Raw genomic sequence first — 48,348 nt, 5'->3', positions numbered from 1 at the left:
CCCGCGGAATTCGCCCCCACCCCACACCATCAGGCGACCACAGAACGACTCAAAGGCTCACGAACCGCCCACTTAGAGCGTCCGCAGCCACAAGGACGCCACACGCCACACCTGAGGTCTGTGTGGATCGTCGCCCCCATAGCCCTCGCCGTCGTGGGAGTGCTCGCCTTCGGCCTCTTCCAAGGTATGGACACGCTGCTCACCGCGGAGAATCGGACGGGGAAGCCGGTCGACGTCAACAACGTCATCAAGACCACCGTCACGGTTCTCACTCTCATCGGCGCCGTCCTCACCGGCGTCTACGCCTACCGCAAACAACTCCTCGCGGAGGGCGACTCACACCGGGCGGACGCGAGCCAACTCGCCGACCGATACTCCACCGCAGCGGAGCAGATGGGGCACGAGCAGGCCGCCGTTCGGCTCGCCGGTGTGTACGCGATGGCGCGGCTCGCAGATGACTGGCCGGAGCAGCGGCAGGTGTGCATCGACGTCCTGTGCGCGTACCTGCGCATGCCCTACGAGCCCGACCCCACCGCAACCGGTTTCAAGGCAGGCGAGCGGGAAGTTCGGCTCACCATCATCCGGAGCATCCGTGACCACCTCCAAGATCCAATGGCACCGACGACGTGGTGCGGGCGCAGCCTAGACTTCACCGGGGCCACCTTCGACGGTGGGGACTTCCACGGCGCGCGGTTCACCGGAGGCGCAGTCTCCTTCGACGATACGCGGTTCACTGGCAGCACGGTCGCCTTCGATGGCGTGCAGATTACCGACAGCATGGTTACCTTCAACCGGGCGCAGTTCACTAGCGGCACGGTCGCCTTCGACGGCGCGCAGTTCACCCGCGGCACGGTTCGCTTCGACGGCGCGCAGTTCACCGGCAGCATGGTTCGCTTCGATGGCGTGCAGTTCACCGGCAGCATGGTTACCTTCGACAAGGCACAGTTCACTAACGGCACGGTCACCTACAACTACGCGCAGTTCATCGACGGCAAGGTCGCATTCAGTAGCGCGCAGTTCATCGGCGGCGAGGTCGCCTTCGGCAACACGCAGTTCACCAACAGCATGGCCTTCTTCGCCGGCGCGCAGTTCATCGGCGGCGAGGTTGCCTTCGGTAGCGCGCAGTTCATCGGCGGCGAGGTCTACTTCCATGGCGCGCAGTTCACCGGCGGCACGGTTCGCTTCGACCGCGTGCAGTTCCACGGCGGCGAGGTCTACTTCAACGATGCGCGGTTCACCGGCAGCACGGTCACCTTCTACTTGGCGCATTTCGCCAGCGGCACGGTCCAATTCAACTGCGCGCAGTTCACCCGCGGCACGGTCCACTTCAACCATGCGAAGTTCAGCGGCGGCACAGTCCACTTCGATGACGTGCAGTTCGACGGCGGCACGGCCTCCTTCGGCGGCGTGCTGTTCGACGGCGGCACGGCCTCCTTCCATGGCGCGGAGTACACCGGCGGCACGGTTGATTTCAACAGGGCGCAGTTCGACGGCGGCACGGTCCACTTCAACGACGCACTTTTCACCGACGGCACGGTCGAATTCCGCGACGCGCAGTTCACCGGAGGCGAGGTCTCGTTCGGCGACGCACTGTTCGACGGCGGCACGGTCTTCTTCGACGACGCGCAGTTCGACGGCAGCGCAGTCGACTTCAACAACGCGCAGTTTACTGGCGGCACGGTCACCTTCAGAAATGCTCAGTTCACCTACGGCACGGTCATCTTCGACGGCGTAGAGCTCGACGGCGGCGTGGTCGGCTTCATCGACGCGCAGTTCGACGGCGGCACGGTCGAATTCAGCAACGTGGAGTTCACCGACGGCGAGGTCTCCTTCCATAGCGCGGAGTACACCGACGGCACGGTTACCTTCAACGGCGTGCGGGTCGAGAGCGCAGCTGACATCGATTGGGGCCCGTTCCCTGCGATGCGGCCGAGCACGCCGAGACCGGTAGATCTGCAACACCAGGTGTAGCGGCATACGGTGACACCGTGTGCGACGGCAAGCTTGGTCAGAGCCGCGAACGACAGCTGAATGGCGCAGTCCCAGCAGCGCGAGCACCCGTCACGCGGCCATGGGGGGTGCCTGCCCCCGCCGCGCCCCCGCGTCCAGCGCGGCCACCAGGGCGAGCAGGCCGGGCCACTCCCACACCCGCCGGCGCGTGAGGGTGAGCGGTACGGGGGCGGGGCACTGGGGGCCCGTGCCGCACGTGACGCTCGGCCCCTGGTCCGGCCCCGTGTGCAAGGTGAGTTCACCGCCGCACCAGGGGCACGGCCGCTCGGGGACCGGGGTGGCGCGGTGGTCAAGGCGGAGGGTCCGCAGTAGGCGGCTGGCGCACTGGTGGGCAACGCGGGCAGCTTCGTGCAGCAGGTACTCGGGCAGGGGCGTGAACGGGGCAGATGCGAGGGTGTCGTCGTCGAGCAGTTCGGGCTCGGTGTCCTCGTCGAGCACCCGACCCTCGACGTACAAGGCGGCCCAATGCAGGCCGTGCGCGCGGCTGCCGGGATCCGTGGCGCTGCGGTAGTTCCAGCGGCGCGGGTCGTCGAGGTCGGCGTGCTGGACCGCGGCGGCGAGGGTGTCGGCGAGGTCAAACACGGCGCGCTCGATGGCGAGGCCGGTGTCGAGGGCGTCGACGTTCAGCGGGGAGGGGTGCTCGCGCAGCACCAGCGGCGCCCGCTCCTCGACGTCGAGCTGCTCGTCGTCAACGGCGCGCAGTGTGTGTACGAGTTGCCGCGGGGGCCACGCGTCGGCGGGCGGGGTCTCGACGGCGAGCAGCAGCTCGGCCCAGTGCTTCCGGATGGTGGCGAGGTTCTCGGCGGCGCGAACGGCTACGGGGTTGTGCATGGTTCATCCCTCCCGGGACTGGATTGCTCGGCGGCGTTGGCGTGCTGCTCGGCCTCGACGATGGCCTGCTCGGCGGCGTCGAGGCGGCGCTGCAACCGGCGTACGGCGGCCTGTTGCCCGCCGGCCTGGCGTCGGTACCGGTCGGCGGTGGTGCGCTCGGCCTCGATGAGGGTCCGCAGGTGCGCGGCCTCGGCCGGGGCGTGGCGGCCGTAGCGGGCGAGCAACACGTCGATCTGCGCCCAGCGTTCGTCAGCGGCGGTCATCGGCGCACCGCCGACAGTCTCGGCGTCTCGTATGACGCGATCAGGTCCCCGTCGGTGACGCGTACCTCGGCGTCGGCGGCCGGCCGGTCAACGCGGTGCAGCTCATCGCGCACGATCTCAACGAGGTGTGCGACGTCGAGCAGGGGAGCGGGCAAGGGTAGGGCGTGTTCGGTCCGGGTCACGTGGACCGTGCGTCGGGTCGGGACGATCACGGGGCGGACCTCCGGGGTGTCGAGGGGGAGTCGGGCGGGGGGGCGGGGCGGCCGTTCCCCGCGCGCACGGGGGCGGGTTCGACCGGTCGCGGCGGGAGCGGCTAGAACGGCGGTTCTGCGGCGTATTGCGGTGCTGCCAGGGCTTGGGTGTTCCAGGGGTCTGCGGTGGGCTGCTGCGGCTGCTGCGGGGCCTTGTGGTGGCCTGCTTTGGTGACGGTGGCGGTTGCGCGCAGCAGGGACGGGCCGACTTCGTCGACGTCCAGCTCGAACACGGTTCGCTTGATGCCTTCGCGGTCGTCGTAGGTGCGCTGCTTGAGGCGGCCGGTGACGATGACGCGCATGCCGCGGGTGAGGGACTCTGCGGCGTTTTCGGCGGCCTGGCGCCACACGGAGCAGGTCAGGAACAGGCTTTCGCCGTCGCGCCATTCGTTGGTCTGGCGGTCGAAGGTGCGGGGGGTGCTGGCTACGCGGAACTTGGCGACGGCGGCGCCGGCGGTGGTGAACCGCAGCTCGGGATCGTCGACCAGATTCCCTACAACGGTGATGACGGTCTCGCCGGACACAACGGCACCTCTTTCAGATGTGAAACGGAATCGAGTAAAGCGAATCGTACGTGAAATCTACCGGGTAGGGGTCGCCCATGTCGCCCTGTTTGGGCGAGGCCTGCGGGGCTACCCGCCTTGGTCTGCNGAAACGGAATCGAGTAAAGCGAATCGTACGTGAAATCTACCGGGTAGGGGTCGCCCATGTCGCCCTGTTTGGGCGAGGCCTGCGGGGCTACCCGCCTTGGTCTGCGGTGATGGTGAGGCCGTGCTCGGCGAGGCCAGTGAGTAGGCGCTCGGCGGCCTCGATGGCGGCCGGGGCGACGGGGTGCTCGCGTCCGGCGTACGCGTCCGGGTGCAGTTCGTGCAGCTCACCGGCCAGCAGGGCAACAACGGCGCGGGCGGTCATCGGATGCCCCGGCCGGCAACGACGTGGGCGGCGGCGAGGCGGCCCGCGGCGCGCCGGGGGACGGGCGGGGCCTGCATGAGCCGGGCGTGCCGGTTGTGCTCTGCCTGGTTGTGTTCGGCGAGCAGGTTGTCGACGAACCGGGCGGTGCGGGCTGCGAGTTCGGCCTCGACGGCGGCTCGGCGGGCGGCGGCTTCCTTCTCGGCGGCCTGGTGCTGCTGCTCGGCGAGCATGGCGGGGCCGTCGAGGGTGGTGGCGGGCAGCCATCGCGCGCCGCGGGCTTTCTCGATCACGACGACGGCGCCCTCGCCTGCCCAGGTTCGGGCCTTGGAGTAGAGGCGCTTGCGGTCGGACGTCTGGAACTGCACCTGAGGTGCCGGGGCGGGCCACGTGGCCGTAAGGCGGTAGTTCTTGCGGCTCATGCTGCGACTCCCTTGGGATCGGCGGCAAGTTCGGCTCTGCTGTCGTGCGGTGTGGCCTTGGTGCGGCGGCCCTTGCCGTTGGGGCGCCATCCGCCGCGGCATGGCTGTTCCTCCTCGGCGTGGCACCAGGGGCACGGCATCGACAGGGGGTCGGGCTGGCCTGCGGCGACGGTGGCCTCGCGGCGGGCCTTGGTGGGCCGGTAGGCGGCGAGTTGCAGCCGGACGGCCGGCGGGATGGGGCTGCCGATGGCGGCGAGGCGGGCCTCGATGGCGGGGTGTGGCCCGCCGGTGAGCTGGGGGTGTTCGACGGGCGCGGCCTGGCCGGTGGCGACGGCCGTGCGCGAGGTGCGCAGCTCGGCGAGGTAGGCGTCGACGTGGTCCGGGTCAACCGCCGGCGCCGGGTCGGTGTGGCGGTTCATCAACTCGACGCGGTGCGGTGCGAAGGCGGCGAGGAGGTCGTGCGGCTCGATCGGCCGGAACTGCGCGCTGCGGTCGCCGTTGCGCTGCTCGTAATAGCGGCGCACAGCGCGGCCGGCATCCCAACCAGCGGCCTCGGACTCCGCGGGGATGCTGTCGAGGGCCTGCGTCCACGTGCGGATGGTGGCCGCGGACTGCTCGGGGCTGGCCATGATGCGACGTACGCGGCTGTCGAGGGTGGCGGCGAAGTTCAACAGGGCGGCGACGTGGGCGTGCTGCATTAGGCGAAACCTTCCTTCTCCAACAGGGCTAGCCCTGCTGCCAAGTTGTCGGTATGGCTGGTGGGGGCGGCCGGCGCGGGCCGGAACGGCACGACGTTGGAGCCGTGCGGCGCGGCGGCGGGGACGTGGTCGAGATCGGACCAGACACGCAGCCAGTAGCGGGCCGGTTTGGGGCCGTCGCCGGGGTGAGTGCGGCGGGCGGCGAGGTCAACCAGGGCGGCGGCACCGTGCGCCTGAACCAGGCGCCATACGTCGCGCTGCTCGCCAAGTCCCAGCGTCCACCTGACCTCGACTCCGGCGGCGTCGAGGGCGTCGGCGAGGGGGCGCAGTTGCTCGACTACCGGAGACGCACCCGCACGCGGCTGCTGCTGTTCTTCTTGGTGATTGCGTTCATATGCGTTCTGGGGTCCGGAATCCGGACCGGTGGGGGTCCGGTTTTCGTACCCCTGGGGTCCGGAATCTGTACCCCCGGGGGTCCGGTTCTCGGACCGGTCCGGATTCCGTACCGGTCCGGATTTCGGACCTCCATAAGGGGTCGAATCGGACTCGGTGCGGCGGTGGTCGACGGCGAGCGGAAGCCGGTACACGGTCTCTCTACGCGGCCCCGTTGCGCCCTCGACGACTTCCAACTCACCCGATTCGAGCAGCTTGTCAACGGCGGCCACGACGGAGGAGCGGGCCGCGTTCGTCCGCTGCACGAGCATGGTCGTGCCCGCATACGCGGTGCAGTCGGGGCCGGGGCACTTGTCCGCGATGGCGAGCAGCACCATGCGGCCGGTGCCCTTGGCGGCGGACCGGGTCCACACCCAATCCATGGCGTCGAGGCTCAACGCGCCTTCCTTACATGCGGCTTGACGGGACTTTCAGGGCGGCAGGGGAGTGCAGGGGGCAGCGGTGGCCGATGACGTACCGGCGGGCGTCCGGGGCGCCGCAGAAGCGGCGCTCCGAGCCGTCCCAGTGGCCGCACTTCATGTGGCTTCATCTGCTGTGCCGGGGGCGAGCATGGGCAGGACCAGGGGCGCCAACACGCCCGTACGCCATGCCTCGCCGACGAGGTCTTTGCCACCCTTGGCGAACCGCACCGAATGCGAGCGGCGCCGGGTAGGCCGGATCTCCACCCCGGGCACTTCGTGCACTTCGCCCGAGGCCGGGTCGACGATCTGCGGCACACCGGCCGCGGTCATCTCGCCGAGCAGCCGCTCGACAAACGCGGCCCGCATTTCTTTGACGATCCGCGTCACGCGCTCGGCCGGGAACGCCGCCCGAGCCCAGGCCGTGAACGCCTCCTCGTCGACAACCTGCGCGGTCGGCTCCCCGCCCGTCAGGCTGATGGTGCCCACCTTCGTACCGTCCGGCAGCGCGGCGGCGAACTGCCGCGCCCCGGTGACTTCATGGGCGGCGTCGAGGTGATGCTGCACCTCCGTGCGCGCCTCCTCGTACGCGGCCTTCACCTCGTCGAGAAGGGCTTTCAGCACGGCCTCTCGGGTGGTCGCGGCCTTGATGTCCGCGGCGCTCACCGGTCCCCCTCGACGGCCTCGCGCAGGTCAGCAACCTGGGCGCGCAACTGCTCTGCGCTGGCGAAGGCGGCCGGGCAGCCGTGCGCCGCCTCGAACGCCTCATCGGCCTCCTCGACGTCGAGGCCGGCGGCCTGCGCAGCGTCGTACATCTCGGCCAGCTCGGGGGCTATCTGGGCGTCACCGGCCGGCTCCGCCTCGACGACGTCCTCGACCGGCGGCTGCTCGGCCCCCTTGGCACCAGGCTTGTTCCGGCCGACGGCGGCCACGTGGTCGAGGTACTCCCGCGGCGCCCCCGCGGCCTTGGCCTGCGCCCACACCGCACGCACCCCGTCGGCGTCCGCGCAGTCCTCGGCCAGGGCGAGGAAGTCGGGCTGCTCGACGTCCTGCGGGGCCTGCTCGCCGGTGTCCCGCTGGATCTCCCCAGCAAGGTAGATGGGGTTCCCCTCCTGGTCGACGACGGCGCCGAGTTCTTCGGGGGTGTAATGCACGCCGAACAGCGCTTCCTCGCAGGCATCCCGGGCAACGGCGGAGATGGCACGGGCCTTGAGCATCGACGCCGGGTACTTCTTCCACACGTCCTTGCCGAGCAGACCGGCGCGGCGCGCGTCCTCGATGGTGAACCGGACCTCGAACACGAACTCGGGGTCGTCGGCCCGGATGATCTGAGCCGTGGCCGCTGTTGCGTCGCCGGTGACGCGCAGCCGGTGCCCGGCGCGGCGGACAAGGGCGGAGATCAGGGCGGCGGACGCGGTCGGTTTGCCCTCGATGACATGCACGCCGGTGATCGCGACCATGGGGTGCAGGCCGAGGGACTCGGCGTACTCGACCGCATAGAGCAGGTTCGCGGGCTGCCCGCGGAACTGGCGGGGCAGCAGGCCGGACGCGGCGAACGCGCGGCAGTAGTCGAGCTTGGACTCGACCGACATACGGGGCATGGCGGGGGCGGCGAGGTGCTGCTGCGTGGGCTGCTGGCGCTCGGAGAGGGCGACGACGGTCACGGGGCGACTCCTAAGTACGTGGCGGAAAGGTCGAGGACGGCGGCGAGGGCATCGCGGGCCGCGTCGTGCGCGGCGGCGGCCAGCTCGCGGCCGTGGTCGGTGGCGGCCGGGTAGTGCCGCATGTGGTCGGCGTGCGACCGGGCGTCGGCGAGGTCGAGCAGCAGGTGCTCGACGGCAGCGGGGGCGTCGGCGTACGCCTCGGCGAGGGCGTCGAGGACGGTCTCGGCGTTCACTGCGTGGGTCAGGCAGCGATAGCGGCGGGTGCCGCGGGCGCCGGGCATTGCTCGTTGCGGGCCGTGCGGTGCAGCCGGCGCAGGATCAACTCGATTTCGTCTGCGCTGCGGAAGCTCCCGACGGCAGCCTGCTCGGCGGCCAGATGGATCGGCAGGCGGTCGCGGCGGGTGCGGGCCTGGTCAAGGACGGCGCGGGCCTCGGCGAACGCGCGCTCGCGGGGCGTTATCGCGCTCATGCCGCGGTGTCCTCTCGCATCAGGTCGGCCGGGGTGAGCCCATACGCCTTCTCGATGGCGGCCAGACCAGACGGCCCCGGGGCGTGGCGGCCGGTCGCCCACCGGTAGACGGCCAGGTAGGGCATGCCCATCCGGCGGGCCATGTCGGCAGGGGTGCGGTCGCCCTTGGTCCGCGCGGCGGTGACCAGGGCGGAAGGTGCATAAGACATGACAGTTCCTTTCACGAGACGATCGATGTTGATCTCTCTCGTGCTTGAAATATAGCACCTTCGTTTCACGCATGAAATCAGTTGCGCTGACAAACGCGGACCTGCGTAACTAGTCGCCAGGAACCGGACGCAACCGCCCGACCCTGCTCAGACGCACTGTCAGTGGGTGCCTATATGGTTACGAACAAGACAGGTTGACGGCCCAGCCGTAGCCTGATCGAAGTCCTGTTCGATTGCGGCGGACTGTGTGTACTTCGCGAGACGGGGGAGGGGCGTCATGCCGAGCGGTGATCCACATGCCAAATTTCTTTCATGCGCGATATCTTTCGTGTATGACATCCGACGCTGCCCAGCACACCCCCCAGACCTTCGCCGCATGGCTCAAGGAGCAACTACGAGTCCGCGGCTACCCAGATCGCGGCGGACAGAAGAAGTTCGCTACAGACTCCGGCATCAGCCCGGCAACCGTCTCGCGACTCTTCCGCGGTGACGGCCTCCCAGACCTGCGCACCCTCAACGCCCTATCCGAGTGTCTGCGCGTCCCCCTCGGCGAGGTCCTCGTAAGGGCCGGCGTCCTCTCGCCGGACGACCTCGCCGCCGCCGCGGCCCGCCCCATCAACCCCGCATCCATCACGCCCAAGCAAGCCGCCAACGAACTAGGCATCACCAGCCCCGAAGGCGTCGGCACATTCGAACGAATGGTCAACGGACTCCGCGCCACCGAACCGGGCGACACCCGCGCAAGCGGATAGCACCACAGAAAGGCAACCACCCCCCGATGATCAACCGTGAGCACCTCGCCCTCGTTGCCTCGACCCTTGCGTTCCTCGCCGGCCTGATCCTGGTCGTCCTCGGTGCCGTGACCGGGAACAACGCCCGGCTCGCCGACACCGGCTCTGTGCTGACCTTCGCCAGCCTGCCTCCCGTGATCCTGGCCAAGGTGCGACGCCACCAGCGCATCACCCGGGACACCGCGGAAGCACTCCGCCGAGAGGGATACCGCCTTGGTCTTGAGCACGCATCGCGCGGCCTGCTCACCCCGCCGCCCGTCACAGACGGCGGCGGCCCCGGAACCTCCACCGGCGACGTAGCCACCGTCCACCGCCTCTACGCGGTGCCGTCGTGCGGCAACAACCTCACGCCTCGCCACAAAGCGCAGTAAAGGAGCAGCCTCGGCGCGCGCTACCGCGGGGGGTAGCGCAGCAGCCACCCCAACAACCAGAACAACAAGGGAGGGGAAACCAACGCGATGATGCGCGCACCAAGCCCGCAACTCATCACGTGGGAGGAACTACTCAAGTCCTTCCAGGACGTACCCGAGTCCTTCGAGTCCGACGACGTGCAGGCAACGTTCCTGCCCGACGACGGTTGCGAGCCGTACATCGGATACATCCGAGTCAGCACATGGAGAGAGGAGAAGATCAGCCCTGAACTTCAAAAGTCAGCCATAGAGGAATGGGCCCGACGCACCCAACGCCGGATCATCGGCTGGATAGTCGACCTCGACGCCACAGGCCGGAACTTCAAGCGCAAGATCATGCGCGCAATCGAAGGCGTCGAGGCAAAGTTCGCCCAAGGCATCGCCGTATGGCGATACAGCAGATTCGGAAGAAACAGAACCGGCAACGCCGTCAACCTCGCCCGACTCGAATACGCAGGAGGCCGCCTCGAATCGGCAACCGAACCGGTCGACGCCTCCACCGCGATCGGCGAATTCCAACGCGAAATGATCTTCGCATTCGGCAACTTCGAGTCCAACCGCGCCGCCGAACAGTGGCGCGAGACCCACGAACATCGGCGCAACACGGAACGACTCCCTGCCACCGGGCGTAACCGCTTCGGGTACATCTGGCACCGCCGCTGGGACCCGAAAACGGAGAAACTCCAGAAAGAGCGGTACGCACTCGACCCCGACTCCGCCGAGGTCGTCCTCGAAGCGTACGAGCGAAAAGTGCACGGGCGCGAGGGATTCACGACCATCTGTGCATGGCTCAATTCCCTTGGATTCCGAACCACCATGGGAAACCCATGGGAACAATCAGCCCTACGCAAGTACATGGACTCGGGCTTCGCCGCCGGCCTGCTGCGCGTCCATGACCAGGACTGCAAGTGCACCGAAATGTCGTCGTGCAAGAACTTCCACCTCTTGCCCGGCGCGCAGCCTGCCATCGTCGATCAAGAACTCTGGGAGGCGTACTTGGAACACCGCAAGCTGGTCAAGGATCAGCCCCCGCGGGAGCGGAACGCTACCTACCCGCTCACCGGCCTTATGCGGCATGGCGAATGCCGACGGGGCCTGTCCGCATTCCGCGGCGGCTCAACCGGGGCGACGGTGAACGGCTACGGCTACCGCTGCAACTGGTACATCAAGAGCGGCGGCAGCGCGTGCGACGGCGTCAGCATCACTCGGGCCAAGGTCGAGATGTCTGTGCTTACGTTCCTGGCCAACGAGGTAGCACCCGGGGTCGACGCGGCCCCGACCGTGCAGCACCGCCGGCAGGACGTCAGCAGGGCGCGGGACCTCGCCAAGCGGGAGCGGGAACGGCTGACGAAGGAGATCAAGAAGCTATCGGACGGCCTCGCGCGTCTGCGAGCGGACCATGCGGTGAACGAGGCCGACTACGAACCGGGAGAGTACGAGGCAGCGCGCGACAAGATCAGGAGGGATAAGGCAGCCGCCGAGAAGGCCCTACAGGAAGTCGTCGAGGTCGAGACAACACCGCAGCAGGTCGACTTTCAACCGCTGATCGTCGGCCTGCTCGATGAGTGGGACACCCTCACCGTGGGGGAGAAGAACGGCGTCCTTCGGAAGGTGCTGCGGCGCGTGTCGGTAGTGCGTATCGACCGCGGTCGAGGAAAGCGGGCGACGTCCCGCGTAGAGGTTCACCCGGTGTGGGAGCCGGACCCGTGGGCACCCCGAAAGGTGTCGCTGGTGAAGCAGCCCAAGCATGTGGTACCGGCCCAGAAGGCGCCGCAGCTCGCCGTCGTTGCGTGAATCTGAGTTTGTGTTTTAGAGGACCTATTGCACGTGAAGGCCCAGGTGAACTGGACCGGCCGCTCCTCCATGGAGGTCGGCGTCCGCGTCCTGGCCGAGCGCTGGAACGAATCCAGCCCCGCCCAGCAGGTCGGCTCCGCCTACCTCGTCTTCGCCGCCGTCGACGAGCAGGGCAAGCCCCGCACGGTGCCGCCGGTGATCCCCGAGACGGAGCGCGACAAGCGCCGCTACCAGGAAGCGCAGATCCGCCGCACGCACCGGCTGGCCCGCCGCCGCGCCATCAGGGAACTGCGCGAGCGGCGCGCCGCCGAGGGGCTCGACGAGGCGTAGCGCCCGACCCGCCGGACCGACCCCGGTCCGGCGCCCCGGCCAGGGCCTGTCCGGTGGGTCGGGGTCGGGGTCGGGGTCGGAAAGGCCCTACACCTCCTCCGGCGCTGCCGCCGCCGCGGTCCGCACCGGCCGGGCCGGCGGCGTCCGGCGGAGCAGCACCGCCGCCGCCGGCTTCGCGAGCAGGGCCAGCGCCGCGCCGAGGACGGTACCGGCCGCCGCGCACAGCACATCGTCGATGTCCGCGACCCGCCCGGCCCGCATCAGCAGCTGCCCCGCCTCGATGGCCACGCACAGCCCGACCCCGAGCAGGAACGCCCCGGCCGCGGACCAGCGCGGTGCGGCGAACCGCAGCAGCAGCGGCACCGGCACGAACAGCAGGGTGTTGGCGATCTGCCGCCGTACCAGCATCTCGACCTCACCGGGCTCCAGTTGGGCCCCCAGGTCGAGGAGTCCCTCGCCGGGGCGCCACCAGATCGTCGCGTCGCCGGACCCGATCGGCTGGGTGGGGGCCAGGGTCACCACCAGCATCATCAGCAGCCAGCCCGCCAGCAGCACGCCCGCGGCGGTCCGCGGGGCGCGCCGGTGCGGGGCGTGGGCGGACCACAGGGCGAGGCCGAGGGCCAGCGCCAGTGCCGCGAGAAGGAAGAGCGCCACCGTGGTGGGGGTGATGCCCAGGACGACCTGCCACACGCTCCGCACGCACCTTTCAGGACTTCGGGACACCGGGTCGGTCCCGGGTCAGTCGCAGCTCCACTTGGTGACGAAGACCGTCTCCGCGTGTTCCATGACGCCCCGGATGCACTCGTCCGGCAGCATCTCCACCCGGCCGCTCAGCCGGAGCGCGCCGCCCTGGGTCCGCCCGGTGCCGAACCAGCCGGGGAACGCGGTGATCCGGGAGTTCTTGCGCTGGTAGCCGAGCCGTACGGCGATCTCGCCGGGTGCGGTGTCGTCCCGCCGGTAGCTCGCCGTGTAGGTGCCGGCCGCGCCGACCGGGCCGCGCAGGCACAGCTGCCCCCGGACCAGGTCGCCGCAGCCGGTGGGCGCCGGGGGAGCCGGTGGGGTGGCCGCCGCGGTGGCCGCGATCAGGGACAGCGCCGCGACCACGGCCGCGGTGTGGCTCACCCGGCGCCGCCCGTACGGCTGGTCCGGGGGCCGGCCGGGCGCGGTGCGGCGGGGCGCGGGGACGGTCATGGGCACACCGCCTGGTCGCCGGTGATCGCCCCGAGGGTGCCCGGGGCCCGGTCCGGCTCCGCGGCCCGCACCGGCCGCACCGCCCGCTGGTCCCGGCCCACCGTCACCCGCAGCACCGCCCCCTGCCCGGCCGCCGGGCGCAGCCTGGCGCCGGGCAGCGCGGCGGCCAGCGACCGGGCCGAGCGGTCCCAGTGCGGGTCGTACGTGACGACCGTGTGCGCCACCGGACGACCGGGCGCGGCGCCGCCCGGCGTGCCGGTGGCGGCGAAGCCGCTGGCGCGCAGCGCACGGGCCACCGAGGCCGCCGTGCCGGGGTGGCCGCCGCCGTCGTCGACCTGCACCTGGATCCGGTGCGGCGGTACGTCCACGGCCGGAGCCGTCGCCTTCGCCGGGTCCGCGGCCGGTGCGAACGGCCGGTCCTCGCGGATCGCCCGGAACAGCTTCGGCGCCTCCACCGGGTCCCAGCGCACCGTCGAGCCGAGGCCCGGCAGCGTCTCGGCCTCGCCCTGCAGCGGCACCGAGGCGTACTCCGTGGACTGCGTGCGCAGACCGCGCAGCGCCTGCCCGAGGTCGGTGAGGTCGCCACCCCCGAAGCCCGCGTCGGCCCGTACCGAGCGGAGCACCGCGTCCGCTACGCCCTTGAAGCGGACCGGGTTCATCAGCACCCCGGACGAGGTGATCCGCTGCAGCAGCGAGGCCAGGAAGCGCTGCTGCCGCTGCATCCGGCCCAGGTCCGCCGAGGCGTCGAGGTGCCGCGAGCGGACGTACTGGAGCGCCTGGCCCCCGTTGAGCAGCGACCTGCCGGCCGGCAGGTCCAGGCCCGAATAGCGGTCCTTGAGCGGTCGCACGGTGCAGATCTCGACCCCGCCGACCGCGTCCACGGTCCGCATGAAGGTGGTGAAGTCGATCTCCAGATAGTGGTCGAGGTGCACCCCCGTCATCCGCTCGACGGTCTGCACGGTGAGGCCGGGGCCGCCCTCCGCGTAGGCCGCGTTGAGCTTGATCGCGTGCCGGTGGCGGAGCCGGCCACCGGCTTCCCGCCGGGCCGGCACCTCGGCGTACGAGTCGCGCGGCAGGCTGACGACCCCGGCCCGGCTCCGGTCGGCGGAGAGGTGCACCAGCATCAGGGTGTCGGTGCAGTGGCAGGGGTCGCCGCCCAGGTGGAACCTCCGCTTCTGCGCGTCGGTCAGCCTGTCCCGCCCGTCCGTGCCGACGACCAGGAAGTTCAGACCGTCGCCGCCCCCGGGCCGGTTGCGCATCCCCTTGAAGGCGTCCACCCGGCCGATGCCGGTCTCGACACCGGTGACCATCGCGTGCCCGACACCGCTCGCGGACAGCAGCAGGGCGGTCGCGACGGCGCTGATCCGCAGTCCCCAGCGCCGGACCGGGAGGCGCAGGAACCTGCGCTCGGTCCGCGGGCGCCGGCCCGGGACGGTGGGGGTCGAGGAGGACGGCGCGGTCACGGGGCACCTCCGCGGGTGGACGGGGACGGGCCGCGGAAGGCCGGTGCGTAGGTCGCGGCCGGGGCGCGGTGCGGTGCGGATCGGGAGCGGACCAGGCGTGTCCCGACGGGGAGGGAGCGGATCTCGATTAGGACGAAGCGGATCTCGATACGAACGAAACGGTCCGGATCACCGTACGTCAATACGATCTACCGCAAAGCCCCACACACCGGGCATCTGTCGGCTGGCCACCCGGTTGCCGTCCGTGACTGTCCCCCGTTCGCGGTACCGTGAGGCGGAATACCGCAGTCTCCCGGCGGGCGCCGCCGCCCAGAGCGGCTCGCCCCGGGCCGTACCCCCGAGGAACCATGCCCCAGCAGCAGCTCCCGGCCGTCTCCGTGATCATGCCGGTGCTCAATGAGGAACGTCACCTGCGCAATGCGGTCCGGCACATCCTGGAGCAGGAGTACGCCGGCGAGATGGAGGTGGTGATCGCCCTCGGCCCGTCCACGGACCGTACGGACGAGATCGCCGCGGAACTCGTCCGCGAGGACTCCCGGGTGCACACCGTCCCGAACCCGACGGGCCGCACCCCCGCCGCGCTGAACGCCGCGATCAAGGCGTCCCGGCACCCGATCGTCGTCCGCGTCGACGGCCACGGCATGCTCTCGCCGAACTACATCGCCACCGCCGTACGCCTCCTGGAGGAGACCGGCGCCGCCAACGTGGGCGGCATCATGCACGCCGAGGGCGAGAACGCCTGGGAGGACGCGGTCGCCGCCGCGATGACCTCCAAGATCGGCGTGGGCAACGCCGCGTTCCACACGGGCGGGCAGGCGGGCCCCGCCGAGACGGTGTACCTGGGGGTCTTCCGGCGCGAGGCGCTGGAGCAACAGGGCGGCTACAACGAGGAGTTCATCCGCGCCCAGGACTGGGAGCTGAACTTCCGGATCCGGGAGGCCGGCGGGCAGATCTGGTTCTCGCCGGAGCTGAAGGTCCGGTACCGGCCGCGGCCGAGCATCAAGGCGCTGGCCAAGCAGTACAAGGACTACGGGAAGTGGCGGCACGTCGTCGCCCGCTACCACTCCGGATCGATCAACCTGCGCTACCTCGCCCCGCCGACCGCGGTGTGCGCCATCGCGGCCGGCGTGGTCGTCGGCGCGGCGGTCACGCCCTGGGGCTTCGTCATCCCGGCCGGCTACCTGGCGGCCATCGCCGCGGGCTCGCTGCCGGCCGGCAACGGCCTGTCCCTGAAGGCCCGCGCGCAGATCCCGGTCGCCCTGGCCACCATGCACATGTCCTGGGGCGTGGGCTTCCTGACCAGTCCCCGCTCCCTCGCGAGGAAGGTCATCGCCAGCCGCCGCCCGGCGGTGGTGGCGCCGTAGGGCAACCGCCCCTGTTCCGCGGCTTCTTCGGGCCCGTCCGGCACCCCGCCGCGCCGCATCCGGCGCTCTCGGGGTCGTCCGGCCCGCCGTGCGCGCGGCGGACCGGACGGTCGGCGGGCCGCCGGGTCACTTCGCGCAGATGTCCTTGTCGTCCGCGTTGACGTGCTGGACCCCGGCCGGGGTCTCGGTCGGTGCCTCGATCGGGGTGCCCGGTGCCGTGAAGTCCTTGCCGAGGGTCAGCTTCATCGGCACCCGCGGGCCGGCGTTCTGCGCGCTCTGCTTCAGGGCGCTCTTCGGCAGGCCCATCCAGTCGGCCAGGGTGGCGGCCTGGTCGGCCTGGTTGGGGGCGTATTCGAGACGGGTGGCGGCCAGCTTCTCCGAGGCGTTGCCGGCGTTGGTGGAGAGCTTGGCGGCCTTGGTGTTCTGGAGCCAGTCCACGGTCTCCTGCGCCGAGCCGAACGGCCCGCCGCCGTTGGTGACATCGACCCGGACGAGCTGCGGCGGGGCCTTCTTGACCGGCGCGGGCTTGGCGCCGCTCTTGCCCTTGGCGGCGTCCTTGGACAGCGTGTGGTCCTGCTGCACCATCTGGAACAGCGGCTCGGCCTTGGCCTTGTCGAGTATGACGGTGGCCTTGTCGCGGGGGTTGTCGAGCACCGGCACGGTGGCGAAGGTGATCTTGTTCAGGTCGACCTTCTTCAGGTCGTTGCCGAAGTCCAGCAGCTTGCTCGCACTGCCGATGCCGGTGTCCACGGTCAGCGCCTTGGTGGCCGCCTGCGCGATGTCCAGCAGCTTGCCGGGGCTGCCGAACGCGCTGGACTTCAGCTTGCGGATCAGTGAACCGATGAACTGCTGCTGGAGCTTGATACGGCTCAGATCGCTGCCGGTGCCCACGGAGTGCCGGGTCCGTACGAACGCCAGCGCCTGCTCGCCCTTGACGACATGGCGGCCCGCCGACAGCTTCAGATGCGACTTCGGGTCGTCGATGTCCTTGCCGGCGCACACCTCGACGCCGTCCACCGCGTTGGACAGCTCCTTGACGGCGTTGAAGTCGGCCATCATGAAGTGACTGACCTTCACCCCGGTCAGCTTCTCGACGGTGCGCCAGGTGCAGCCCGGGTCCCGACCCTCCTGCCCCAGGCTGGTGTTGAAGCGCACCTTGTGCTCGCCGGGGACGGTCTTCGTCGAACCGTCCTTCTGCTTCGTCGGGCAGTCCGGGATGTCGGTCACCAGGTCGCGCGGGATGCTCAGCGCCGTCGCGTTGGACCGGTCCTTGGACACGTGCATCAGGATCGTGGTGTCCGCGTGCCCGACGCTGCCGTCGTCGCCGTACCCCTCGTTGCCCTTCTTCCCGTCCCGGGCATCGGTGCCGATGATGAGGAGATTGACCGGGCCGTCGGTGACCGCGGCGTTCTCCTCGCCGACGTCGACCTTGGAGATGTTGCCGTCCAGCTGCTGGTAGACGATGTACGCGGCACCGCAGCCGGCGACCAGAACGAAGCCCACCACACCGGCCGTCCAGTGCAGCGCCCGTTTCTTCCCGGACTTCTTCGGTTTGCGTTTACGGCGGCCGACCGTGCCCGCCGCCGTCGCCGCCCGGCCACCGGCCCGGCGCGCCGCCCGGCCGCCGGCGGCAGCCCCGTCCGGGCCGGCGCCGTCCGCGCCCTCGCCGTCGGCAGCGGCACCGTCAGCGCCGCTGCCGCCGGTACCTGCGCCGGCGGCCTCCGGTTTCCGGCCCGCGCGCTGGGTCGGCAGCGGGCGGGTGTCGGTGTCGCCGCCCCCGCCGGCGGGACTCCCCGGGGCACGTCTGCCGGGCGCCTTGCGGTCGGCGGGCCGAGCGGGGGCCTGACCCGCCGGACCGAGCCGCAGCTCGTAGTTGCCGGTGCTCGGATCGAGCACCCACTGATCGGCGGGGTCGACGTTGTTGTCGTCCGCCTGCCCACGGCCTTGCGCGTCCACGGTGCCTTGAGTCCTCCGTCGGTACCACGCGGCGCCATTCCCTCAAGGCGCTCGGTCGGTCGATATGCGTATACGTGGTTCGGTACATGGTCATCGGCCCGCCGCCGGGCGGACCGGATCGCTCACACTATCCGCCCAGTTCAGCGCCAAACGGCGCCCGTGACAAATTCCACTTCCCTACAACTGGGCAATCCCCCCGATATCTTCGCCCCGCCGGGTCCGCGATCCGGCGTCCTTTATTGGCAGTTACCGTGTTCCGCCGTGCTCCCCGGAAAGGTCGGCACGGAACCCTCCGCGGGCACCGAACTCCCCGCGGGCGCCGTCCTTCCCCGCCCGCCGCCGGCCTTGCCGTCCGACGCCTCCGCGGTCCCCTGCGGCGCCACGGCCACCGGACGGTCGGCGCGCAACTGCCCGAAGAGCCGGTCCGCGTCCGGCTGCACGAGCTCATCGCGATTGGCGTCGTAGCGGTACGCGGTCTGCGGCACGGTCAGAAACTGCACATGGGCGGTGGGAATACCGCGCATACTGCGGACCAGTTCGTACATACCCCGGAGCGAGGCCAGTCCCGCGTCCGTCGTCAGCGAACTCGTCGCGGCATCCATCACCGGATACAGCCGCATCGGATTGAGCAGGACGCCATTGCTCTGCACTTTCTTCACCAGCGCACCCAGGAAGTGCTGTTGGCGCTCCATCCGCTGGGTGTCGCTGCCGTCGCCCAGGGTCTTGCGGGCCCGTACGAAGCCGAGCGCGGCCTCGCCGTACAGCGTCTGGCGGCCCGCCGGCAGCGTAAGGCGCGCCTCGTCGTCCTTGATGGGCCGCGGCAGGCACACCTCGACCCCGTGCACCGCGTCCACCATGGTCTTGAAGCCGGTGAAGTCCACGATGATGTAGTGGTCGACGCGGATGCGGGTCATCGCCTCGACCGTACGGATCGTGCAGCCCGCCCCGGCGAACGCGAACGCCCAGTTGAACTGCACCGTCTGCGGCGGCGTCTGCGTCCCGTCGGAGCGCCGGCAGTGCGGCACCCGCACCATCAGGTCCCGCGGGATGCTGACCGCCGTCGCGCTCTTCCGGTTCGCCGCCAGGTGCAGCAGGATCGTGGTGTCCGAGCGCTGGGTGCCGCTGTCCACCCCGTATTCCCCGTTGCCGCCACCGCGGTTGTCGGAACCGATCAGCAGGATGTTCTGCGCGCCGTTCGCGCTCGCCGGGGGCCGCTCCGACTCGTACTCCTCCAACTCGCGCTCGGTGGCGCTGTCGGAACGGATGTTGCCGTTCAGCCGCGTGTAGACGGCCCAGCCCAGACCCGCCGACGCCAGCACCGCGACGGTCAGCGCGAGCGCCGCCGCCCGCAGCCAGCGGCGGTGCCGCGGCGGCGGGGTGCGCGGCGGGCCCGGACGGTCCGTCGCCAGCAGCCCGGCCCGGCGCTCGGGCCAGCCCGCGAAGCGCTGCCGCCCGCCGGGGCCCGCCGCCCTCGGCGCATCGCCCCCGGAAGGGCGCCGGCGGTCGGAAGGGTTCCCGGGGCTCTCGGTCACGTGTGCGTCCATCCCTCACGGAGTCGGCGGCGCCCCCGCGCACGGGGCCGCCGCCGGGAGGGAGACCGCCGGACCCCGCGCGGGAGGCCCGTACGCACGGGGCGTACGTACACCGAGCATGGACCGCGGTGGGCCGCCCGGCCCGTCCGGCGGGATCCCCGGTCCGCCGGACGGGGGAGCGCGCCTCAGGAGAGCGGCGCGGTGAAGCCGACCTTCTCGGTCGACTCGCGGGTGGCGGCGCCCTCCGCGCCCAACTGCTCCAGATGGCGGCAGAGCACCACGGAACCCCCCGCCGCCAGCGGCGCGTACAGCCCGTACGACAGGCCCCGCCAGCTGTCGTACGGCAGCCCCGACAGCACCCGGGGCGCCGCCGGCATCCCGGCGTCCCGCGCATCGGCCAGCGCCCGCGCCCCGATGCCCGCACCGGTCAGCTCCTCGCCGCCGACCACCAGCGCCGGCGCACCCGGGTCCACCGGCGCGAACGGCGCGAACCGGTCGCCCTGCCCCGGCACCTCCACGGCATAGTCCGCGAAGCCCGCCGGCGGCTGCGGGAACCGGCCCCCCAGCGGACGCAGCGCCAGCGCCACCCGCTCCCCGGAACAGGCGCGCGCCGCCTCCAGCGTGTCCGGGCCGCTGACGACGAGATCGGCCGCGGCCGGATCGCCGCCCACCTCCGCCACCACGCCCACCGACGAGCAGGCCAGCAGCCACACGGCGGTCTGCCAGTGGGCGGGCAGCAGCAGCGCGAGCCGGTCGCCGGGCTCGGCGGCCAGGTCTCCCTGGAGGTAGTTGGCGGTCTTCGCCACCCAATTGGCGAAGGTCGCGACGGACAGCTCCACGCGCTCGCCGGTGGCGTCGTCGTAGAAGGTCACCAGGGGGCGGGCCGGGTCCGCGGCCAGCGCGGAACCCAGCAGGTCGGCGGGGGTGCGATCGGTGGCGTTCATCGCGGCCAGATTACGCGCGGCGGCGGCTGACGGTGAGTCGGGTACGGCGCGGGCCGGCCACCGGATCGGCCGATGCCCCGTCAGCTCAGCGTTGGCGGGTTCCCGCCGGGCGTGCCCAGGATTTCCCATGCGCCCCTTCTTCGTGTCCCTCACGCTCTGCCTCGGCGCCGCTTGCACGGCCGCCCTCGCCGTGCCCCTCGCACCCGGAGCCACCGCGCACCCCGCGCTCGCCCACCCCGGGAGCTTGGGGAAACACGCAGGCACCGCCGCCGGACACCGCACTCCGGGCGCCGGCGACCTGCCGGGCACCACCCAGTCCCTCCCGCTCGACGCCCTCGGCCCGGCCGCACCCGGCACCGCCGTACGGAGCACCGCCGCACCGCCCGCCACCGGGACCCGCGCCCTGCCGGCCCGCACGGTACGGCCGTTCTCGCTCGTCGGCATCGTCTGGGACGACATCCGCAGCGCACTCCCCGGCCGCGCCCAGGTCCGCACCCGCACCCTCGGGACCGGCCGCTGGACCGGCTGGCAGGACCTCCCCACCGACAGCGACGACGCCCCCGACCCGGGCGCCGGGGAACACGCCGGCGGCCGGGAACGCGGCAGCACCGCACCCCTGTGGGTCGGCGTCAGCAACGCCGTCCAGCTGCGCATCACTCCCCCCCAGGGCAACCGCCACCCCGCCGCCCTGCCGAGCGGACTGCGCCTGGAACTCGTCGACCCGGGCCCGGAACCGCACTCCGTACGCGGCGGCCCGCCACCCACCCCCGCGGCCGACGCCAGCTCCGCCGCCAACGCCAAACTGGCGCCGCTCGGCGCCACCGAGATCCCGGCCCAGGACCAGGCCGCCTCCCAGGCCGACATCGAGGCCGCCGGCGGCAAGAAGCCCACCGCCCCCGCACACCTCGGCGCCCGCCCGCGCATCGTCACCCGGGCCGGCTGGGGCGCCGACGAGAGACTCCGCGAGACCCGCTTCGTCTACACCCACACCGTCCGCGCCGCGTTCGTCCACCACAGCGCCAGCGGCAACAACTACACCTGCGCACAAGCCCCTTCGGTCATCCGCGGCCTCTACCGCTACCACGTCAAGAGCAGCCACTGGCGGGACATCGGCTACAACTTCCTGATCGACAAGTGCGGCACCGTCTACGAGGGCCGGGCCGGCGGCGTCGCCCGGCCGGTCATGGGCGCCCACACCCTCGGCTTCAACACCGACAGCACCGGCATCGCGCTCCTCGGCTCCTTCGGCAGGACCGAACCCTCGAAAGCCGCCGTCGAGGCCCTCGCCCGGCTGACCGCCTGGAAGCTCGGCCTGTACGGCCTCGACCCGCGCGCCAGGGTCCCGATGACCTCCACCGGCGGCAACCTCTACCACCGGGGCCGGGTCGTCCGACAGCACGTCATCTCCGGCCACCGCGACGGCTTCAAGACAGCTTGCCCCGGCGCCCGCCTCTACGCCGAACTGCCCGAGGTCCGGCTGGAGGCGGCCCGTCTCCAGGGCCGGTGACCTGCACCTTCCGCCCGGAATCCGGCACTTCGGACACCGCGGAACACGTCATCCACCTGCCATCCAGCGTTCACCGGGCCCACTGAACCGATCCCGTTCGCGACACGTCCTACCGACCACGACGGCCCGGCACCGGCCCCGGCAGCCCGCCGCGGACGACCGGAAAACCGTCTGCCTACACTGGTCCGCCGACCGGCCGACCCCAGCAGGAAGCAGAGAACACACGTGAGCGTCGTACGCGCAGCCGCCGGGCCCGCCGACGACGACGAATTCCGCACCGCAGCACTGCGGGGGCGGAGAAGCGAACAGAGGACACATTGACTGAAGCGATCCTCCTGGTCGGTGGCAAGGGCACCCGGCTGCGCCCGCTGACGGTGCACACGCCCAAACCCATGGTGCCGGCGGCCGGTGTGCCGTTCCTCACCCACCAGCTGGCCCGCGCCCGCGCCGCCGGCGTCGAGCACATCGTCCTCGCCACCTCCTACCTCGCCGAGGTCTTCGAGCCGTACTTCGGCGACGGATCCGCGCTCGGCCTGCACCTGGAGTACGTCACCGAGAAGGAACCGCTGGGCACCGGCGGCGCCATCCGCAACGTCGCCTCCCGGCTGCGCTCCGCACCCGGCGACCCGGTGCTGATCTTCAACGGGGACATCCTCACGGGCCTGGACATCCGCGCCCTGGTCGACACCCACCGCACCAGCGGCGCCGACGTCTCCCTGCACCTCACCCGGGTCGAGGACCCGCGCGCCTTCGGCCTCGTGCCCACCGACGACACCGGCCGGGTCACCGCCTTCCTGGAGAAGCCGCAGACCCCCGAGGAGATCGTCACCGACCAGATCAACGCCGGCGCCTACGTCTTCAACCGGTCGGTCATCGACGCCATCCCGGCCGGCCGCCCGGTCTCCGTCGAACGCGAGACCTTCCCCGGCCTGCTCGCCGACGGCGCCCACCTCCAGGGCATGGTCGACTCCACCTACTGGCTCGACCTCGGCACCCCGCAGGCGTTCGTCCGCGGCTCCGCCGACCTGGTCCTGGGCCGTGCCCCGTCCCCCGCCGTCCCGGGCCGCTGCGGCGACCGTCTGGTGCTGGACACCGCCGACGTCGCCCCGGACGCCAAGCTCACCGGCGGCACCGTCGTCGGCCGCGCCGCCCGCGTCGGCGCCGGCGCTGAGGTCGACGGCAGCACCGTCCTGGACGGCGCGGTCATCGAACCCGGCGCCCGGGTCCGCGACTCGCTGATCGGCGCCGGCGCCCGCATCGGGGCCCGCACCGTCCTGGACGGCGCGGTCATCGGCGACGGCGCGGTCATCGGCGCCGACAACGAACTGCGCTCCGGCGTCCGCATCTGGTGCGACGCGACCATCCCGCCCGGCGCGGTGCGCTTCTCCTCGGACCAGTAACGGCCGGGGCCGGGCGGGTACACCGGATCGCCGCCGGGGCCGTCGGACCGGCTCCACGGCTCCGCCGGAGCGGGCCCGGCGCATCGCCTAACCTGGCCGCATGCCCGCCCGCACCTGGGTCCCGCCCGGCCCCTACGACCTGCACCGCACCCTCGGTGTGCTGCGGCGCGGCCCCGGCGACCCGGCGTTCGCGGTCCGCGGCGGCGAGGTCTGGCGGGCCTGCCGCACGCCCGAAGGGCCCGGCACGCTCCGCGTCGAGGCCCGCCCCGCGGACGGCCGGGTCGAGGCGACGGCCTGGGGCCCCGGCGCGGACTGGCTGCTGGAGCGGCTGCCCGACCTGCTGGGGGAGTCCGACGACCCGGCGGCGCTGACCGCCCGGCACCGCGTCGTCCACGAGGCGCGCCGCCGGCACCCCGGCGTCCGGCTCGCCCGCACCGGCCTGGTCCTGGAGTCGCTGATCCCCTCGGTCCTGGAGCAGAAGGTCACCAGCGACGAGGCGTACCGCGCCTGGCGGTTGCTGCTCCAGCGCCACGGCACCCCCGCGCCCGGCCCCTGGGACCGGCTGCGGGTGATGCCCGAGCCGCGCGGCTGGGCGCTGATCCCCTCATGGGAGTGGCATCGCGCGGGCGTCGACGCCAAGCGCTCGGGCGCGATCCTGCGCGCCGTGCGGGTCGCCGGCCGGATGGAGGAGGCGGCGCGGATGGACCTCGCGGACGCCACCGGCCGGCTGACCGCGATACCGGGCATCGGCCCCTGGACGGCGGCCGAAACGCTCCAGCGCACCCTCGGCGCGCCCGACGCCGTCACCGTCGGCGACCTCCACCTGCCGAAGATCATCGGCTATGCCCTCACCGGCCGCCGCGGCACGACCGACGAGGAGATGCTCGAACTCCTCGCGCCCTACGAGGGCCAACGGCACCGCGCGGCCCGCCTGATCCTGCTCTCCGGCCGCGTCCCGCCGCGCCGCGCCCCGCGCTTCCCGGTGGGGGACATCGCCCGGCTGTGACCCGGCGAGGGCGCCCCCGGGCATCCCCCGTACGTCAGCGCACCGTCACGAAGTCCTCCGTGGCGCGGGGCGGTCGCTGCTTCGCGGGGCCCGCGGGGTGGCCGATGGCCACCGCGCCCATCGGCTCCCAGTCCGCCGGCAGGTCGAGCACGTCCCGGACCACGTCCCGGCAGAACATCGTCGACGAGATCCACGCCGACCCCAGGCGCTCGCCGGCCAGCGCGACCAGGAAGTTCTGGATGCCGGCGCCGTGGGCGACGACGAACATCTCGCGCTCGGCGGCGTTCCGGCGCGCGTCCGGGTAGGTGTGCGCGCCGTCAAGGACTATGCACGGCACCGCCAGATACGGCGCGTTGCGCAGCACGTCGCCGCGCCGCACCCGCTTGGCGATGGCCTCCTGCGACCTGCCGTCGGCGCGCAGATCGGCCACCCAGGCGTCCCGCATCGCGTCCAGCAGCCGGGTCCGCGACCGGGCCGACTCCAGCAGCACGAACCGCCAGGGAGTCGTGTGGTGCGGCGCCGGCGCGGTGACCGCCGCCGCCACCGCGCGCCGGACCGCCCCCGGATCCACCGGGTCGTCGGCGAACTCCCGGACCGTACGCCGCAGCGTCACGGCCTCCCGCACGGCCTCCGAGGTGCCCAGCCGGAACATGTCGTCCGCGGCGCCCCGCACCAGCGCGCGCGCCCCGTCGCCGTCGCCGTCCGGGCCGCCAGCCGCCGCCACGACGTGCGACAGCCCGCGCACCACCGCGACCGGCAGCCCGGCCGCCTTGCCCTTCACCAGGTCGCCGGCCGCGGCCAGTTCGTCGGCGGTGGCCACGATCGTGACGCTGAGCGGGTTGCCGTGCGTGTCCGTGCCGCCGCGCAGGTCGTCCAGCACCCGCACCCCGGCCGCCCCGATGGCGACGTCGGTGACGCCGCTGCGCCACGGCCGCCCGAAGGTGTCGCTGACGACCACCCCGACGTCGACGCCGAGTGCCTCGCGCAGCCCGGCCCGCAGGGCGCGCGCCGACTCGTCCGGGTCCTCGGGCAGCAACAGCACCGTCCCGGAAGGGGTGTTGGAGGCGTCCACACCGGCCGCGGCCATGATCAGCCCCTGCCGGTTCTCCACGATCCGCAGTGTGCCGCGGCGCGCCACCACACGCGCCGTCTCGGCGTCGATGGCCGCCTCGCGGTCCGCCGCCTCGACGATCCGCCCCTCCGCCTTGCTGACGATCTTCGAGGTCACCAACAGGACGTCCCCGTCGGCCAGTTGGGACACCCCGTCGCCGGTGGCCGCGGCGGCGATCAGCTTGACGAGGTCGTCGCCGGGCCGCACCTCCGGCATCCCCGGCAGCGCCCACACCCGGTACCCGGGCGTCTCCCCGGCCCCGCTCATGCCGAGACCTCGCTTCGCTCGGCCCCGCATCCGCGGGGCGCGCACCTTTCCATGGTTTTCCCCCAGCCTCCGGCCGGGGGGACCCCCATGCTGCGCTCGCTCATGCCCGTACCTCCTCGGCCAGCGCCAGCGCCGCACGCGCCATCGCGGCCGTGGCGTCAACGTCCGTCATCATCAGCGGTACGGCCCGGCAGCGGATCCCCGCCGACGCGACCTCGGCCACCGCGTCCGCGTCGACGGTGTCCACCAGCCAGCCGTCCAGCAGCCCGGCCCCGTAGTGGTGGGCCACCGCCGAGGCCGTGGCCTCGACGCCCACCGCCGCCAGCACCTTGTCCGCCATGCCGCGCACCGGTGCGTCCCCGACGATCGGGGACAGCCCGACCACCGGCGCCGCGGCCTGCGCGACGGCCTCCCGGATGCCCGGTACGGCCAGGATCGTGCCGATGCTCACCACCGGGTTGGACGGCGGGAAGAGGATCACGTCCGCCGCCGCGAGGGCCTCCAGCACGCCCGGTGCCGGCTTGGCCTGCTCGGCGCCGACCGGCACCACGGCGTGCGCCGGCACCGAGGCCCGCATCCGCACCCAGTACTCCTGGAAGTGGACCGCCTTGCGCTCGCCGCTCTCGTCCTCGACGGCCACATGCGTCTCGACCCGGTCGTCGGACATCGGCAGCAGCCGCACCCCGGGCTGCCAGCGGTCGCAGAGCGCCTCGGTGACGGCGCTGAGCGGATAGCCGGCGCCCAGCATCTGCGTCCGCACGATGTGGGTGGCGAAGTCCCGGTCGCCCAGCCCGAACCACTCGGGCCCGACGCCGTACGCGGCCAGCTCCTCCTTGACCCGGAACGTCTCGTCGGCGCGGCCCCAGCCCTGGTCCTCGTTGATGCCGCCGCCGAGCGTGTACATCACGGTGTCGAGGTCGGGACACACCTTGAGCCCGAACAGATGGATGTCGTCGCCGGTGTTGCCGATGACGGTGATGTCCGCGTCCGGAGCCGCTGCCTTCAGTCCCCGCAGGAAGCGGGCGCCGCCGATACCGCCGGCCAGAACCACAATGCGCATGCCGGTAAGTGTGTCAGCCGGATGCCGCATCCATGAGGGGTGGTGGCCAGGAGGGACGGAGGTCACGAGCGGCCGCCGCGCGCAACCGCGGGGCCGGTGGGGGCGGCGGCGGGTCAGGGCGCCGCGGTCTCCCGGGCGGGGGCCGCGCACCGGGCGCCGTGCATCGGCATCTCGGTCAGGCCGGGGAAATACACGTGCAGGCTGACGGCGGGCGCCAGCGCGTCGTTGGCGACCTCGTGGACGTACCCCGGGGCGAAGACCCTCTGTGCCCCGGCCGCCAGCGTGCGCGTCCCGCCGGTGCCGTGCTCGGTCAACTCGCCTTCCAGGACGGTCAGTACGCCCGACGACGGCCCGTGGTCGTGCCGGCCGCTGCCCTGGCCGGGCACCCAGCTCAGCAGCCACACCTCGTAGCCGATAGGGGCCTCCCCTGGTCGAGCGGAGCCGAGAGCTTGGGGAACCGTGCGCAGCCGGTGGTACCAGCGGGTGGTGGCGTCGAAGCGGACCAGCGGCGCCCAGGAGGCGCGGTCGGCGGCGATCGAGCGCGCCAGGCCCGCGAAGCCGGCGACGGTGGCGGGGTGGGCGGGGACGGGCGGCAGCAGGTGCGGGATGGCGAGCGGGTCGCCGGCGATCTGGACGTCGCTGTTCATGGGGTTCCGGGTTCCTCGGCGGAAGTGCTGGGCGGTGCGGCGGGGATCCGCCCAGCGGTGGCGGGGGAGTGCGGCACGGCGCGGGCTGTTCCTTGTGGGGGCGCGGCGCGGTGGTCGCGGCGAAGCAAGGGCGCTGCGGGGTGGTGCGAGCGGTGGCTGGAGCTCAGTGGCTACGACAGCTGGAACAGCGGCAGCGGGCCTGCGCAGCGCAGAGCGACCCGTAGGAACGGGTCAGGCGGGGCGCGGTGGTCGCTGGCATGCGGTCAAGGAGACACGGGGCGGCGGCGCGCTGTCAACCGGAGGCGGGGTTCGCCGGACGCATTCACCTCATCCGGTTACCGCGTCCGGAGAAAGGTTTGTGCAGCCCGCCGGGAGGAGAGGTCGCCCATCAGCCGCGCCCCCCAACGCCGTTGCGGACCTGTGATCCCGCTGTGATCTTCCCCGCTTCGCCGTGCCGGGTGCAACGGATGGGCGGTTCGCCGGCGTCTCAGTGCGTGAGAAGTGCCGGGAGGTGCTGGAGAGGTGCCGCGAGGAACCCGCGGGTGGCACGCCCGAGGAAGTGTCCTGGTTTTGGATGATTTGAACACTTTCCGCATACGCTTGGTTCCGCAGAGTGAATAAGAGGCCCAATAGCAGATCTCGGCTTGACTGGCCCGGATCAGCACACTTGTAATTTCACTCGTGTCGTTCAGCCGAAATCGATCACGGCTTGATCACGGGGACGTAAAGACAGACGAGGGGCGCACATGACCGAGCTGTTCCAGGAATTGCTGGTCGAGGAGGCGGACGAGGAGCTCGGCTGGCAGGAGCGCGCACTGTGCGCCCAGACCGACCCCGAGTCCTTCTTCCCGGAGAAGGGTGGCTCCACCCGCGAGGCCAAGAAGGTCTGCCTCGCCTGCGAAGTCCGGTCGGAGTGCCTGGAGTACGCCCTCGCCAACGACGAGCGCTTCGGTATCTGGGGCGGTCTGTCCGAACGCGAGCGGCGCCGGCTGAAGAAGGCCGCCGTCTGACCATGACAGGCCCGCCCGCCCGACCGGCAGCACGCGGCCGTGCCGACCACACCGCCGCACCACCCCAACTCCCCATATCCCCCCATACCGAACCCACCGCCTCCAGCGCTCTGTTCGCCGGAGGCGGTCTGCTGTGCACGGAGCCGGTTGGCGGTGCGGCGCGAAGCATTAGTGTGGGGGCCCGTCCGAGACACGCCAACGCCCCCGGCGCGGGGTGCGCGTGTCCCTCGTAGTCCGTCGCAGTGTCTTCCGGGGGCGGGGGCCTTGAGCGACTTCGCCGCGGGCCCCGGACTCCCGGGTCCGGAGGGCCCGTACCTCGATGTCCGTGCACAGCCAGCCGGCGGCCCAGGCCGCCTCACACGCAGCCGTCACCCCAGAATTCCCCCGGCACGTCGTCACCGCGGTGATCGTCTCCCATGACGGAGCGCGCTGGCTGCCCGACGCGCTCGCCGGGCTGCTCGGCCAGGAGCGCCCGGTGCAGAACGTCGTCGGCGCCGACACCGGCAGCGCGGACGACTCCGCCCGGCTGCTCGCCGAGGCCATCGGCGACGAACGCGTCCTGCACCTCGCCCGGCGCTCCGGATTCGGCACCGCCGTCGACGAGGCCGTCCGCACCGCCCCCGTCCTCGGCCCCGACGACCTCCCGTACCTGCGGCGCCCCAGCGGCTGGGACCCGGTCAGCCGCACCTGGCGCGACGAGGCGTACGACATGCCGGAGCTCCCCCACGGGGAGCCGGTCCAGTGGCTGTGGCTGCTGCACGACGACTGCGCGCCCGAGCCGGACGCGCTCGCCGAGCTGCTGCGGGTCGCCGACGCCAGCCCCTCCACCGTCGTCGTCGGACCCAAGCTGCGCAGCTGGTACGACCGCCGGCAGCTGCTCGAAACCGGAGTCAGCATCGCGCGCAGCGGTCGGCGTTGGACCGGCCTGGACCGCCGCGAACAGGACCAGGGACAGCACGACCAGATCCGGCCCGTGCTGTCCGTCTCCACCGCCGGCATGCTCATCCGCCGCGACGTCTACGAGCAGCTGGGCGGTTTCGACCGCCGGCTGCCGCTGATGCGCGACGACGTCGACCTGTGCTGGCGCGCCCAGGCCGCCGGCCACCAGGTCCTCGTCGCACCGGACGCCATCCTGCGGCACGCCGAGGCCGCCGCCCGCGAGCGCCGCCCCATCGACTGCGTCGGCCGCCATGTCGCCAACCCGCACCGCGTCGACAAGGCCGGCGCGGTCTACACGCTGCTCACCAACACCCGCGGCGCACTGCTCCCGTACACCCTGGTGCGGCTGCTGCTCGGCACCTTCCTGCGGGTCCTCGCCTACCTCGTCGGCAAGGTCCCCGGCCAGGCGCTGGACGAACTCGCCGGCCTCTTCGGGACCCTGCTGCGGCCCGGCAAGATCCTCGCCGGGCGCAGGCGCCGCGGCCGGCCGGCGGTGGACGCCAAGGAGCTGCGCGCACTGTTCCCGCCGCCCGGCGCGACCGTGCGCGCCACCGTCGAACAGGTCGCGGGCAACCTCGCCGGGCGCGCCGCCCCCGACGTGGCCTCGGCCGGCCGGCACGGCGCCGTGGAGTCCGGACCCGGCGGCGACGACGCCGACTTCCTGGAGATCGAGCAGTTCGCCCGGCTCAAGCGGATCGCCCGCCGGCCCGCGCCGGTGCTCTTCCTCGTCCTGCTCGTCGTCTCCCTGATCGCCTGCCGTGGGCTGCTCGGCACCGGCTCGCTGGCCGGTGGGGCGCTGCTGCCGGCACCCGGGAGCCTGGGCGGCCTGTGGTCGTCGTACGTCGACAGCTGGCACCCGGTCGGCGTCGGCGACACCGCCGCGGCGCCGCCCTACCTGGCCGTGCTCGCCGTGGTGTCCACGCTCTTCTTCGGCAGCACCGGCTTCACCCTCACCCTGCTGCTGGTCTGCTCCGTGCCGCTGGCCGGCCTGACCGCGTACTTCGCCTCCCGCCCGCTGGTCGCCTCCCGGCTGCTGCGGGCCTGGGGCAGCATCGCCTACGCCTTCCTGCCCGCCGCCACCGGCGCGCTCGCCGGCGGCCGGCTGGGCACCGCCGTACTGGCCATCCTGCTGCCCCTGATGGCGCGCGCCGCCGTCGCCGCGAGCGGGCTGCGGCTGGCCACCGGCACCCGCCCCGGCTGGCGCGCCGCCTGGGCCTACGCGCTGCTGGTCACCTTCACGACGGCCTTCACCCCGATCGTCTGGCCGACCGCGGTGCTGCTCGGCATCGGGCTGCTCGTGCTGCGGCTCCTGGACGGCAACCGCGCGCTGCTGCCGGCGTACGCGCTGCGCTTCCTGGCCGTGGCCGTCGCCCCGCTGGTGGTGCTGGCCCCCTGGTCGCTGTCGCTGTTCGCCCATCCGTCGCGGTTCTTCCAGGAGGCCGGGCTCGACTACGGCGCGGGCAGCGCCTCCGTGCTCGACCTCGTCGGGCTCAGCCCCGGCGGCCCCAAGGCCGTCGGCGGACTGCTGCTCATCGGCGTCGTCCTGGCCGCGCTCGCCGCCACGTTGCGCGGCGAGCGGCAGACCGCGATCCGCACCGCGTGGGCGGTGGCGCTGACCGGGCTGCTGCTCGCCGCGCTCGGCAACGCCTCCGGCTGGACCGGGCCCGCGATGCTGGTCTACGGGCTGGCGCTGCTGTGCGCGGCGACGGTCGGCGCCGAGGGCATCCGCACCCGCATGGCCGCGCTCGGCTTCGGCTGGAAGCAGCCGGTGGCCGTCCTGATCGCGCTGGCGTCCGCCATCGCCCCCCTCTACGCCGCGGCCAGCTGGATGATCACCGGCGCCGCCGGCCCGCTCCAGCGGCGCGACCCCACGCAGGTCCCGGCGTTCGTCGCCGAGGAGTCCAGCACCTTCGACCGCGCCCGCACCCTCGTCCTGGACGGGACGGCGGGCCATGTCTCCTACTCACTGGTCCGCGGCTCCGGCGCCCGGCTCGGTGACGCCGACATCGCCGACCGGGCGGGCGCGGACCAGCGGCTCGACGGCATCGTCGCCCACCTCGTGGCCGGCTCCGGCGCCGACCAGACCGACCAGCTCGGCGGCTACGCGGTCCGCTACGTCCTGGTCCGCAAGGGCGCCCCGCGCGAGATGGGCCGCGTCCTGGACGCGACCCCGGGCCTGACCCGGCTCAGCCAGGACGACGGCAGCGCCCTGTGGCGGATCGACCGCCGGGTCTCCCGGATCTCGATCGTGCCGGGCCAGACCAAGGAGGGCACCGCCAGCGGCGACGCCGTGGCGCCGGTACCCGTACCGGCCGGGCCGGTCGACGCACACACCACGCAGGTGCCCGAGGGCTCCGCCGGCCGGATCCTGCGCATCGCGGACGCCGCCGACGACGGCTGGCACGCCAGCCTCAACGGCACCGCCCTCAAGCCCGTCACCGTCGACGGCTGGGCCCAGGGCTTCCAGCTCCCGTCGGGCGGCGGTCGGCTCGACCTCACCCACGACAACCCGCTGAGCCACACCCTCTGGCTGTGGACCCAGGGCCTGCTCGCCCTCGTCCTGGTGGTGATGGCGCTGCCGGGCCGTCGCCGGGAGGTCGACGACGACCTGCCCGAGGACACCGCCGCGGCCGCCGCGGCAGCGGCGCCGGCCACCGGCGAGGGCCGCCGGGCCCGCCGACTGCGGGCCCAGGCCGAGGCAGCGGGCGCCGCCGCGGCGGGTGCGGCCGCGGCGGGTGCGGCAGTGGGCGCGGGAGCGGCAGCGGCGGCGGACGAGGCGGCGTTCCCGGCCGCCGGGACGGGCGAGGAGGTCCCCACCGACCCGATGGCCGCCCCCGCGCCGGACCCCGGCCCGGACCCCGCGCAGCTCGCCGACCCGTACGCCGCCGTCCCCCAGCAGCACTCCTACGAGGACTGGCAGACCGCCGACCAGCAGGCCCCGCCCACCGCCCCCGGGCACCCCGCCGACCAGCAGCAGTACGCCCCGGCCGACGACCCCTACGGGGCCGGCCAGTACGGCGGGCAGCCCTACGCGCCGGACCCGTACCAGCCCGGCGGCTACCCGGCCGACCCCTACCAGGCGGGCGGCTACGACCCGTACGGCTACGGCGCGCAGCAGCAGCCGTACGGCACCCCGGCCCAGCAGCCGCAGCAGCCCCAGCAGCCCTACGACGACACCGCGTACTCCGGGTACTCCGACGCCTACCCCGAGCCGCGCCGTGACGGGAGCGACCAGCAGTGAAGCGCACCACGATGTCCCTGATCGGCGTGACCGCCGCGCTGGCCGCCGCCACCGGCGTCGCCGCCGTCGCGGCCCCCGGCGGCGGGGCGGGCCCGGCGCCGCAGAGCGGCACCCGGCTGCCCGTCCAGCGCTCCGCGCTGCTGTGCCCGGCCCCCACCTCCTCGGAGGTCGCCGAGACCGCGTACACCGCCTTCACGCCCCCCGGCGCCGCGGCCGGCGCGGACGCCAAGAAGGGCACCGCCCGGCTCCAGCCCACCGGCACCGTCGCCGACAGCAGCGGCACCCCCGCCGGCAAGGGCGGCAAGGACGCCGGGAAGGGCAAGAAGGGCGGCGGCACCGCGGACTCCGGCACCGGGCAGGTCGTGCCGCCGACCGACACCAATCCCGTGGTGCCCCTCCAGGAGGCCGGCAAGCCGGTCACCGCGTCCACCGACAGCGCCAACGCCCCCGCTCTGGCGGGCTCCGCGGACGGCGCGCTGGCGCCCGGCTGGACGGTCCAGCAGACCACCGCCGTCTCGGCCGGCGCCGGCCGCGGCCTCCTCGGGCTGAGCTGCACCGCCCCGGACACCCAGTTCTGGTTCCCCGGCGTGAGCACCGACTCCGGCCGCACCGACTACGTCCACCTCACCAACCCCGACCCGACCCCGGCCGTCGTCGGCCTCGAAATGCGCGGCAAGGACGGGCCGTTGGCCGGCGGCGGCGAGGACATCACGGTGCCGCCGCACGCCACCGTCCCGGTGCTGCTGTCCACCCTCACCGGCACCCCGACCGCCGACGCCGCGCTGCACGTCACCGTCCGCTCCGGCCGGGTCGGCGCCGCCGTGCAGGCGAACGACGCCAAGACCGGCGGCGACTGGCTGCCGCCCGCCGCCGACCCGGCCGCCACCACGGTGCTGCCCGGCATTCCGGCCGACGCCACCGACGTCCGGCTGGTGGCCGTCGCCCCCGGCAACGCGGACGCCGACCTGAAGGTCCAACTGGCCACCCCCACTGGCGCGATCACCCCGGCCGGTCTGGACACCCTGCACGTCAAGAGCGGGATGACCACCTCCGTCGACCTCAAGGACGTCACCAAGGGCGAGGCCGGCTCGCTGGTCCTCACCCCCTCCGACAGCGGCTCCGCGGCCCCGGTCACGGCGGCGCTCCAGGTCATCCGCGGCAAGGGCGACAACCAGGAGATGGCCTTCATCCCGGCGACCCGGGCGATCGAGGCCCGCGGCTCGGTCGCCGACAACCGCGCCAAGGGCAGCACCCTGTCGCTGGTCGCGCCGGAGAAGGGCAAGGACGCCACGGTCAAGGTCACCGCGTCCGCCGGCAGCGGCGGCGGCACCCCGGTCTCCAAGACGTACACGGTCAAGGGCGGCACCACCCTCGCCGTCCAGCCGCCGCAGCCGCAGGGCCTCAAGGGCTCCTACGCGCTGACCGTCGAGCCGCAGCAGGGCGGCGGCCCTGTCTACGCCTCCCGGATGCTGGCACTGCCGCAGGGCCAGGTGCCCGCCTTCACCATCCAGCCGTTGCCGGACGACCGCGGCTCGGTCGTGGTGCCGACCGCGGGCCAGGACCTGTCCCTGCTGACGAAGTGAGCACCGCGCCGACGACGTGACCGCCGGCCCGCGCTACGGGATCACTCCTGCCCGTAGCGCGGGTCCACCGACTCCGGTGCCAGCCCGAGGAGTTCGGCGACCTGCTCGACGACGACCTCGTGCACCAGCAGCGCGCGCTCGTCGCGGCTCTTGGTGCGGATCTCCACCGGCCTGCGGTAGATCACGATCCGGTCGCGATATGCGCCGGCCGCCGGCAGCACCCGGCCGAGCGGCACGGCCTCCTCACCCGCACCCGGATCCGGAGCGCCGTCCGGACCGAACCCCGGCACCTCCAGGACCACGAAGTCGACCTGCGCCAGCTGCGGCCAGCGCCGCTCCAGGCGGTCACGGGAGTCGTAGACGAGATCCGTGAACGCGTCGGCGCGGGTCACCGACAGCGGTACCTGGGGCGGCGCGATCGGACCGCGCATGCCGCGGCCGTGGCGGTCGCGGCGGCGCGGCCGGGGCTCCGCCGGGCGGGGTGGTACGGGGCTGTCCATCAGATCGAGCGTAGCCGTCGCGGGGCGGCCCGCACGGCAGTGTGCGACAACTGGCCGGTTGTCGCCGGGTGATCACTCCGGGCCCGGTTCGGTTCGTTCCCGCCCGCCGTCGGATCGCACGGCTCCCACGGAATGACATGAAATGCGCCGACCGGTGACGGGTTCCGGCCGGCCGCGCGGCCCGTCCCGGCCCACCCCGGGCAGGTCCTGCCGAGCGGGTGCAGGTCAGACGCATCGGACGAACCGGGACGACACGGTTGGGTGAGCCGGGGGAGAGTCGTCGCGGCCCGCTCAAGAGTGCGGTACCGTCCAACGTCGTGAGCCCTGTACGTCGCTGTTCGCGCACTGCGTGCGGCCGCCCCGCCGTCGCAACGCTGACGTACGTCTACGCGGATTCGACCGCCGTGCTCGGACCGCTCGCCACCTACGCCGAGCCGCACTGCTACGACCTGTGCGCCGAGCACTCCGAGCGGCTGACCGCCCCGCGCGGCTGGGAGGTCGTCCGCCTCGCCGTCGACTCCGGACCCGCCCGCCCCAGCGGCGACGACCTCGAAGCGCTGGCCAACGCCGTCCGCGAGGCCGCCCGTCCCCAGGAACGCGCCGCGGGCGCCGGCGGCGGCCCCGAGACCATGGGCCCCGGCCGCGACGGCCGGCCCATGGAGGTCGCCCGCCGCGGCCATCTCCGGGTCCTGCGCTCACCCGACTCCTGACACCTCCGCACGACGCCTTCCGGGCAGCTGCCCGCCCGCTGCCGTTCCCGTCCTGTTCGCGGCCCCCGCACCGGGCGTACGGGTAGGTTTGGGGCTCCGTAGCGACTCCAGGAGGGCTGGCTGTGACTGATCTGTCGCAGATCGTGAAGGCGTACGACGTGCGCGGTGTGGTCCCCGACCAGTGGGACGAGACGCTGGCCGAACTCTTCGGCGCGGCCTTCGTCCAGGTGACCGGTGCCGACGCGATCGTCATCGGGCACGACATGCGGCCCTCCTCTCCCGGCCTCTCGCACGCCTTCGGGCGCGGCGCCGCGGCCCGCGGCGCGGACGTCACCGAGATCGGCCTGTGCTCCACCGACGAGCTGTACTACGCCAGCGGCGCACTCGGCCTGCCCGGCGCGATGTTCACCGCCTCGCACAACCCCGCCCAGTACAACGGCATCAAGATGTGCCGGGCCGGCGCCGCCCCGGTCGGCCAGGACACCGGCCTCGCCGACATCCGCGCCCTCGTCGAGCGCTGGACCGCCGACGGCGCCCCCGAACCCGCGGCCACCCCCGGCACCGTCACCCGCCGCGACGTCCTCGCCGACTACGCCGCCCACCTGCGCTCCCTGGTCGACCTGAGCGGCATCCGCCCCCTGAAGGTCGTGGTGGACGCCGGCAACGGCATGGGCGGCCACACCGTCCCCACCGTCTTCGAGGGACTGCCGCTCGAACTGGACGCCCTGTACTTCGAGTTGGACGGATCGTTCCCGAACCACGAGGCCAACCCCCTCGACCCGAAGAACATCACCGACCTCCAGGCCCGGGTCCGCGAGACCGGCGCCGACATCGGGCTCGCCTTCGACGGCGACGCCGACCGCTGCTTCGCCGTCGACGAGAACGGCGACCCGGTCTCCCCGTCCGCCATCACCGCCCTGGTCGCCGCCCGCGAACTCGCCAAGCACCCCGGCGGAACGATCATCCACAACTGCATCACCTCCTGGTCCGTCCCCGAGGTCGTCAAGGAGAACGGCGGCGCCCCGGTCCGCACCCGCGTCGGCCACTCCTTCATCAAGCAGGAGATGGCCAACACCGGCGCGATCTTCGGCGGCGAGCACTCCGCGCACTACTACTTCCGCGACTTCTGGAACGCCGACACCGGCATGCTCGCCGCACTGCACGTCCTCGCCGCCCTCGGCGGCCAGCCCGGTCCGCTGTCGCAACTCGTCGACCGCTACGACCGCTACGCCGCCTCCGGCGAGATCAACAGCACCGTCGACGACCAGGCCGGCCGGCTCGCCGCGATCAAGGCCGCCTACGAGGGCCGCGACGGCATCACCCTCGACGACCTCGACGGGCTGACCGTCACCGCCCCCGACTGGTGGTTCAACGTGCGCCCCTCGAACACCGAGCCGCTGCTCCGGCTCAACGCCGAGGCCCGCGACGCGGCCACCGTCGACCGGGTCCGCGACGAGGCCCTGGCGATCATCCGCGGCTGAGCCCGCACCCGGGGTGGGAGGCCCGCCCGGCACCGGCCCTCCCACCCCGGAGACCTCCCTCCGGGCAGGCCGGTTCTGCGGCGGCCCTCCCACTCCGGCGGTAGGCTGGCCACGCCGCAACCACGCCGAAGGAGCAGCCGCCATGCCGGTCGAAGCCAGCCTGATCCAGATCCTCGCCTGCCCGGCGTGCCACGCCTCGCTGGAGGACCGCACCGCGGACGAGTCGGCCGAGCTGATCTGCACCTCCGCCGACTGCGGCCTCGCCTACCCCGTCCGGGACGGCATCCCCGTGCTCCTCGTCGACGAAGCCAGCCGCCCCGCCTGACCGGGCACCACCGGGCCCGCCCCGGTACGCCCGGCGTTCCCCCGCCCGACCCGGCGAATCGGAGGCCGCGCCCACCATGCTCGACGAGTCACTCCTCGACGCTCCCGAGGCGCTGGCCGGCGCCGACCGCTTCGGCCTGCTGCGCGGCGTCGCCGAATCCGGTGCCCGGGTCCGCACCGCCGCCCGCAGCGCCACCGAATCCGGCATCCCCGAGCTGACCCCCGACGGCCGGCCGCGCGCCCTCCTGGTCGCCGGCCCCGGACCGGCCGCCGGCGGCGTCGCTGACCTGCTGCGTGCCCTCAGCGGCGGCAGCAGCCCGGTCAGCCTCATCCAGCCCACCGGCGTCGCCCCGCTGCCCGGCGCCCTGCGCTGGACCCTGCCCGGCTGGGCCGGCCCCCTGGACCTGCTGCTGCTCGCCGGCCCGGACGCCGCCGACCCCGGGCTCGCCGAACTCGTCGAGCAGGCATACCGCCGCGGCTGCGCCGTCGTCGCCGTCACCCCGGCCGGCGGCCCGCTCGCCGAGGCCGTCATCCAGGCCCGCGGCCTCGCCGTCCCCCTGGCTACCACCTCCTACGACGCCGAGTTCGACGTCGAGGGCGCCCCGCCCGCCGCCCCCGGCACCCTCTGGTCCGTACTGATCCCGCTGCTCGCGCTCGCCGACCGCATCGGCCTGCTCAGCGCCCCGCCGGACGCCCTCGGCAAGCTCGCCGACCGCCTCGACCAGCTCGCCGAACGCTGCGGCCCGGCCATCCCCACGTACACCAACCCCGGCAAGACCCTGGCCGCCGACCTCGCCGACGCGCTCCCGCTGATCTGGACCGAGGGCCTGATCGCGCACGCCGTCGGCCGGCACTTCGCCACCGAACTCGCCGGCCTCGCCGGCCGCCCCGCGCTCGCCGCCGAACTCCCCGAGGCGCTCACCACCCACCGCACCCTCCTGGCCGGCGCGCTCGCCGCCGGCGCCGACCCGGACGACTTCTTCCGCGACCGCGTCGAACAGGCCCCCGCCCTGCACGCCCGGATCGTCCTGCTGCGCGACGGCGCCGCCGGCCCGCTGTCCGCCACCCGCGCCGCCCTCCAGCTCGCCGAGGAGCGCGACACCGCCCTCAGCGAACTGGAACCGGGCACCGGCAGCGATCTGGAGAAGGCCGCCGAACTGCTCGCCATCGCGGATTTCGGCGCCGTTTACCTCGCGCTTGCCGGCACCGAGTGACCATGGCCCCCGGGCCGCCCGCCGTACCGGGCGGCCCCGCCGGCCCCCGTCCGCAACCGCAGAAAGCACCCGTCCCATGGACCGCCTCGCCAATACCGTGCGCCCCTACGCCTGGGGCTCCACCACCGCCATCCCGGAGCTCCTCGGCATACCGCCGACCGGCCAACCGCAGGCCGAGATGTGGCTGGGCGCCCACCCCGGCGCCCCCTCCCGCATCGACCGCGGCGCCGGCACGGTCTCCCTGGCCGAAGTGATCGCCGCCGCCCCCGCGGCGGAACTGGGCGAGCCCGCCGTCCACACCTTCGGCCCCCGGCTGCCGTTCCTCCTCAAGGTGCTCGCCGCCGGCGCACCCCTCTCCCTCCAGGTCCACCCCGACCTCACCCAGGCCAAGGAGGGCTTCACCGACGAGGAGCGGCGCGGCGTCCCGCTCGACGCCCCGCACCGCAACTACAAGGACGCCAACCACAAGCCCGAGCTGATCTGCGCCCTCACCCCCTTCGACGGCCTGTGCGGCTTCCGGCACCCGGCCGAGACCGCGGACCTCCTGGAGGGCCTCGGCGTCGACGACCTCAAGCCGTACGTCGACATCCTCCGCGCCGGCCCCGAACAGTCCGCGCTGCGCGAGGTGCTGACCGCCGTCCTCAGCGCCGACCGCACCGCGATGGCCGAGTCCGTCGAACGCGCCGCCACCGCCGCCGCCCGGGCCGCCACCGAGGACGGCCCGCACGCGACCGCCTACGCCGCCTACGCCGCGCTCGCCCACCACTTCCCCGGCGACCCCGGGGTGCTCGCCGCCATGCTGCTCAACCACGTCCGACTCCAGCCCGGCGAGGCCCTGTTCCTCGGCGCCGGCATCCCGCACGCCTACCTCAGCGGCCTCGGCGTCGAGCTGATGGCCAACTCCGACAACGTGCTGCGCTGCGGCCTCACCCCCAAGCACGTTGACGTCCCCGAACTCCTGCGCGTGGTCCGCTTCGAGCCCCGCGACGCCGGCGTGCTGCGCCCCGAGGACATCGACGGCGAGGAGGTCTACGACACCCCCATCGACGAGTTCCGGCTCTCCCGCTACCTCCTGGCGCCCGGCGCCGCCCCCCGCCCGCTCGCCTCCCGCACCCCCCAGATCCTGCTCTGCACAGCCGGCACGGTCCGCCTGCGGGACCCGGGCACCGCGGCCGGGGAGGAAGTGACCCTGGCCCCCGGCGAGTCGGTCTTCGTCCCCGCCGGCGAGCGGCTCACCCTCTCCGGCGACGGCACCCTCTTCCGCGCCACCGTCGTCGCCTGACGCCCGTCCGCGACACGGCCTCCATGCGCCTTCCGCGGACCGGGCTGCGACAATGACCGCCGCACGGCATCAAAGGGGCGGTAAAGCCCGGTCTACGGAAGGGACATGGCGCACCCATGAGCGCATCCGGCGGTACCAAGGCGATCGTTGCGGCGCTGGGCGCCAACCTGGCGATCGCCGCGGCCAAGTTCGTGGCGTTCGCCTTCAGCGGCTCGTCCTCGATGCTGGCCGAAGGCGTGCACTCGCTCGCCGACTCCGGCAACCAGGGCCTGCTCCTGCTCGGCGGCAAGAAGGCCCGGCGCGCCGCCACCGCCGAGCACCCCTTCGGCTACGGCCGCGAGCGCTACATCTACGGCTTCCTGGTCTCCATCGTCCTGTTCACCATCGGCGGCGTCTTCGCCCTCTACGAGGGCTGGGAGAAGATCCAGCACCCGCACCCCCTGGACAACTGGTACTGGCCGGTCGGCGTGCTGGTCTTCGCCGTCATCGCCGAGGGCTTCTCCTTCCGCACCGCGATCAAGGAGTCCAACGCACTGCGCGGACAGCAGAGCTGGGCCCAGTTCATCCGCCGCGCCAAGGCCCCCGAACTCCCCGTCGTCCTGCTGGAGGACTTCGGCGCGCTGATCGGCCTGGTCCTCGCCCTGTGCGGCGTCGGCCTCACCCTCGCCACCGGCGACGCCGTCTGGGACGGCATCGGCACCATGGCCATCGGCACGCTGCTCGTCGCGATCGCCCTGGTCCTCGCCGCCGAGACCAAGTCCCTGCTGCTCGGCGAGGCCGCCGGCCCCGAGCAGGTCGCCCGGATCCGCACCGCGCTCGTCGACGGCGACGCCGTCACCCGCGTCATCCACATGCGCACCCTCCACCTCGGCCCCGAAGAACTCCTCGTCGCCGCCAAGATCGCCGTACGCCACGACGACACCGCCACCGAGATCGCCGACGCCATCGACGCGGCCGAGGCCCGCATCCGGGAGGCGGTACCGATCGCCCGGGTGATCTATCTGGAACCCGACATTTTCCGGCCGTCCGCCTGATGGCCTCTCGGCATGCGCGGCAACCAGGCGGATCGGCCGCAGGGTATGCGGTCGCAGGGCGTGGAGACTTCGCCGTCGGGCGGTCCGCTCAGCGCTGACCAGCCCGTGCTCGTAACGGGCAACCCAGGGCAGCGGCCCTGGGGATGCCAACTGGAGCCGGACATCCACCGTGTCCGGATACGGTGATGGCCCCGCTGTGTGGCGGGGCCATCGCCGCATCCACTACCGGATCTCCGCCAGCACCCGCAGTACCTCCGGCCCGTCCGCCGCACCCAGCAACCGCGCCCGGAAGTCCGCGTCCGTCAACTTCCGCGACAACAGCGCCAGGATGCGCAGATGCTCGTCCCCGGCCGCCGCCCGCGGCACCGCGATCAGGAACACCAGCCGCGCGAGCGTGCCGTCCAGGGAACCCCAGTCGATACCGTCCGCGGACCGCGCGAAGGCCACCACCGGCGCGGTCACCGCATCCGTCTTCGCATGCGGAACGGCGATCTCCTCACCGAGCCCGGTGGTGCCCTGCGCCTCCCGCGTCAGCGCCACCCGCACCAGCTCGGCCACATCGGTCACCGAGCCGCCGCACGCGGCCAGTTCGGCCATCTCCCGGATCGCGGCCTCCTTCTCCCCGGCCGCGAGCCGGGTCCGTACGGTCCGCCCGGTCAGATACCCGGAGAGCACCTCAGGGTCCCCCTCCGCATCCCCGCCGTCCTCGGCACCCTCGCCGTCCGCGCCGCGCTCGTCGCCCCCGCCGCGCTCATCCTTCCCGGCGGGGGAGGGGAGCACCGCCGTACGGGCCGCGGACCCGGCAGCCTCCCCGGCCCCGGTACCGGCCCCCGGAACACCACCGGCCCCCACCGCGGCCCCCACCGGCTCCGCCACCGGCACCGCCGCCCCCGCGAGAACCGGCGCGAGCGCGCGACCCTTCCGGCGCTCCGAGAAGTCCACCAGCGCCACCGTCACCAGCGCCGTCACCACCGACCCGGCCACCACCGCGACCGCGAACGACGGCACCCCGCCCACCGCGCCCAGCACGGCCACGATCGGCCCGCCGTGCGGCACCGCGTCCGTCGCCCCGGCCAGCCCCGCGACGGCACCGGCCACCGCACCGCCGAGCATGTTCGCCGGAATCACCTGCGCGGGCCGCGCCGCGGCGAACGGAATCGCCCCCTCCGAGATCCCGAACAGCCCCATGAACAGCGCCGCCATACCGGTCTCCCGCTCCTGCTCGGAGTACAACCGCCGCCGTATCAGCGTCGCCAGCCCCTGCCCCAGCGGCATGACCGGAATCGCCGCCGCGCACATCCCCATCACGCTCTGGTTGCCGGTCGCGATCAGCCCCGCCCCGAAGAGGAACGCCGTCTTGTTGACCGGCCCGCCCATGTCGAACGCGATCATCAGCCCGAGCACCGCCCCCAGCAGAACCGCACTGGACCCGGTCATCCCGCCGAGCCAGCCCGTGAGTTGGGTGAACACCCACGAGACGGGCCGGCCGATGACGTAGATGAAGAACAGCCCGAGCGCCGTCGTCGCCACGATCGGGATCACGATGATCGGCATGATCGGCTGCACGAACCTCGGGACCCTGACCTTCTTGATCCACAGCACCAGATAACCGGCCAGGAACCCGGTCACGATCGCCCCGATGAACCCCGCGCCCGCCTTGGAGTCGTACAGCGCCCCGGTGTTGGCGATCCAGCCGCCGATCATGCCCGGCACCAGCGCCGGCCGGTCGCCGACCGCGTACGCGATATAGCCGGACAGGATCGGCACCATCAGCGTGAACCCGATGACGCCGATGTCGTTCACGTGCTTCCAGAACGAACCGTCCGGGATGACCAGCCCGCCGTCCGGCCGCGGATGCCCGCCCAGCGCGAGCGAGACGGCGATCAGCAGCCCGCCGACCACCACGAACGGGATCATGTAACTGACCCCGTTCATCAGGGCCTTGTACGTCACGCTGCGCTCCCGGCCGCCGCCGGCCGTCTCGCCCCCGGCCGCCGAACCGGAACGGGAGACCCCCGCCCCGCCCTCGTGGACCGGCGCGCTGCACACCCGCTCGATCAACTGCTCGGGGTGGCGGATCCCCTCGGCGACCCCCACCGCCAGCACCCGCTTGCCGGCGAACCGCGCCAGATCGACGTCCTTGTCCGCCGCGACGATGATCCCGTCCGCCTCTCTGACATCGTTGTCAGAGAGAACGTTCTCGGCCCCGATCGAGCCCTGGGTCTCCACCTTGATCTCATGCCCCAGCGACTCCGCGGCCTGCGCCAGCTTCTCCGCGGCCATGTACGTATGGGCGATACCGGTCGGGCAGGCCGTCACTGCGAGCAGCTTCAGCCCCTGCCCGCCCCTCCCCGCGCCCTTGCGGGGACCAGCTGGACTGGTGGTCACGTGGTTCTCCTCATCGCGAACGTGCGCGCGGCCCGTGCACCCGTCCGCGCGCTCCCCGCATCCTCCAACACCCGACGGCCCCCGCAAAGCGCTCCGACCACCCCGCAACCCCCGCCTCCCACCCGGCCCGCCAACGCCCCGCGACCGCCCGGAGCAAACAGAACAAGCCGAACCGGGCTGGGGCCGCCGACCCGATCGGTGTAGATTCGTGACCAGTGTCAGACGTCGCTGCTGATGGCGGTCGGGCGGTCCGCAAACCGGACCGACCGAGGGAGAGAGGGCCTCCGACGGACTGCGCTGCGGCCAGGGGAGGGGTGTGTCCGCCTCCATGCGAACGCACGCTCCTCCGCATACGTCCGGAGAACCCCGGCCCGCGCCGCAGACTGCCCGAATTGCCCCAACAACCTCGACCTCCGAGGAGCAGCCCGTATGACGACAGCAGCCACCGGCCAGGACTTCAAGGTCGCCGACCTGTCCCTCGCCGCCTTCGGCCGCAAGGAGATCACCCTCGCCGAGCACGAGATGCCCGGCCTGATGGCGATCCGCAAGGAGTACGCCGCGACCCAGCCGCTCGCCGGCGCCCGGGTCACCGGCTCGCTGCACATGACCGTGCAGACCGCCGTCCTGATCGAGACCCTCGTGGCACTCGGCGCCGAGGTCCGCTGGGCCTCCTGCAACATCTTCTCCACCCAGGACCACGCCGCCGCGGCCATCGCCGTCGGCCCCCACGGCACCCCCGAGAAGCCCCAGGGCGTCCCGGTCTTCGCCTGGAAGGGCGAGACCCTGGAGGAGTACTGGTGGTGCACGGAGCAGGCGCTGACCTGGCCCAACTCGCCCACCGGCGGCCCGAACATGATCCTCGACGACGGCGGTGACGCCACCCTCCTCGTCCACAAGGGCGTCGAGTACGAGAAGGACGGCAAGGTCCCCGGGATCGAGACCGCCGAGAGCGACGAGCACCGCGCCATCCTGGAGCTGCTCACCCGCACCCTCGCCGAGGCCCCGGAGAAGTGGACCAGGCTCGCCTCGGAGATCCGCGGCGTGACCGAGGAGACCACCACCGGCGTCCACCGCCTCTACGAGATGCAGCGCGACGGCGACCTGCTCTTCCCGGCGATCAACGTGAACGACGCCGTGACCAAGTCGAAGTTCGACAACAAGTACGGCTGCCGGCACTCCCTCGTCGACGGCATCAACCGCGCCACCGACGTCCTCATCGGCGGCAAGACCGCCGTCGTCTGCGGCTACGGCGACGTCGGCAAGGGCTGCGCGGAGTCCCTCCGCGGCCAGGGCGCCCGCGTGATCATCACCGAGATCGACCCCATCTGCGCCCTCCAGGCCGCGATGGACGGCTACCAGGTCACCACCCTCGACGAGGTCGTCGAGACCGCCGACATCTTCGTCACCACCACCGGCAACAAGGACATCATCCTCGCCTCCGACATGGCGCGGATGAAGCACCAGGCGATCGTCGGCAACATCGGCCACTTCGACAACGAGATCGACATGGCCGGCCTCGCCAAGCTCCCCGGCATCGTCAAGGACGAGGTCAAGCCGCAGGTCCACACCTGGACCCACCCGGACGGCAAGGTCCTGATCGTGCTGTCCGAGGGCCGCCTGCTCAACCTGGGCAACGCCACCGGCCACCCGTCCTTCGTGATGTCCAACTCCTTCGCGGACCAGACCCTGGCCCAGATCGAGCTGTTCACCAAGCCAGAGGAATACCCCACCGACGTCTACGTGCTCCCCAAGCACCTCGACGAGAAGGTCGCCCGCCTCCACCTGGACGCACTGGGCGTCAAGCTCACCACCCTGCGCCCGGAGCAGGCCGCCTACATCGGCGTCGAGGTCGAAGGCCCCTACAAGGCCGACCACTACCGCTACTGAGCCGCCGCCGCACCGCCGGCCCACCCGGGCCGGCACCCGGCACCACCGGCACCCGCCGGCCCCAGGCCCTCGCCCTCCCGGCGGGGGCCTGACCCGTAAAACCCCCCGAAACGCCCACACCACCCCCGGCCCACCGTCCACCCCACCCCTCCGAAAGACCCCACCCCCATGCCCCGCGGCCACTACTCCCTGCACGACCCGCACGACCACACCCCCCTCGGCGAAGAACACTTCCACTGCGCCACCGGCCCCTCCGGCTGGCGCTACGTCTCCCAGACCGTCAACCCCGCCGGCGACCACACCGGCTCCGTCGACCTCACCCTCGACGCACTCGGCCGCCCCCTCCGCCTCGAACTCACGCGTGGCGGTTGGCAGGTCCGCGGCGCCGCCCTCGACGGCGTCACCTGGGTACGCACCGACCCCACCGGCGAACACGCCACCGAAGGCAACGTCCCCGCCCACGCCTTCACCGGCGCGTCCCCCGCCTTCCTCATCGCCACCGCCCGCCTGCTGCGCCCCGCCCTCGGCGTCGGCGCCACCCGCGCCCGCCTCGTCGCCTTCACACCCCCCGTGCTCGCCCCCCGCACCCTCGACCAGTCATGGGCCCTGCTCAAAAGCACACCACACGCCACTGACAACGCCCCCCTCATCGCCGACGAGTACCAGGTCACCGACCTCGAAACCGGCGAACAGCACCCCGTCCACATCACCGGCGACGTCGTCCTCTCCGCCCCCGGCATCGAACTCGAATCCCTCGACTCACCCCCGTCCGCCTTCACCTGACCCCACCCCCGGCACCCGCCCCGCCCGGCCGCCACCCCACCGCCGAACCGCACCACCGCTCACACCGGCGGAGCGAACCCCGTACGAGACGCCTGCCCGCCCCCCGGCCCGCCACCGGCTCCCGTAGGCCCCACCTCACCCGCACCCGCCCGCAACACCGAAGCCGCAGGCCGGCCCACGCCGTCGCCCGCCGCCGCACCCCCGGGCGCCACCCACCCCACACCGTCCGCGGACACACCGCCCCCACCCGCCGGCGACGGCACCACCTCTGCCCCCGCCCCCGCAACCTCGAAGTGCGCCACCTCGGAAACCACCGCCCCCGGGCCCGCCGCCCCCACCGGCGCCCCGAACGCCCGCCGCGACTCCCGCCCCTGCCGCTCGGCCACCACCGCGGCCAGATACACCGCCACATCCACCCCCGCCGGCACCGCCACCCCCGTGAACCCCCGCAGGTCCTCCACCAGCCGCCCGGCCATCGCCGCGCCCGCCTGCGGATCCAGCTCCCCCAGCCGCGTCAGGTACTGCCGCACCGCCAGCCACCACCCGTCCGGCACCCGCGACAGATCCAACGACCCGAGCTCCCCCGCCAGCCACGAAGGCGCCGCCGGCAGCACCACCCCGCCGGCCTCCGCCTCCGGCACCCGCTCCCGTACGACCAGCGTCCCCGCGAACACATCGCCCAGCCGGCGCCCCCGCGCCGACACCAGCGACGCAACAGAGGCCACGACCCCCATCGTCATCACGATCTCGACGGCCCCCATCGCCCCCCGCACCAGCGCATGCCGGAACCGGATCGGCCCGCCGTCCTCCCGCACCACCCGCAGCCCGCAGATCAGCTTCCCCAGCGACCGGCCGTGGCTCAGCGTCTCGACCACGATCGGGATCCCTACCTGCACCAGCAGGAAGGTCGCCACCGTCACCGCTGCCACCACCGCACCGTCCATCGAGGACGTCGCACTCACCATCAGCATCGTCACCGCGATGTACGTCCCCCAGGCCACGGCCAGATCGACCACCACCGCCAGCCCCCGACTCGCCAGCCTGGCCGGCCGCAGCCCCAGCACCACCGCTTCACCCGTAACGAGCTGACTCACACGCCCACTCCCTCTCGTCCCCTCTTCCCCGCGTTCCCCTGCCGCGCCCCCGACACCGCGTACCCGATGAGGGCCCCGGCCCGACGTCCCGCCAGTCTGCCAAGCTGGCCCGACAACCACCCACAGCGCTGCGAGGAGCGACGAATGGACCTGGACGTCTTCGCTACGGCCCACGGCGCCGAATGGGACCGCCTGGAAACCCTGCTGGGCCGCAAACGCCGCCTCACCGGCACCGAGGCCGACGAACTCGTCGCCCTCTACCAGCGCACCACCACCCACCTCTCCCTCCTCCTCTCCAGCGCCCCCGACCCCGCGCTGACCGGCCGCCTCACCTCCCTCGTGGCCCGCGCCCGCAGCAAGGTCACCGGCGCCCGCACGTCCTCCTGGCGCGACGCCGCCCGCTTCTTCACCACGTCCTTCCCCGCCGCCGTCTACCGCCTGCGCCACTGGTGGATCCCCACCGCGATCCTCTCCGTCACCGTCGCCGCGCTCCTCGGCTGGTGGATAGCCGCCCACCCGGAAGTCCAGGCCGCCCTGGGCGCCCCGCAGGACCTGCGGGACATGACCCGCCCCGGCGGCGAGTACGAGACGTACTACTCCAGCCACCCCGCCGCGGCCTTCGCCGCCCAGGTATGGACGAACAACGCACAGGCCGTCGCCCTCTGCCTGGTCCTCGGCGCCTTCCTCGGCCTCCCCGTGCTCTGGGTGCTCTTCCAGAACATGCTCAACCTCGGTGCGGGCCTGGGCCTGATGTCCTCCGCGGGCCGCCTCGACACCTTCCTCGGCCTGATCCTCCCGCACGGCCTCCTCGAACTGACCGCCGTCTTCGTCGCCGCCGGCATCGGCCTCCGCCTGGGCTGGACCGTCGTCGACCCGGGCCCGCGCACCCGCCGCACGGCCCTGGCAGAAGAGGGACGCACCGCCCTGGGCGTCGCCGTCGGCCTGGCTGCTGTCCTCTTCATCTCCGGCGCCATCGAAGGCTTCGTCACCCCCTCCGGGCTCCCCACCTGGGCCCGCATCGGCATCGGCGTCCTCGCCGAGCTGGCATTCCTCACCTACGTCTACGTCCTGGGCGGCCGCGCCGTACGAGCCGGCGAGACCGGCGACATCACCCAGGACGACCGAGACGCCCTCCTCCCCACCGCCGCCTGATGTGCGCGGACCCCACCTGACCTGCTAATCTCCTCTCCGCCCCAGAAACCCGTTGACACGGGTGACAGGGGGAGGTAGATTCGAACGGTTGCAACGAACTGGACAGGTTCAACCGCGACGGTTAGTCTCTTCTCCGCTCCGGCCGCACATTCACATCGGCGGAGCGCAACCGACCACTTACCGGAAGTTCCCGGTCGATTAATTCGGCCGAACGCTTTCTGATAAAGTCGGAAAAGCCGAAAGGCGAGCCCCCCGACGGGTAATCAGAACGGAATTCGAACCGGAAACGGTAAGAATGAAGATCTGCTAAAGTCGGAAAGGCCGAAAAGCGAAAGCGAAGCGGCCGACCCCGCTCCAACAGGGGGCCGGAGCCGGA

At 72.7% G+C, this 48,348-nt stretch carries 45 protein-coding genes and 1 pseudogene; 21 read left to right on the top strand and 25 right to left on the bottom strand.

Going from position 1 to position 48,348, the window contains the following annotated elements; translation table 11 throughout:
* Nucleotides 1–186 precede the first annotated feature (186 nt).
* The gene (locus tag ACO1BR_RS37035; RefSeq protein ID WP_426799502.1) at nucleotides 187–1,971 is read left to right on the top strand and encodes a pentapeptide repeat-containing protein; all 1,785 of its coding nucleotides are present in this window, start codon (nucleotides 187–189) and stop codon (nucleotides 1,969–1,971) included.
* A 90-nt stretch (nucleotides 1,972–2,061) separates the two neighbouring features.
* Here the strand turns inward: ACO1BR_RS37035 and ACO1BR_RS37030 are convergent, their stop codons facing one another.
* From ACO1BR_RS37030 to ACO1BR_RS36970, 13 genes are all read right to left on the bottom strand, one after another.
* A complete protein-coding gene (locus ACO1BR_RS37030; RefSeq protein WP_426799501.1) occupies nucleotides 2,062–2,841 on the bottom strand; it encodes a hypothetical protein in 780 nt (259 codons plus the stop codon).
* Nucleotides 2,826–3,104 carry a hypothetical protein gene (locus ACO1BR_RS37025; protein ID WP_426799500.1) on the bottom strand — a complete coding sequence of 93 codons (279 nt, stop codon included), beginning with the start codon at nucleotides 3,102–3,104 and terminating at the stop codon, nucleotides 2,826–2,828. Before ACO1BR_RS37025 ends, ACO1BR_RS37030 begins: the two co-directional genes overlap by 16 nt.
* Entirely contained in the window at nucleotides 3,101–3,259 is a 159-nt protein-coding gene (locus tag ACO1BR_RS37020; RefSeq protein ID WP_426799499.1) for a hypothetical protein, read from the bottom strand. Before ACO1BR_RS37020 ends, ACO1BR_RS37025 begins: the two co-directional genes overlap by 4 nt.
* Nucleotides 3,260–3,417: 158 nt before the next feature.
* Nucleotides 3,418–3,879: a single-stranded DNA-binding protein gene (locus ACO1BR_RS37015; RefSeq protein WP_426799498.1), complete on the bottom strand. Its 462-nt coding sequence runs from the start codon at nucleotides 3,877–3,879 to the stop codon at nucleotides 3,418–3,420.
* A gap of 214 nt (nucleotides 3,880–4,093) precedes the next feature.
* Nucleotides 4,094–4,267: a hypothetical protein gene (locus ACO1BR_RS37010; RefSeq protein WP_426799497.1), complete on the bottom strand. Its 174-nt coding sequence runs from the start codon at nucleotides 4,265–4,267 to the stop codon at nucleotides 4,094–4,096.
* A complete protein-coding gene (locus tag ACO1BR_RS37005; protein ID WP_426799496.1) occupies nucleotides 4,264–4,686 on the bottom strand; it encodes a hypothetical protein in 423 nt (140 codons plus the stop codon). Before ACO1BR_RS37005 ends, ACO1BR_RS37010 begins: the two co-directional genes overlap by 4 nt.
* Nucleotides 4,683–5,384, bottom strand: a complete 702-nt coding sequence (locus ACO1BR_RS37000) for a zinc finger domain-containing protein (protein ID WP_426799495.1) — start codon at nucleotides 5,382–5,384, stop codon at nucleotides 4,683–4,685. The genes ACO1BR_RS37005 and ACO1BR_RS37000 overlap by 4 nt, the downstream gene beginning before the upstream one ends.
* On the bottom strand, nucleotides 5,384–6,214 hold the full coding sequence (locus ACO1BR_RS36995; RefSeq protein ID WP_426799494.1) for a hypothetical protein: 831 nt from the start codon (nucleotides 6,212–6,214) through the stop codon (nucleotides 5,384–5,386). The genes ACO1BR_RS37000 and ACO1BR_RS36995 overlap by 1 nt, the downstream gene beginning before the upstream one ends.
* A gap of 138 nt (nucleotides 6,215–6,352) precedes the next feature.
* Entirely contained in the window at nucleotides 6,353–6,901 is a 549-nt protein-coding gene (locus ACO1BR_RS36990; RefSeq protein WP_426799493.1) for a hypothetical protein, read from the bottom strand.
* The gene (locus tag ACO1BR_RS36985) at nucleotides 6,898–7,899 is read right to left on the bottom strand and encodes a hypothetical protein (protein WP_426799492.1); all 1,002 of its coding nucleotides are present in this window, start codon (nucleotides 7,897–7,899) and stop codon (nucleotides 6,898–6,900) included. Before ACO1BR_RS36985 ends, ACO1BR_RS36990 begins: the two co-directional genes overlap by 4 nt.
* The gene (locus ACO1BR_RS36980; protein ID WP_426799491.1) at nucleotides 7,896–8,180 is read right to left on the bottom strand and encodes a hypothetical protein; all 285 of its coding nucleotides are present in this window, start codon (nucleotides 8,178–8,180) and stop codon (nucleotides 7,896–7,898) included. The genes ACO1BR_RS36985 and ACO1BR_RS36980 overlap by 4 nt, the downstream gene beginning before the upstream one ends.
* Nucleotides 8,141–8,368 (bottom strand): hypothetical protein, encoded by a 228-nt coding sequence (locus ACO1BR_RS36975; protein ID WP_426799490.1) that lies wholly within the window; start codon nucleotides 8,366–8,368, stop codon nucleotides 8,141–8,143. Before ACO1BR_RS36975 ends, ACO1BR_RS36980 begins: the two co-directional genes overlap by 40 nt.
* Nucleotides 8,365–8,577: a helix-turn-helix domain-containing protein gene (locus ACO1BR_RS36970; protein WP_426799489.1), complete on the bottom strand. Its 213-nt coding sequence runs from the start codon at nucleotides 8,575–8,577 to the stop codon at nucleotides 8,365–8,367. The genes ACO1BR_RS36975 and ACO1BR_RS36970 overlap by 4 nt, the downstream gene beginning before the upstream one ends.
* Nucleotides 8,578–8,909: 332 nt before the next feature.
* Between ACO1BR_RS36970 and ACO1BR_RS36965 the strand changes: the two genes are divergently transcribed.
* The 4 genes and pseudogenes from ACO1BR_RS36965 to ACO1BR_RS36950 form a co-directional block, all read left to right on the top strand.
* Complete coding sequence (locus tag ACO1BR_RS36965) at nucleotides 8,910–9,329, top strand: helix-turn-helix domain-containing protein (RefSeq protein WP_426799488.1); 420 nt, start codon at nucleotides 8,910–8,912, stop codon at nucleotides 9,327–9,329.
* A 26-nt stretch (nucleotides 9,330–9,355) separates the two neighbouring features.
* Nucleotides 9,356–9,739, top strand: a complete 384-nt coding sequence (locus ACO1BR_RS36960; RefSeq protein WP_426799487.1) for a hypothetical protein — start codon at nucleotides 9,356–9,358, stop codon at nucleotides 9,737–9,739.
* A gap of 87 nt (nucleotides 9,740–9,826) precedes the next feature.
* Complete coding sequence (locus ACO1BR_RS36955) at nucleotides 9,827–11,572, top strand: recombinase family protein (protein WP_426799486.1); 1,746 nt, start codon at nucleotides 9,827–9,829, stop codon at nucleotides 11,570–11,572.
* A 21-nt stretch (nucleotides 11,573–11,593) separates the two neighbouring features.
* Nucleotides 11,594–11,902: pseudogene (locus ACO1BR_RS36950) on the top strand (acyl-CoA thioesterase); the annotation flags it as partial.
* A gap of 87 nt (nucleotides 11,903–11,989) precedes the next feature.
* Here the strand turns inward: ACO1BR_RS36950 and ACO1BR_RS36945 are convergent.
* From ACO1BR_RS36945 to ACO1BR_RS36935, 3 genes are read right to left on the bottom strand one after another with little or no spacing between them, the layout of a single operon-like run.
* Entirely contained in the window at nucleotides 11,990–12,592 is a 603-nt protein-coding gene (locus ACO1BR_RS36945; protein WP_426799485.1) for a VanZ family protein, read from the bottom strand.
* A 48-nt stretch (nucleotides 12,593–12,640) separates the two neighbouring features.
* Nucleotides 12,641–13,093, bottom strand: a complete 453-nt coding sequence (locus ACO1BR_RS36940) for a hypothetical protein (protein WP_426799484.1) — start codon at nucleotides 13,091–13,093, stop codon at nucleotides 12,641–12,643.
* Nucleotides 13,090–14,463: an LCP family protein gene (locus ACO1BR_RS36935; protein ID WP_426799504.1), complete on the bottom strand. Its 1,374-nt coding sequence runs from the start codon at nucleotides 14,461–14,463 to the stop codon at nucleotides 13,090–13,092. The genes ACO1BR_RS36940 and ACO1BR_RS36935 overlap by 4 nt, the downstream gene beginning before the upstream one ends.
* A gap of 440 nt (nucleotides 14,464–14,903) precedes the next feature.
* Here ACO1BR_RS36935 and ACO1BR_RS36930 point away from each other — a divergent pair, with 440 nt between their 5' ends.
* On the top strand, nucleotides 14,904–15,920 hold the full coding sequence (locus tag ACO1BR_RS36930) for a glycosyltransferase family 2 protein (RefSeq protein WP_426799483.1): 1,017 nt from the start codon (nucleotides 14,904–14,906) through the stop codon (nucleotides 15,918–15,920).
* A gap of 126 nt (nucleotides 15,921–16,046) precedes the next feature.
* Here the strand turns inward: ACO1BR_RS36930 and ACO1BR_RS36925 are convergent, their stop codons facing one another.
* The 3 genes from ACO1BR_RS36925 to ACO1BR_RS36915 form a co-directional block, all read right to left on the bottom strand.
* Entirely contained in the window at nucleotides 16,047–17,876 is a 1,830-nt protein-coding gene (locus ACO1BR_RS36925; RefSeq protein WP_426799482.1) for an LCP family protein, read from the bottom strand.
* 236 nt (nucleotides 17,877–18,112) lie between these two features.
* Entirely contained in the window at nucleotides 18,113–19,408 is a 1,296-nt protein-coding gene (locus tag ACO1BR_RS36920; protein ID WP_426799481.1) for an LCP family protein, read from the bottom strand.
* Between the two features lie 185 nt (nucleotides 19,409–19,593).
* Nucleotides 19,594–20,352: a TIGR03089 family protein gene (locus ACO1BR_RS36915; protein WP_426799480.1), complete on the bottom strand. Its 759-nt coding sequence runs from the start codon at nucleotides 20,350–20,352 to the stop codon at nucleotides 19,594–19,596.
* Nucleotides 20,353–20,479: 127 nt separating this feature from the next.
* Between ACO1BR_RS36915 and ACO1BR_RS36910 the strand changes: the two genes are divergently transcribed.
* The 3 genes from ACO1BR_RS36910 (at nucleotide 20,480) to ACO1BR_RS36900 (ending at nucleotide 24,265) form a co-directional block, all read left to right on the top strand.
* The gene (locus ACO1BR_RS36910) at nucleotides 20,480–21,859 is read left to right on the top strand and encodes a peptidoglycan recognition protein family protein (protein ID WP_426799479.1); all 1,380 of its coding nucleotides are present in this window, start codon (nucleotides 20,480–20,482) and stop codon (nucleotides 21,857–21,859) included.
* 317 nt (nucleotides 21,860–22,176) lie between these two features.
* Nucleotides 22,177–23,259, top strand: a complete 1,083-nt coding sequence (locus tag ACO1BR_RS36905; protein ID WP_426799478.1) for a sugar phosphate nucleotidyltransferase — start codon at nucleotides 22,177–22,179, stop codon at nucleotides 23,257–23,259.
* 100 nt (nucleotides 23,260–23,359) lie between these two features.
* Nucleotides 23,360–24,265: a DNA-3-methyladenine glycosylase family protein gene (locus ACO1BR_RS36900; protein WP_426799477.1), complete on the top strand. Its 906-nt coding sequence runs from the start codon at nucleotides 23,360–23,362 to the stop codon at nucleotides 24,263–24,265.
* 34 nt (nucleotides 24,266–24,299) lie between these two features.
* On the opposite strand, the gene ACO1BR_RS36895 is transcribed toward ACO1BR_RS36900, so the two are convergent.
* The 3 genes from ACO1BR_RS36895 to ACO1BR_RS36885 all read right to left on the bottom strand — a co-directional run bounded on the left by ACO1BR_RS36895 (nucleotide 24,300) and on the right by ACO1BR_RS36885 (nucleotide 27,350).
* Nucleotides 24,300–25,643, bottom strand: coding sequence for a coenzyme F420-0:L-glutamate ligase (locus tag ACO1BR_RS36895; RefSeq protein WP_426799476.1), 1,344 nt, complete (start codon nucleotides 25,641–25,643; stop codon nucleotides 24,300–24,302).
* Nucleotides 25,644–25,743: 100 nt separating this feature from the next.
* Nucleotides 25,744–26,703, bottom strand: coding sequence for a 2-phospho-L-lactate transferase (gene cofD, locus ACO1BR_RS36890; protein ID WP_426799475.1), 960 nt, complete (start codon nucleotides 26,701–26,703; stop codon nucleotides 25,744–25,746).
* A gap of 113 nt (nucleotides 26,704–26,816) precedes the next feature.
* Nucleotides 26,817–27,350, bottom strand: a complete 534-nt coding sequence (locus tag ACO1BR_RS36885; protein WP_426799474.1) for a cysteine dioxygenase — start codon at nucleotides 27,348–27,350, stop codon at nucleotides 26,817–26,819.
* 746 nt (nucleotides 27,351–28,096) lie between these two features.
* On the opposite strand from ACO1BR_RS36885, the gene ACO1BR_RS36880 reads away from it, so the two are divergent.
* The 3 genes from ACO1BR_RS36880 (at nucleotide 28,097) to ACO1BR_RS36870 (ending at nucleotide 34,123) form a co-directional block, all read left to right on the top strand.
* Nucleotides 28,097–28,360 carry a WhiB family transcriptional regulator gene (locus ACO1BR_RS36880; RefSeq protein ID WP_003983763.1) on the top strand — a complete coding sequence of 88 codons (264 nt, stop codon included), beginning with the start codon at nucleotides 28,097–28,099 and terminating at the stop codon, nucleotides 28,358–28,360.
* A gap of 319 nt (nucleotides 28,361–28,679) precedes the next feature.
* The gene (locus ACO1BR_RS36875) at nucleotides 28,680–32,540 is read left to right on the top strand and encodes a glycosyltransferase (RefSeq protein ID WP_426799473.1); all 3,861 of its coding nucleotides are present in this window, start codon (nucleotides 28,680–28,682) and stop codon (nucleotides 32,538–32,540) included.
* On the top strand, nucleotides 32,537–34,123 hold the full coding sequence (locus ACO1BR_RS36870) for a DUF5719 family protein (protein ID WP_426799472.1): 1,587 nt from the start codon (nucleotides 32,537–32,539) through the stop codon (nucleotides 34,121–34,123). Before ACO1BR_RS36875 ends, ACO1BR_RS36870 begins: the two co-directional genes overlap by 4 nt.
* Before the next feature lie 41 nt (nucleotides 34,124–34,164).
* Here the strand turns inward: ACO1BR_RS36870 and ACO1BR_RS36865 are convergent, their stop codons facing one another.
* Nucleotides 34,165–34,623 carry a metallopeptidase family protein gene (locus tag ACO1BR_RS36865; protein ID WP_426799471.1) on the bottom strand — a complete coding sequence of 153 codons (459 nt, stop codon included), beginning with the start codon at nucleotides 34,621–34,623 and terminating at the stop codon, nucleotides 34,165–34,167.
* A 257-nt stretch (nucleotides 34,624–34,880) separates the two neighbouring features.
* Here ACO1BR_RS36865 and ACO1BR_RS36860 point away from each other — a divergent pair, with 257 nt between their 5' ends.
* The 6 genes from ACO1BR_RS36860 (at nucleotide 34,881) to ACO1BR_RS36835 (ending at nucleotide 40,668) form a co-directional block, all read left to right on the top strand.
* Nucleotides 34,881–35,333, top strand: coding sequence for a DUF3499 domain-containing protein (locus tag ACO1BR_RS36860; protein ID WP_159503474.1), 453 nt, complete (start codon nucleotides 34,881–34,883; stop codon nucleotides 35,331–35,333).
* A gap of 122 nt (nucleotides 35,334–35,455) precedes the next feature.
* Entirely contained in the window at nucleotides 35,456–36,814 is a 1,359-nt protein-coding gene (locus tag ACO1BR_RS36855) for a phosphomannomutase/phosphoglucomutase (RefSeq protein ID WP_426799470.1), read from the top strand.
* 142 nt (nucleotides 36,815–36,956) lie between these two features.
* Nucleotides 36,957–37,139 (top strand): Trm112 family protein, encoded by a 183-nt coding sequence (locus tag ACO1BR_RS36850; RefSeq protein ID WP_426799469.1) that lies wholly within the window; start codon nucleotides 36,957–36,959, stop codon nucleotides 37,137–37,139.
* Between the two features lie 76 nt (nucleotides 37,140–37,215).
* A complete protein-coding gene (locus tag ACO1BR_RS36845) occupies nucleotides 37,216–38,352 on the top strand; it encodes an SIS domain-containing protein (protein ID WP_426799468.1) in 1,137 nt (378 codons plus the stop codon).
* Between the two features lie 76 nt (nucleotides 38,353–38,428).
* A complete protein-coding gene (gene manA, locus ACO1BR_RS36840; RefSeq protein WP_426799467.1) occupies nucleotides 38,429–39,634 on the top strand; it encodes a mannose-6-phosphate isomerase, class I in 1,206 nt (401 codons plus the stop codon).
* A gap of 116 nt (nucleotides 39,635–39,750) precedes the next feature.
* On the top strand, nucleotides 39,751–40,668 hold the full coding sequence (locus tag ACO1BR_RS36835; protein WP_426799466.1) for a cation diffusion facilitator family transporter: 918 nt from the start codon (nucleotides 39,751–39,753) through the stop codon (nucleotides 40,666–40,668).
* 222 nt (nucleotides 40,669–40,890) lie between these two features.
* On the opposite strand, the gene ACO1BR_RS36830 is transcribed toward ACO1BR_RS36835, so the two are convergent.
* Nucleotides 40,891–42,987 (bottom strand): fructose-specific PTS transporter subunit EIIC, encoded by a 2,097-nt coding sequence (locus ACO1BR_RS36830; RefSeq protein ID WP_426799503.1) that lies wholly within the window; start codon nucleotides 42,985–42,987, stop codon nucleotides 40,891–40,893.
* Nucleotides 42,988–43,485: 498 nt separating this feature from the next.
* Here ACO1BR_RS36830 and ahcY point away from each other — a divergent pair, with 498 nt between their 5' ends.
* Entirely contained in the window at nucleotides 43,486–44,943 is a 1,458-nt protein-coding gene (ahcY, locus tag ACO1BR_RS36825; RefSeq protein WP_426799465.1) for an adenosylhomocysteinase, read from the top strand.
* Between the two features lie 168 nt (nucleotides 44,944–45,111).
* Entirely contained in the window at nucleotides 45,112–45,726 is a 615-nt protein-coding gene (locus tag ACO1BR_RS36820) for a hypothetical protein (protein WP_426799464.1), read from the top strand.
* Between the two features lie 59 nt (nucleotides 45,727–45,785).
* On the opposite strand, the gene ACO1BR_RS36815 is transcribed toward ACO1BR_RS36820, so the two are convergent.
* Nucleotides 45,786–46,820 carry an RDD family protein gene (locus tag ACO1BR_RS36815; protein WP_426799463.1) on the bottom strand — a complete coding sequence of 345 codons (1,035 nt, stop codon included), beginning with the start codon at nucleotides 46,818–46,820 and terminating at the stop codon, nucleotides 45,786–45,788.
* Nucleotides 46,821–46,964: 144 nt separating this feature from the next.
* Between ACO1BR_RS36815 and ACO1BR_RS36810 the strand changes: the two genes are divergently transcribed.
* Nucleotides 46,965–47,972 (top strand): stage II sporulation protein M, encoded by a 1,008-nt coding sequence (locus ACO1BR_RS36810; RefSeq protein WP_426799462.1) that lies wholly within the window; start codon nucleotides 46,965–46,967, stop codon nucleotides 47,970–47,972.
* Nucleotides 47,973–48,348: the final 376 nt, after the last annotated feature.

This window comes from Streptomyces sp. YGL11-2 (assembly GCF_050054615.1).
Taxonomy (GTDB): Bacteria; Actinomycetota; Actinomycetes; order Streptomycetales; family Streptomycetaceae; genus Streptomyces.
Note: the sequence above shows the minus strand (reverse complement) of the source record. Positions and strands in the feature narration are given on the sequence as shown.

Bases quoted from the DNA above. Each gene is read 5' to 3' on its own strand.
- ACO1BR_RS37035 (WP_426799502.1), top strand. From the start codon at position 187: ATGGACACGCTGCTCACCGCGGAGAATCGGACGGGGAAGCCGGTCGAC.
- ACO1BR_RS37030 (WP_426799501.1), bottom strand. From the start codon at position 2,841: ATGCACAACCCCGTAGCCGTTCGCGCCGCCGAGAACCTCGCCACCATC.
- ACO1BR_RS37025 (WP_426799500.1), bottom strand. From the start codon at position 3,104: ATGACCGCCGCTGACGAACGCTGGGCGCAGATCGACGTGTTGCTCGCC.
- ACO1BR_RS37010 (WP_426799497.1), bottom strand. From the start codon at position 4,267: ATGACCGCCCGCGCCGTTGTTGCCCTGCTGGCCGGTGAGCTGCACGAA.
- ACO1BR_RS37005 (WP_426799496.1), bottom strand. From the start codon at position 4,686: ATGAGCCGCAAGAACTACCGCCTTACGGCCACGTGGCCCGCCCCGGCA.
- ACO1BR_RS37000 (WP_426799495.1), bottom strand. From the start codon at position 5,384: ATGCAGCACGCCCACGTCGCCGCCCTGTTGAACTTCGCCGCCACCCTC.
- ACO1BR_RS36980 (WP_426799491.1), bottom strand. From the start codon at position 8,180: ATGCCCGGCGCCCGCGGCACCCGCCGCTATCGCTGCCTGACCCACGCA.
- ACO1BR_RS36975 (WP_426799490.1), bottom strand. From the start codon at position 8,368: ATGAGCGCGATAACGCCCCGCGAGCGCGCGTTCGCCGAGGCCCGCGCC.
- ACO1BR_RS36970 (WP_426799489.1), bottom strand. From the start codon at position 8,577: ATGTCTTATGCACCTTCCGCCCTGGTCACCGCCGCGCGGACCAAGGGC.
- ACO1BR_RS36965 (WP_426799488.1), top strand. From the start codon at position 8,910: ATGACATCCGACGCTGCCCAGCACACCCCCCAGACCTTCGCCGCATGG.
- ACO1BR_RS36960 (WP_426799487.1), top strand. From the start codon at position 9,356: ATGATCAACCGTGAGCACCTCGCCCTCGTTGCCTCGACCCTTGCGTTC.
- ACO1BR_RS36955 (WP_426799486.1), top strand. From the start codon at position 9,827: ATGATGCGCGCACCAAGCCCGCAACTCATCACGTGGGAGGAACTACTC.
- ACO1BR_RS36940 (WP_426799484.1), bottom strand. From the start codon at position 13,093: ATGACCGTCCCCGCGCCCCGCCGCACCGCGCCCGGCCGGCCCCCGGAC.
- ACO1BR_RS36930 (WP_426799483.1), top strand. From the start codon at position 14,904: ATGCCCCAGCAGCAGCTCCCGGCCGTCTCCGTGATCATGCCGGTGCTC.
- ACO1BR_RS36915 (WP_426799480.1), bottom strand. From the start codon at position 20,352: ATGAACGCCACCGATCGCACCCCCGCCGACCTGCTGGGTTCCGCGCTG.
- ACO1BR_RS36910 (WP_426799479.1), top strand. From the start codon at position 20,480: ATGCGCCCCTTCTTCGTGTCCCTCACGCTCTGCCTCGGCGCCGCTTGC.
- ACO1BR_RS36900 (WP_426799477.1), top strand. From the start codon at position 23,360: ATGCCCGCCCGCACCTGGGTCCCGCCCGGCCCCTACGACCTGCACCGC.
- ACO1BR_RS36895 (WP_426799476.1), bottom strand. From the start codon at position 25,643: ATGAGCGGGGCCGGGGAGACGCCCGGGTACCGGGTGTGGGCGCTGCCG.
- cofD (WP_426799475.1), bottom strand. From the start codon at position 26,703: ATGCGCATTGTGGTTCTGGCCGGCGGTATCGGCGGCGCCCGCTTCCTG.
- ACO1BR_RS36885 (WP_426799474.1), bottom strand. From the start codon at position 27,350: ATGAACAGCGACGTCCAGATCGCCGGCGACCCGCTCGCCATCCCGCAC.
- ACO1BR_RS36880 (WP_003983763.1), top strand. From the start codon at position 28,097: ATGACCGAGCTGTTCCAGGAATTGCTGGTCGAGGAGGCGGACGAGGAG.
- ACO1BR_RS36875 (WP_426799473.1), top strand. From the start codon at position 28,680: ATGTCCGTGCACAGCCAGCCGGCGGCCCAGGCCGCCTCACACGCAGCC.
- ACO1BR_RS36865 (WP_426799471.1), bottom strand. From the start codon at position 34,623: ATGGACAGCCCCGTACCACCCCGCCCGGCGGAGCCCCGGCCGCGCCGC.
- ACO1BR_RS36850 (WP_426799469.1), top strand. From the start codon at position 36,957: ATGCCGGTCGAAGCCAGCCTGATCCAGATCCTCGCCTGCCCGGCGTGC.
- ACO1BR_RS36845 (WP_426799468.1), top strand. From the start codon at position 37,216: ATGCTCGACGAGTCACTCCTCGACGCTCCCGAGGCGCTGGCCGGCGCC.
- manA (WP_426799467.1), top strand. From the start codon at position 38,429: ATGGACCGCCTCGCCAATACCGTGCGCCCCTACGCCTGGGGCTCCACC.
- ACO1BR_RS36835 (WP_426799466.1), top strand. From the start codon at position 39,751: ATGAGCGCATCCGGCGGTACCAAGGCGATCGTTGCGGCGCTGGGCGCC.
- ahcY (WP_426799465.1), top strand. From the start codon at position 43,486: ATGACGACAGCAGCCACCGGCCAGGACTTCAAGGTCGCCGACCTGTCC.
- ACO1BR_RS36820 (WP_426799464.1), top strand. From the start codon at position 45,112: ATGCCCCGCGGCCACTACTCCCTGCACGACCCGCACGACCACACCCCC.
- ACO1BR_RS36810 (WP_426799462.1), top strand. From the start codon at position 46,965: ATGGACCTGGACGTCTTCGCTACGGCCCACGGCGCCGAATGGGACCGC.